Origin of the sequence: Kribbella sp. NPDC026596, assembly GCF_040638415.1 — a bacterium.
Lineage (GTDB): Bacteria > Actinomycetota > Actinomycetes > Propionibacteriales > Kribbellaceae > Kribbella.
In genome coordinates this window covers 1-56,342 of record NZ_JBEZYF010000005.1, presented here as the reverse complement: position 1 = coordinate 56,342, position 56,342 = coordinate 1, and the positions used below count along the sequence as shown (strand labels likewise).

At 66.0% G+C, this 56,342-nt stretch carries 54 protein-coding genes and 3 pseudogenes (1 of these 57 running past the window's edge); 34 read left to right on the top strand and 23 right to left on the bottom strand.

The features are described from left to right. From pulA to AB0E63_RS05505, 5 genes are all read right to left on the bottom strand, one after another. Window positions 1–5,121: the 5' portion of a pullulanase-type alpha-1,6-glucosidase gene (pulA, locus tag AB0E63_RS05525; protein ID WP_360361797.1), read on the bottom strand. The gene continues 576 nt to the left of window position 1, outside the view; only the first 5,121 of its 5,697 coding nucleotides appear in the window; it begins with the start codon at window positions 5,119–5,121; its stop codon lies off the left edge, out of view. Between the two features lie 240 nt (window positions 5,122–5,361). Next, complete coding sequence (locus tag AB0E63_RS05520; RefSeq protein ID WP_360361794.1) at window positions 5,362–6,084, bottom strand: Sir2 family NAD-dependent protein deacetylase; 723 nt, start codon at window positions 6,082–6,084, stop codon at window positions 5,362–5,364. Next, window positions 6,081–6,635 carry a GNAT family protein gene (locus tag AB0E63_RS05515; protein WP_360361792.1) on the bottom strand — a complete coding sequence of 185 codons (555 nt, stop codon included), beginning with the start codon at window positions 6,633–6,635 and terminating at the stop codon, window positions 6,081–6,083. The genes AB0E63_RS05520 and AB0E63_RS05515 overlap by 4 nt, the downstream gene beginning before the upstream one ends. Window positions 6,636–6,648: 13 nt before the next feature. Then, complete coding sequence (locus AB0E63_RS05510) at window positions 6,649–6,861, bottom strand: sulfurtransferase TusA family protein (protein WP_360361789.1); 213 nt, start codon at window positions 6,859–6,861, stop codon at window positions 6,649–6,651. Continuing rightward, window positions 6,858–7,973 (bottom strand): aminotransferase class V-fold PLP-dependent enzyme, encoded by a 1,116-nt coding sequence (locus AB0E63_RS05505; protein WP_360361786.1) that lies wholly within the window; start codon window positions 7,971–7,973, stop codon window positions 6,858–6,860. The genes AB0E63_RS05510 and AB0E63_RS05505 overlap by 4 nt, the downstream gene beginning before the upstream one ends. A 190-nt stretch (window positions 7,974–8,163) precedes the next feature. Here AB0E63_RS05505 and coxB point away from each other — a divergent pair, with 190 nt between their 5' ends. Both coxB and ctaD read left to right on the top strand, forming a co-directional pair. Then, window positions 8,164–8,961, top strand: a complete 798-nt coding sequence (gene coxB / locus AB0E63_RS05500; protein ID WP_360361783.1) for a cytochrome c oxidase subunit II — start codon at window positions 8,164–8,166, stop codon at window positions 8,959–8,961. A gap of 26 nt (window positions 8,962–8,987) precedes the next feature. Beyond that, window positions 8,988–10,760: a cytochrome c oxidase subunit I gene (gene ctaD, locus AB0E63_RS05495; RefSeq protein WP_360362259.1), complete on the top strand. Its 1,773-nt coding sequence runs from the start codon at window positions 8,988–8,990 to the stop codon at window positions 10,758–10,760. 232 nt (window positions 10,761–10,992) lie between these two features. Here ctaD and AB0E63_RS05490 read toward each other — a convergent pair whose 3' ends face one another. From AB0E63_RS05490 to AB0E63_RS05480, 3 genes are all read right to left on the bottom strand, one after another. Continuing rightward, window positions 10,993–11,898 carry a zinc-binding dehydrogenase gene (locus AB0E63_RS05490; RefSeq protein ID WP_360361780.1) on the bottom strand — a complete coding sequence of 302 codons (906 nt, stop codon included), beginning with the start codon at window positions 11,896–11,898 and terminating at the stop codon, window positions 10,993–10,995. A 99-nt stretch (window positions 11,899–11,997) separates the two neighbouring features. Next, window positions 11,998–12,873: a LysR family transcriptional regulator gene (locus AB0E63_RS05485; protein WP_360361777.1), complete on the bottom strand. Its 876-nt coding sequence runs from the start codon at window positions 12,871–12,873 to the stop codon at window positions 11,998–12,000. Between the two features lie 71 nt (window positions 12,874–12,944). Further along, the gene (locus AB0E63_RS05480; RefSeq protein ID WP_360361775.1) at window positions 12,945–13,157 is read right to left on the bottom strand and encodes a hypothetical protein; all 213 of its coding nucleotides are present in this window, start codon (window positions 13,155–13,157) and stop codon (window positions 12,945–12,947) included. Between the two features lie 87 nt (window positions 13,158–13,244). On the opposite strand from AB0E63_RS05480, the gene AB0E63_RS05475 reads away from it, so the two are divergent. The 4 genes from AB0E63_RS05475 (at window position 13,245) to AB0E63_RS05460 (ending at window position 16,510) form a co-directional block, all read left to right on the top strand. Then, window positions 13,245–13,541 (top strand): helix-turn-helix domain-containing protein, encoded by a 297-nt coding sequence (locus AB0E63_RS05475; RefSeq protein WP_360362256.1) that lies wholly within the window; start codon window positions 13,245–13,247, stop codon window positions 13,539–13,541. 361 nt (window positions 13,542–13,902) lie between these two features. Next, window positions 13,903–14,643 (top strand): SDR family oxidoreductase, encoded by a 741-nt coding sequence (locus AB0E63_RS05470; RefSeq protein ID WP_360361772.1) that lies wholly within the window; start codon window positions 13,903–13,905, stop codon window positions 14,641–14,643. Between the two features lie 12 nt (window positions 14,644–14,655). After that, window positions 14,656–15,645, top strand: a complete 990-nt coding sequence (locus AB0E63_RS05465) for an RNA polymerase subunit sigma-70 (RefSeq protein ID WP_360361769.1) — start codon at window positions 14,656–14,658, stop codon at window positions 15,643–15,645. 121 nt (window positions 15,646–15,766) lie between these two features. Then, on the top strand, window positions 15,767–16,510 hold the full coding sequence (locus AB0E63_RS05460) for an SDR family NAD(P)-dependent oxidoreductase (protein WP_360361766.1): 744 nt from the start codon (window positions 15,767–15,769) through the stop codon (window positions 16,508–16,510). A 360-nt stretch (window positions 16,511–16,870) separates the two neighbouring features. On the opposite strand, the gene AB0E63_RS05455 is transcribed toward AB0E63_RS05460, so the two are convergent. Further along, window positions 16,871–17,851, bottom strand: coding sequence for an AraC family transcriptional regulator (locus tag AB0E63_RS05455; protein ID WP_360361764.1), 981 nt, complete (start codon window positions 17,849–17,851; stop codon window positions 16,871–16,873). 146 nt (window positions 17,852–17,997) lie between these two features. On the opposite strand from AB0E63_RS05455, the gene AB0E63_RS05450 reads away from it, so the two are divergent. Next, complete coding sequence (locus AB0E63_RS05450) at window positions 17,998–18,861, top strand: SDR family oxidoreductase (RefSeq protein WP_360361761.1); 864 nt, start codon at window positions 17,998–18,000, stop codon at window positions 18,859–18,861. Window positions 18,862–19,215: 354 nt separating this feature from the next. Here AB0E63_RS05450 and AB0E63_RS05445 read toward each other — a convergent pair whose 3' ends face one another. Next, window positions 19,216–20,190 carry an NADP-dependent oxidoreductase gene (locus tag AB0E63_RS05445; protein WP_360361758.1) on the bottom strand — a complete coding sequence of 325 codons (975 nt, stop codon included), beginning with the start codon at window positions 20,188–20,190 and terminating at the stop codon, window positions 19,216–19,218. A gap of 73 nt (window positions 20,191–20,263) precedes the next feature. Between AB0E63_RS05445 and AB0E63_RS05440 the strand changes: the two genes are divergently transcribed. The 7 genes and pseudogenes from AB0E63_RS05440 to AB0E63_RS05410 form a co-directional block, all read left to right on the top strand. Beyond that, on the top strand, window positions 20,264–21,238 hold the full coding sequence (locus tag AB0E63_RS05440) for a helix-turn-helix domain-containing protein (protein ID WP_360361755.1): 975 nt from the start codon (window positions 20,264–20,266) through the stop codon (window positions 21,236–21,238). A gap of 16 nt (window positions 21,239–21,254) precedes the next feature. Then, window positions 21,255–21,389, top strand: coding sequence for a hypothetical protein (locus tag AB0E63_RS05435; RefSeq protein WP_360362265.1), 135 nt, complete (start codon window positions 21,255–21,257; stop codon window positions 21,387–21,389). Next, window positions 21,361–21,720, top strand: coding sequence for an SDR family oxidoreductase (locus AB0E63_RS05430; protein ID WP_360362253.1), 360 nt, complete (start codon window positions 21,361–21,363; stop codon window positions 21,718–21,720). Before AB0E63_RS05435 ends, AB0E63_RS05430 begins: the two co-directional genes overlap by 29 nt. A gap of 33 nt (window positions 21,721–21,753) precedes the next feature. After that, entirely contained in the window at window positions 21,754–21,972 is a 219-nt protein-coding gene (locus AB0E63_RS05425; protein ID WP_360361753.1) for a hypothetical protein, read from the top strand. A 64-nt stretch (window positions 21,973–22,036) separates the two neighbouring features. Beyond that, the gene (locus AB0E63_RS05420; protein ID WP_360361750.1) at window positions 22,037–22,354 is read left to right on the top strand and encodes a hypothetical protein; all 318 of its coding nucleotides are present in this window, start codon (window positions 22,037–22,039) and stop codon (window positions 22,352–22,354) included. Beyond that, window positions 22,255–22,602, top strand: a complete 348-nt coding sequence (locus AB0E63_RS05415) for a hypothetical protein (protein WP_360362251.1) — start codon at window positions 22,255–22,257, stop codon at window positions 22,600–22,602. The genes AB0E63_RS05420 and AB0E63_RS05415 overlap by 100 nt, the downstream gene beginning before the upstream one ends. Before the next feature lie 20 nt (window positions 22,603–22,622). After that, window positions 22,623–23,324 (top strand): annotated as a pseudogene (locus AB0E63_RS05410) (hypothetical protein); the annotation flags it as partial. 319 nt (window positions 23,325–23,643) lie between these two features. On the opposite strand, the gene AB0E63_RS05405 reads toward AB0E63_RS05410, so the two are convergent. Beyond that, window positions 23,644–24,048 (bottom strand): helix-turn-helix domain-containing protein, encoded by a 405-nt coding sequence (locus tag AB0E63_RS05405; protein WP_360361747.1) that lies wholly within the window; start codon window positions 24,046–24,048, stop codon window positions 23,644–23,646. Window positions 24,049–24,116: 68 nt separating this feature from the next. On the opposite strand from AB0E63_RS05405, the gene AB0E63_RS05400 reads away from it, so the two are divergent. Beyond that, the gene (locus tag AB0E63_RS05400; RefSeq protein WP_360361744.1) at window positions 24,117–24,617 is read left to right on the top strand and encodes a luciferase family protein; all 501 of its coding nucleotides are present in this window, start codon (window positions 24,117–24,119) and stop codon (window positions 24,615–24,617) included. A gap of 5 nt (window positions 24,618–24,622) precedes the next feature. Then, entirely contained in the window at window positions 24,623–25,540 is a 918-nt protein-coding gene (locus tag AB0E63_RS05395) for an NADP-dependent oxidoreductase (protein ID WP_360361741.1), read from the top strand. 97 nt (window positions 25,541–25,637) lie between these two features. On the opposite strand, the gene AB0E63_RS05390 is transcribed toward AB0E63_RS05395, so the two are convergent. Continuing rightward, window positions 25,638–26,078, bottom strand: a complete 441-nt coding sequence (locus tag AB0E63_RS05390; protein ID WP_360362248.1) for an AraC family transcriptional regulator — start codon at window positions 26,076–26,078, stop codon at window positions 25,638–25,640. Window positions 26,079–26,102: 24 nt separating this feature from the next. Continuing rightward, window positions 26,103–26,515 (bottom strand): annotated as a pseudogene (locus AB0E63_RS05385) (cupin domain-containing protein); the annotation flags it as partial. On the opposite strand from AB0E63_RS05385, the gene AB0E63_RS05380 reads away from it, so the two are divergent. Then, window positions 26,480–27,022 carry a cupin domain-containing protein gene (locus AB0E63_RS05380; RefSeq protein ID WP_360361738.1) on the top strand — a complete coding sequence of 181 codons (543 nt, stop codon included), beginning with the start codon at window positions 26,480–26,482 and terminating at the stop codon, window positions 27,020–27,022. The pseudogene AB0E63_RS05385 and the gene AB0E63_RS05380 sit on opposite strands and share 36 nt — an antisense overlap. 34 nt (window positions 27,023–27,056) lie before the next feature. Next, on the top strand, window positions 27,057–27,209 hold the full coding sequence (locus AB0E63_RS05375; RefSeq protein WP_360361735.1) for a hypothetical protein: 153 nt from the start codon (window positions 27,057–27,059) through the stop codon (window positions 27,207–27,209). Window positions 27,210–27,718: 509 nt separating this feature from the next. Here the strand turns inward: AB0E63_RS05375 and AB0E63_RS05370 are convergent. Both AB0E63_RS05370 and AB0E63_RS05365 read right to left on the bottom strand, forming a co-directional pair. Continuing rightward, entirely contained in the window at window positions 27,719–28,192 is a 474-nt protein-coding gene (locus tag AB0E63_RS05370; protein ID WP_360361732.1) for a MarR family transcriptional regulator, read from the bottom strand. 62 nt (window positions 28,193–28,254) lie between these two features. Further along, complete coding sequence (locus AB0E63_RS05365; RefSeq protein WP_360361729.1) at window positions 28,255–29,094, bottom strand: alpha/beta hydrolase; 840 nt, start codon at window positions 29,092–29,094, stop codon at window positions 28,255–28,257. On the opposite strand from AB0E63_RS05365, the gene AB0E63_RS05360 reads away from it, so the two are divergent. From AB0E63_RS05360 to AB0E63_RS05345, 4 genes are all read left to right on the top strand, one after another. Further along, window positions 29,084–29,782, top strand: a complete 699-nt coding sequence (locus AB0E63_RS05360) for an NAD(P)H-binding protein (RefSeq protein WP_360361726.1) — start codon at window positions 29,084–29,086, stop codon at window positions 29,780–29,782. The genes AB0E63_RS05365 and AB0E63_RS05360 overlap by 11 nt on opposite strands. A 350-nt stretch (window positions 29,783–30,132) precedes the next feature. Beyond that, window positions 30,133–30,993, top strand: a complete 861-nt coding sequence (locus AB0E63_RS05355) for an NAD(P)H-binding protein (RefSeq protein WP_360361723.1) — start codon at window positions 30,133–30,135, stop codon at window positions 30,991–30,993. After that, complete coding sequence (locus tag AB0E63_RS05350) at window positions 30,990–31,931, top strand: haloalkane dehalogenase (RefSeq protein ID WP_360361720.1); 942 nt, start codon at window positions 30,990–30,992, stop codon at window positions 31,929–31,931. The genes AB0E63_RS05355 and AB0E63_RS05350 overlap by 4 nt, the downstream gene beginning before the upstream one ends. Beyond that, a complete protein-coding gene (locus AB0E63_RS05345; RefSeq protein WP_360361717.1) occupies window positions 31,928–32,443 on the top strand; it encodes a DUF1772 domain-containing protein in 516 nt (171 codons plus the stop codon). The genes AB0E63_RS05350 and AB0E63_RS05345 overlap by 4 nt, the downstream gene beginning before the upstream one ends. 79 nt (window positions 32,444–32,522) lie before the next feature. Here the strand turns inward: AB0E63_RS05345 and AB0E63_RS05340 are convergent, their stop codons facing one another. Then, complete coding sequence (locus AB0E63_RS05340) at window positions 32,523–33,398, bottom strand: NAD(P)H-binding protein (RefSeq protein ID WP_360361714.1); 876 nt, start codon at window positions 33,396–33,398, stop codon at window positions 32,523–32,525. A 118-nt stretch (window positions 33,399–33,516) separates the two neighbouring features. On the opposite strand from AB0E63_RS05340, the gene AB0E63_RS05335 reads away from it, so the two are divergent. The 7 genes from AB0E63_RS05335 to AB0E63_RS05305 all read left to right on the top strand — a co-directional run bounded on the left by AB0E63_RS05335 (window position 33,517) and on the right by AB0E63_RS05305 (window position 41,959). Then, a complete protein-coding gene (locus tag AB0E63_RS05335; protein ID WP_360361712.1) occupies window positions 33,517–33,906 on the top strand; it encodes a helix-turn-helix domain-containing protein in 390 nt (129 codons plus the stop codon). 525 nt (window positions 33,907–34,431) lie between these two features. Further along, entirely contained in the window at window positions 34,432–34,965 is a 534-nt protein-coding gene (locus AB0E63_RS05330; protein WP_360361709.1) for a DoxX family protein, read from the top strand. Window positions 34,966–35,697: 732 nt separating this feature from the next. Beyond that, window positions 35,698–37,182 carry an MFS transporter gene (locus AB0E63_RS05325; RefSeq protein WP_360361706.1) on the top strand — a complete coding sequence of 495 codons (1,485 nt, stop codon included), beginning with the start codon at window positions 35,698–35,700 and terminating at the stop codon, window positions 37,180–37,182. A 32-nt stretch (window positions 37,183–37,214) separates the two neighbouring features. After that, entirely contained in the window at window positions 37,215–37,967 is a 753-nt protein-coding gene (locus AB0E63_RS05320) for an SDR family oxidoreductase (protein WP_360361703.1), read from the top strand. Window positions 37,968–38,986: 1,019 nt separating this feature from the next. After that, window positions 38,987–39,970: a sigma-70 family RNA polymerase sigma factor gene (locus tag AB0E63_RS05315; RefSeq protein ID WP_360362245.1), complete on the top strand. Its 984-nt coding sequence runs from the start codon at window positions 38,987–38,989 to the stop codon at window positions 39,968–39,970. Between the two features lie 4 nt (window positions 39,971–39,974). Further along, window positions 39,975–40,571, top strand: coding sequence for a maleylpyruvate isomerase family mycothiol-dependent enzyme (locus AB0E63_RS05310; RefSeq protein WP_360361700.1), 597 nt, complete (start codon window positions 39,975–39,977; stop codon window positions 40,569–40,571). Window positions 40,572–40,702: 131 nt separating this feature from the next. Continuing rightward, window positions 40,703–41,959: a cyclase family protein gene (locus tag AB0E63_RS05305; RefSeq protein ID WP_360361696.1), complete on the top strand. Its 1,257-nt coding sequence runs from the start codon at window positions 40,703–40,705 to the stop codon at window positions 41,957–41,959. Window positions 41,960–42,198: 239 nt separating this feature from the next. On the opposite strand, the gene AB0E63_RS05300 is transcribed toward AB0E63_RS05305, so the two are convergent. Together AB0E63_RS05300 and AB0E63_RS05295 are read right to left on the bottom strand one after the other, a co-directional pair. Beyond that, window positions 42,199–42,741 (bottom strand): GNAT family N-acetyltransferase, encoded by a 543-nt coding sequence (locus AB0E63_RS05300; RefSeq protein ID WP_360361693.1) that lies wholly within the window; start codon window positions 42,739–42,741, stop codon window positions 42,199–42,201. 187 nt (window positions 42,742–42,928) lie between these two features. Further along, window positions 42,929–43,888, bottom strand: coding sequence for a helix-turn-helix transcriptional regulator (locus AB0E63_RS05295; protein ID WP_360361690.1), 960 nt, complete (start codon window positions 43,886–43,888; stop codon window positions 42,929–42,931). Between the two features lie 262 nt (window positions 43,889–44,150). Here AB0E63_RS05295 and AB0E63_RS05290 point away from each other — a divergent pair, with 262 nt between their 5' ends. Together AB0E63_RS05290 and AB0E63_RS05285 are read left to right on the top strand one after the other, a co-directional pair. After that, window positions 44,151–45,206, top strand: coding sequence for a saccharopine dehydrogenase NADP-binding domain-containing protein (locus AB0E63_RS05290; protein ID WP_360361687.1), 1,056 nt, complete (start codon window positions 44,151–44,153; stop codon window positions 45,204–45,206). 299 nt (window positions 45,207–45,505) lie between these two features. Next, window positions 45,506–45,832, top strand: coding sequence for a hypothetical protein (locus AB0E63_RS05285; RefSeq protein WP_360361685.1), 327 nt, complete (start codon window positions 45,506–45,508; stop codon window positions 45,830–45,832). Window positions 45,833–45,859: 27 nt separating this feature from the next. Here AB0E63_RS05285 and AB0E63_RS05280 read toward each other — a convergent pair whose 3' ends face one another. Further along, a complete protein-coding gene (locus tag AB0E63_RS05280; RefSeq protein WP_360362242.1) occupies window positions 45,860–46,966 on the bottom strand; it encodes an ROK family protein in 1,107 nt (368 codons plus the stop codon). Window positions 46,967–46,978: 12 nt separating this feature from the next. Here AB0E63_RS05280 and AB0E63_RS05275 point away from each other — a divergent pair, with 12 nt between their 5' ends. Next, entirely contained in the window at window positions 46,979–48,043 is a 1,065-nt protein-coding gene (locus AB0E63_RS05275) for a helix-turn-helix domain-containing protein (RefSeq protein WP_360361682.1), read from the top strand. A gap of 328 nt (window positions 48,044–48,371) precedes the next feature. On the opposite strand, the gene AB0E63_RS05270 is transcribed toward AB0E63_RS05275, so the two are convergent. Both AB0E63_RS05270 and AB0E63_RS05265 read right to left on the bottom strand, forming a co-directional pair. Further along, on the bottom strand, window positions 48,372–49,319 hold the full coding sequence (locus AB0E63_RS05270; protein WP_360361679.1) for a nucleotidyl transferase AbiEii/AbiGii toxin family protein: 948 nt from the start codon (window positions 49,317–49,319) through the stop codon (window positions 48,372–48,374). Next, window positions 49,312–49,968: a type IV toxin-antitoxin system AbiEi family antitoxin domain-containing protein gene (locus AB0E63_RS05265; RefSeq protein WP_360361676.1), complete on the bottom strand. Its 657-nt coding sequence runs from the start codon at window positions 49,966–49,968 to the stop codon at window positions 49,312–49,314. The genes AB0E63_RS05270 and AB0E63_RS05265 overlap by 8 nt, the downstream gene beginning before the upstream one ends. A gap of 195 nt (window positions 49,969–50,163) precedes the next feature. Between AB0E63_RS05265 and AB0E63_RS05260 the strand changes: the two genes are divergently transcribed. Beyond that, window positions 50,164–52,563 (top strand): DEAD/DEAH box helicase family protein, encoded by a 2,400-nt coding sequence (locus AB0E63_RS05260; RefSeq protein ID WP_360361673.1) that lies wholly within the window; start codon window positions 50,164–50,166, stop codon window positions 52,561–52,563. 49 nt (window positions 52,564–52,612) lie between these two features. Here AB0E63_RS05260 and AB0E63_RS05255 read toward each other — a convergent pair whose 3' ends face one another. Beyond that, window positions 52,613–53,626, bottom strand: coding sequence for a TIGR04141 family sporadically distributed protein (locus AB0E63_RS05255; protein ID WP_360361671.1), 1,014 nt, complete (start codon window positions 53,624–53,626; stop codon window positions 52,613–52,615). 367 nt (window positions 53,627–53,993) lie between these two features. After that, the gene (locus AB0E63_RS05250) at window positions 53,994–55,370 is read right to left on the bottom strand and encodes a helix-turn-helix domain-containing protein (protein ID WP_360361668.1); all 1,377 of its coding nucleotides are present in this window, start codon (window positions 55,368–55,370) and stop codon (window positions 53,994–53,996) included. A 691-nt stretch (window positions 55,371–56,061) separates the two neighbouring features. On the opposite strand from AB0E63_RS05250, the pseudogene AB0E63_RS05245 reads away from it, so the two are divergent. Beyond that, window positions 56,062–56,342, top strand: a pseudogene (locus tag AB0E63_RS05245) (permease); the annotation flags it as partial.

Here is a 56,342-nt window from a genome sequence, read left to right as displayed (position 1 = left end):
GGCATGCCAGAACGACGGGGTCTGGGCCAGCGCGGTCGTCGCCAACGACACCGTGTTCATCCGGATCCGATCCGGCATGGTCATGGTGGTCGGCAACTTGTAGGTCAGCGTGTCCCACAACGTTTCGTTGTCATGGGCATCGACGTACGTGATGACCTCGTCCGGCTGGTCGGCGTACCCGGCCGGTGAACCGTTGTAGTCGACCTGATCACCGCGGACGACCGTGCCGGACGACGCCGACGGGAAGCTGAACGACCGCAGATTGCCCGCGAGCCCGAGCTGGATCAGATCCGTGTCATGGGCGAGTCGCTTCGCGCGCTCGTCCGGCGTGCCGTTGATCGGGTCGCCGTTCGGGTCGCTCGCCTCGCCCGAGCCGAAGCCCTGGATCCGCGGGTTGCCGTCGAACGGACCACCGCCGCGCACCCCGTCGCGGAGCCGGTCGGAGAAGGTGCCGATCCCGGTGCCGCCGAGGTTGCCTTGCCGGGCCTGGACGAAGAGCGCGTCGTCGGCGACCTCGCCGAAGTTCCAGCCCTCGCCGTACACGTAGATGCTCTTCCCGTCCACGCCGTCCTTGGCGAGCGTGAGCTTGTCGAGCGCGGCCCGGACCTTGAGCAGGTTCGCCTTGCTGTGGTGGCCCATCAGGTCGAAGCGGAAGCCGTCGACGTGGTAGTTGCGCGCCCAGCTGACGGTGCTGTCGACCATGATCTTCTCGGCCATCGCGTGCTCGGTCGCGATGTTGCTGCAGCAGGTCGACGTCTCGACCTTCCCGGTCGCGTTCAGCCGCTGGTAGTACCCGGGAACGACCTTGTCCAGCACGGAGGTCGGCGCCTGACCGGCGGCCGGCGTGTGGTTGTAGACCTGGTCCAGGACGACCCGCAGGCCGGACTTGTGCAGTCCGCCGACCATCGTGCGGAACTCGGCGACGCGCGCGATCCCGTCCTTCTGGGTCGCGTACGAACCCTCCGGCGCGAGCCAGTGGTACGGGTCGTAACCCCAGTTGAACCCGTCCTTGGCCGCGACCGCGGTCACGCAGGCCTGCTGCTGATCGGAATCCGCCGGGAACGACGCCAGATCACAGGCCGGCGTCTGCTGCCCGGTCTCCGGGATCGACGCGATGTCGAACGTCGGCAGCAGGTGCACGGTGTTGAGGCCCGCCGCAGCCAGCGAACGCAGATGCTTGGTCCCGTTGCCGTCGTCCGCGAACGCCAGATACGTACCGCGGTGCGCGGCCGGCACTGTGCTGTCGTTGATCGAGAAGTCGCGGACATGCAGTTCGTAGATGGTCGAGTCGACGCCCCGCGCCAGCTTCGGTGCCGGTGTCGACCACAGTGCCGGCTTCCCGGCCGCGTCGTTCAGATCGACCGCGACGGAGTACGCCGAGTCGGTCGTGAGCGCCACCGAGTACGGGTCGGTGACCACGTTCGTCTCCACCTTGCCCGTCGAAGGCGCGTAGACCTTCACCTCGTACCGGTAGGCGGCGTTCTTCCATGACCGCGATCCGTCGGTGGACCACGAGCCGTCGTTGCCGAGCCGCATCGGTACGCGCTTCGAACCGACGAGCAGCGTCACCGCCTGCGCGGTCGGCGCCCACAGCGTGAACGTCGGTGCGCCGCCGTGCCAGGTCACGCCGTACGAGCGTCCGGTTGCGCTGCCGTAGACATCGTCGAGCACACCGGGGATCTGGACACCGGTGGCGTCCAGCAATCGCCCGGCATCGTCGTACTGCGCCAGCCCGAGCTGCCCGGTCAGGATCTTCTTGGCATCACCATGGTCGAGTCTGAGCGCGGTATAGCCCTTCAACGCCGGGAACTTCGCCAGCACCGACGCAGGGATCCCAGCCGGGTCGTACCGCAGGCCGGACGACGTACCGCCGATGTCATCCGCGTCGACCTTCAACGAGCCGTCAGCCGACCAGTGCAGCCGCCAGCGCGACCGCTCCGGGTGTGCAACCGCCGGTACGGCGAGCAGATCCTTCGTGAGCCAGTAAGCCTTCGCCTGGCTGAGGTCCGGCTGTGCGCCCGGCCTGGAGGTGGTCACCGTCAGCATGTGGGTCGCGATGACGTAGGAGAACGTGACGACCAGTCCGTCACCCGGAACGGTGAACGGGATGTTGGGACCGTTCCGGACCCCGCCGGCGCCGTAGTTCTCGTCGAAGGACAGGTTGTGCGCGACCTTCGCCTCATAGCTGCCCGCTCCCAACTCGCTGGTGGACCAGGTGTAGGTCCCGTCGCCGTTCTCGTCGGTCAGCCAGGGGCGCATGCAGGACGGGTCCCAGTCGCCCGGGCAGCCCAGCTCCGACTGGAACGAGCCGGGCACGGTGATGATCGGTCCTTCGGCGCTGGATGTGACGAAGTGCCGGCCTTGTTCGTAGTAGAAGGAGACCGGAGTGCCAGGGGCCGTGTAGGAGATGTTGGCGCCGTTCGCGACACCACCGGCACCGTAGTTCACGTCCCAGTTCTTGTTGAGCGCCGCCTTGTAGGCGTGCTCACCGGCCGGGATGGTGTAGGTGCCCTTCCACACCTTGTCCTTCGGGTCCAGCGTCAGCTGCGCCTGGTCACAGTCCGGCGACCAGTCCGCCGCGCAGCCCATCTCGCTGTTGTGGTCCCCGGGCACGCTGACGTTGGCAGGCTGTACGACGGGACCAGTGCCACCACCGCCGCCACCCGGCGCGGGAGCGTCGCCGACCACGCCGTACGAACCGGACACCGAGTAGTTGCCCGACACGTCCCGCAGCACGGCTCGGTACTCGAGCAGAGTCCCCTTGGGCAGCCCGGACACGTCCTGGAACACCCGGTACGGCGCGTTGTCGTCGGAGCCGAGTCGCTGCCACGCCGTCGTACCCACTGGCCGGTAGCCGAAGGTCACAGTCACCGGAGTGTTCTCCGGCACGGCCGCAGCGATCTCAGCACGACCGCCAACCGTTGCACCGAGCTCCGGCGAACTCATGTAGACCGCCGGCGCCTTGGCCCGCGACGGGACCTTGTTCTGCGCTTGGTAGACAGTGACGGACAGCGGCGCCTGGCTGAGCAGCACCCGGCCCTCACGGTCGGTCTTGACCGCCTTGGAGCCGCCATAGACCGGCTTGAGCGACGTGTTCGGCCCGTACGTCGGGATCATCGCGGACGCGGCCGTGGTCGAGTTGTTGGCGACCACCAGGTACTCGACGTTGTCGGCGCCGAGCCGGCTGAACGCGTAGAGGCCATTGGTGTTCGACGAGTAGCGGTGTACCTGGCGGCCATCGGCCAGCGCCGGGTACTTCGCGCGCAACTGCGACAGCGCCGCGATGTGTTTGTACATCGGCGCGCTGACGTCGTACCGGTCCTTGCTGCCGATCGTCGTCGTACCGGTGCCGTCGACGACCTCGTCGTCGGTGTAGTCGGCCGTCTTGGTCGCGAACATGTCCTGCCGCGCGTCCTTGTCACCGCCGGGACCGGTGAACCCCTGCTCGTCGCCGTAGTAGATGACCGGCTGACCGCGGGTGAGGAACATCATCGAGTGCGCCAGCTCGTCCCGGGCGAGCAGCGCGGAGCCGTTCGCACCACCCTGCTTGAGGAACGTGCCGACCCGGCCCATGTCGTGGTTGCCGAGGAACGTCGGCAGTTGGTACGCGTTCGAGTCCGCGTCGGTGTAGTAGTCGTCGTTCGCGTAGAGGTCCCGCAGCTTGGTGCCCGAGTCACCCTTCGCGTAGGCGACCGCGCTCTGCTGGAAGCCGAAGTCGAGCGTCGCCTGCAGCGCGCCCTTGGTCGTGTACGTCGACATGAACGTCGGGTTCGCGTCGAACACCTCGCCGAACATGAAGAAGTTCTTCGAGCCGGCGCTCTTGGCCGCGGCCAGGATCGCGGGGGAGAACTTCTGCCAGAACTCGATGTTCACGTGCTTGACGGTGTCGATCCGGAAGCCGTCGATCCCGAACTCGGCCCACGTCTTGTAGACGTCGATCATCCCGTCCCGGACCCTGGGCTGCTCGGTGAACAGGTCGTCCAGCCCGACGAAGTCGCCGTACTCCGCGGATTCGCCGGCGAAGGTGGAGTCGCCGCGGTTGTGGTAGAGGGTCGGGTCGTTCAGCCAGGCCGGGACCTTGACGTTCGCGTCGGCGTCGCTGTGGAAGAACGGCTTGTTCGGGAAGGAGGTCTGAGCGTCCATCGGCGGGAACGTGTCGCCGCCGGCGTACTGCTTGTCGTCGAACACGTTGCCGGCCGCATCCTTGTACGGCGACGTGGACTTCGGGATGTACCCGTACTGGCCGGACTCGTAGTCGATCACGTCCGCGGTGTGGTTGGTGATGATGTCGAAGAAGACCTTCATCCCCTTGCGGTGGGCCAGGCTGATCAGCTGCTGCATGTCCGCGTTGGTGCCCAGGTGCGGATCGATCTGGGTGAAGTCGGTGATCCAGTAGCCGTGGTACCCGGCGCTCGCGTTGGCGCCCGTACCCTGCACAGGCCGGTTCTTGAACGACGGCGTGAGCCAGATGGACGTCGTGCCGAGCGACTTGATGTAGTCGAGCTTCTGGATCACACCGGCCAGGTCGCCACCGTGGTAGAAGCCCTTGTCGGTCGGGTCCAGGCCGGTCTGCAACCGATCGCCGGTCAGACCGCCGGCGTCGTTGGCCTTGTTGCCGTTGGCGAAGCGGTCCGCCATCAGGAAGTAGAACCGCTCCTTGGTGAGGTCCTTGCGCAGACTTGGCGACGCCAGTGTCTTGTCGGCCGCGGTCACCGTCGACCCGGCGAGGTCCACCGGCTTCACGGTGACGACGTGGCTGGTGTCGTCGTAGCTGAACGCCAGCTTGGCCGGCCCCTCGATCCGCAGCGGGATGTTCGGGCCGTTCAGTACGCCACCGGCGCCGTAGTTCTCGTCCCAGCTCTTGTTGACCGTGACCTTGTACTCGTACGACCCGGCCGGTACGTCGAAGATCTTCGTGTACGGCGGTGCCGCACCGAGACTGGACGCGTCACATCCGGGATCCCAGTCACCCGGACACCCGAGCTCGCTCTGCAACGAGCCGGCCAGCGTGATCACCCGCTCGGCGGCCACCTGTGCCGGCGCGGACGACGCCGTACTCAGTCCGAGAACGATCACCGCCGCCGCGGTGAACCCTGCCGTCCAACGCCTGAACCCGCGCATCACGGTTCCCCTCCCAGCCGGTGATCACGGGCGTGTCCGACGGCGCCACGCCTACTGCGCGGCACTCGGCACCGCACCTCGGCGCACTGGAGCAAAGGCCACGATGAAACCACATCGAGGCCTTCGCTCCAGCACGCCGAGGCACCGCACCGAGCACCTGCTCGCTACGGCGTGGCACCGTCGGACACGCCCCTGGGCGGACGCTAACCCGCGACGTTCACCGTGAGGAGGGCTCGAATGTCACGGTAAGGTCACGAGCGCCGGAAGGGTGGTCTCGATCGGCGAGTGGAGGATCGTCGTGGCCTCGTCGTCGTACGGGGTCGGCTGGGCGTTGAGGATGACCAGCGGCTTGCCGGCGGTGAGTGCGAGGTCGCACAGGCCCGCCGCTGGGTAGACCTGGAGCGAGGTGCCGACGGCGAGGAACACGTCGGCGGCTTCGGTGGCCGCGACGGCGCGGTCGAGCACGGTTTGGTCGAGGGACTGACCGAACGAGACGGTCGCGGACTTCAGTACGCCGCCGCACACCTCGCAGGCCGGGTCCTCGTCACCGGCCTCCAGGCGGGGGAGTACGTCGGCCATCGGGATCCGGCGGCCGCACTCGAGGCAGTCGACGTACCAGACGGTCCCGTGGAGCTCGTGGACGAGGCCCGGGGACGAGCCGGCCTTCTGGTGCAGGCCGTCGACGTTCTGGGTGATAAGTCCGGTCAATCTGCCTTGGCGCTCGAGCTCGACCAGGGCCAGGTGGCCCGGGTTCGGCTCGGCGGTCCAGGCCGGCGCGACCAGGCGCTGTTTCCACGCCTCCACGCGGACCTTGCGACTGGCGACGTACTCGTCGATGTCGAACATCGCCTGCGCCGCCGGGTTCTTCGTCCACAGTCCCTGCGGGCCGCGGAAGTCGGGGATCCCGGACGCCGTCGAGATCCCGGCTCCGGTCAGGACAGCGATGCGTTCGGCCTCGATCACACCTCAGACGGTATCCACTCGCTCGCCAGAACCGACATCATGATCTCGTCGACCCACTCGCCGTCCCACAGCAGTGCGTCGCGGAAACGTCCCTCGACGACGAAGCCGGCCTTCTGGTACGCGCGCTGCGCCCGCGGGTTGAACGCGTACACACCGAGGCTGATCCGGTGCAGGCCGATCTCCTCGATGCCGTAGCCGACGATCAGCCGGGTGGCCTCGGTGCCGAGGCCACGGCCCTGACCGGCCGGTCCGATCAGGATCCGGAAGTTGCAGCAGTGGTTGTCCGGGTCCCAGTCGTTCAGCACCGCTTCGCCGACGACCTCACCACTGGCCTTGTCGACGATCGCAACGTCCAGCCGATCGGTCTGGTCCTTCCGAGTGCGCATCCACTGCCTGGCCTGCTCCTCGCCGATCTCGCCATGGCTGCCCGTCAACCGGGCGACGTCCGGATCGTCCATCGCCGCCCGCAGTGCGTCGTAGTCGCCCTCGTCCAACGGGCGCAGGACGACAAGCTCACCGGTCAGCGTCGGCTTGTGCGCGAAGTCGGTCACACCGCGGAGTGTGTCAGTTGACCCGCCGAACGACATACGTGTTTTCGCCGGCCGACACCAGCTCCTGGGAGCGCATCCGGCACCAGGCCGGGATGTCGGTGGTGGCGGCCGGGTCGTCGGCGAGGATGGTGACGGTGTCGCCGACGGCAACGGTCGGGAGCGTCTTGGCCAGCTTGATGACCGGGAGTGGGCAGAGCAGGCCGCGGCAGTCCACGTCGACGTTCACAGCCCTACCTCCGCCCGGATCCGCCGGATCACGCCAGGAACCACCGCACAGAACCGGTCGATGTCCGCATAGGTCGTGCCGCGCGTCAGGGAGATGCGGACGTTGCCATGAGTCAGGACGCCCATGGCGGCCAGGACATGCGAGGGCTTCAGGGTGCTCGACGTACAGGCCGAGCCACTGGAGACCGCGAACCCTTCCGCGTCCAGTGCGGTCACGAGTGCCTCGCCGTCCACGTAGAGAGCGGAGAACGTGAGGATGTGCGGCAGGCGGTCGTCGGGATCGCCGACCACCTCGACATCCGGGATGTCCGCGGCTACTCGGCGTCGTACCTCGTCGATCCAGGCCCGGTGCTGTTTGTTCAGCTCCTCGGCCTCGCTGAGCCGGGCCTGTAACGCAGCCGCGGCCGCCAACGCGTTGGGAATGTCCGGGAAGCCGGTGGAGAGTCCGTCCTCGCGTTCGTCCATCGGCCAGGCCGGGGCGATCCGCGTCCCCTTCCGCACGGCCAGCAATCCGACACCCGCCGGTCCACCCCACTTGTGCGCGCTCGCCGCCAACGCCGACCAGCCCGCCGGTACGGCGTCGTGCCCGATGGACGCGGCCGCGTCGACGAACAGCGGTACGTCGCCACACGCCTCTGCGGCGGCCTCGATCGGCTGCCGGGTGCCGACCTCGTGATTGGCCGACTGCAGCGCCGCCACGGCTACACCGGGTTGCCGCACCGCTTCGGTGAACGCGTCCAGGTCGACCCGGCCGGCCATGTCCACACCCACCTCGACCCCGCTGGATCCAGCTGTGTGCAGTACGGCGGAATGCTCGACGGCACTGTGGACGACGGTGCTGCCCACCCGCTTGCGGGCGGCCCCGATCGCGGTCAGTCCGGTGTGGATGGCCGCCGTACCCGAGGTGGTCAGGTACAGCTCGTCCGGGCGCACTCCGACGGCGTCGGCGAGCACCGCCCGGGCGTTGTCCAGCAGCAGCCGCGCGGTCCGTCCCTCGTGGTGCAACCGAACCGGATCCGCCCAGCCGGAATCGACTGCCTGCAGCAACATTTCCCGCGCTGCCGGGTGTAACGCCTCGGCCGACGCCGCGTCCAGATACGTACGCTCACTCACACCGGAAACGCTAAGCCCTACCTATGCGCTGAACGCCGGAAGGTGTCCAGTAGTGTTTGGTCGTCAGTCTCACTTGGGAAGGGAAAGGCGCCCCGTGGGTTCGAACGGCACGCCCGGAGTGGACGAGCGCTCGGCAGATCCTGCCGGCGCCACACGTCCGGCGAAGCGACGCCTTCTGGTCGGTAGTGCAGTGGTGTTCGGCACCCTGCTGCTGACCGGTTGTTCGTCGGAAACCACTGAGCAGTGGAAACGACTCGGTCTCCCCGAGGGCGCATCGGACCGGACCGAGGCCGTCCGAAGCCTGTGGATCGGCGCCTGGATCGCCGCGCTGATCACCGGCGTATTGGTCTGGGCCCTGATCCTGTACGTCGTCGTGCGGTACCGCAAGCGCAACGACGACGCCCCCCGGCAGGTGCGGTACAACCTGCCGCTCGAGGTGCTCTACACGCTGGCGCCGTTCGCGATCATCGGCGTGCTCTTCTATTACACCGTCGAGCACGGCGACAAGATCACCGCGATGTCGAACTCCTCGCAGCACACCGTGAACGTGGTGGGCCAGCAGTGGCAGTGGACCTTCAACTACAAGGACACCGTCGACGGTCAGCAGGGCGTCTGGGAGACCGGCACGATGGACAAGCCGGCCACGCTGTGGCTGCCGGTGAACGAGTCGGTCGAATTCACCCTGACCTCGCCGGACGTGATCCACTCCTTCTGGGTGCCGTCGTTCTACTTCAAGCTCGACGTCATCCCGGGCCGGACGAACAAGTTCGAACTGACCCCGACCAAGACCGGGATCTTCGCGGGCAAGTGCGCTGAACTCTGCGGGCTCTACCACAGCCGGATGGTCTTCACCGTCAACGTGGTCAACCGCGATGAGTACGACGCGCATCTGCGCGAGTTGGCCGCCAAGGGCCAGACCGGCGCCGCCACCGGCGGCTCGGACGCGACCACCATTCCCGGTCACGGGGAGCAGGAGGGCGGCAAGTGACCGACTTCGCCGAGCGCACCGGCGCTATCGGTGCTACTACCGCGCTGCCCAGGCGGCGTAGCAAGGGCCAGATCGCGGTCAAGTGGCTGACCACCACGGACCACAAGCTGATCGGCCACATGTACCTGATCACCTCGTTCGCGTTCTTCCTGATCGGCGGTGTGATGGCGCTGGTCATCCGCGCCGAGCTGGCCAAGCCGGGCCTGCAGATCGTGAACGAAGAGGTCTACAACCAGCTGTTCACGATGCACGGCACGATCATGCTGCTGCTGTTCGCGACGCCGCTGTTCGTCGGCTTCGCGAACGAGATCATGCCGATCCAGATCGGCGCCCCGGACGTCGCGTTCCCGCGGCTGAACATGTTGAGTTACTGGCTGTTCTTGTTCGGCGGGCTCATCGCGTTCAGTGGATTCCTGACCCCAGGCGGCGCGGCGAGCTTCGGCTGGACCGGCTATGCCCCGCTGTCCAACGCGGTCCGTTCTCCGGGCGTCGGGGGTGATCTGTGGATCATGGGTCTGTGGATGGCCGGTCTGGGCACGATCCTGGGTGCGGTCAACTTCGTCACGACCGTGATCACGATGCGTGCACCGGGTATGACGATGTTCCGGATGCCGATCTTCACCTGGAATACGTTGATCACGTCGATGATGGTGCTGATCGCGTTCCCGATCCTGGCCGGCGCGCTGCTGATGCTGGAAGCCGACCGATTGCTAGGGGCGCACGTCTTTGAAGCGGCCAACGGTGGGCCGCTGTTGTGGCAGCACCTGTTCTGGTTCTTCGGGCATCCAGAGGTCTACATCATCGCGCTGCCGTTCTTCGGCATTGTCACCGAGATCCTGCCGGTGTTCAGCCGCAAGCCAGTCTTCGGCTACCTCGGTCTGGTCGCCGCGACCATGGCGATCGCTGCGCTGTCAGCGACCGTGTGGGCGCACCACATGTTCGCCACCGGCGGCGTGAGCCTGCCGTTCTTCTCGTTCATGTCATTCATGATCGCGGTGCCGACCGGGGTGAAGTTCTTCAACTGGATCGGCACGATCTGGGGCGGCTCGGTGTCGTTCGAGACCCCGATGCTGTGGTCGCTCGGCTTCATGACGACTTTTCTGTTCGGCGGTCTGACCGGGGTCATCCTGGCGTCGCCGGTCTTGGACTACCACGTCACAGACACCTACTTCGTGGTCGCGCACTTCCACTATGTCGTCTTCGGCACGGTCGTGTTCGCGATGTTCGCCGGGTTCTACTTCTGGTGGCCGAAGTTCACCGGCCGGATGCTCGACGAGAAGCTCGGCAAGCTGCACTTCTGGCTGCTGTTCATCGGCTTCCACACCACGTTCCTGGTGCAGCACTGGCTCGGTGTCGAGGGCATGCCGCGGCGCTACGCGTCGTACGGCGCCAACGAGGGCTTCACCACCCTGAACGAGGTGTCCAGCGTCGGCGCCTTCATCCTCGGCGCCTCGACTCTGCCGTTCCTCTACAACGTGTACAAGTCGCGCAAGTCGCCGAAGGTCGGCGTCGACGACCCATGGGGCTGGGGTCGGTCGCTGGAGTGGGCGACCAGCTGCCCACCACCGCGGCACAACTTTGTCGAACTGCCAAGGATCCGGTCCGAAAGCCCGGCGTTCGACCGACACCACCCGGAGCTGGCGCTGGACGCCACCGGCGTTGCCTCAGGCAACAACTTGCTGGATCCGGACCAGGGAGAGGCTGTCGCCGATCGAGGCCCCAATGATCACGAGGCGGGCTCTCGGCAGACGCAGTCGAGGGGAGATTCCTCCGTCAGCGATCCTCCTGCTGAGAGCTGATGCGTGATGGGGTGTGGCGGTGCGGTGTCCGTGCCCGGAGTGTAGACGTCCTGCCACTGTTCGCCGGGTGTCCGACGACGACTCGCTGAGGCTGAGGGGCGACCATGACGAGGGCCGTCCATCGGTAGCTGCCCGATCCAGGGGACACGTCACATCCCCGGCCCGCCGAGCATGACGCTCGGCGCCGGCGAGGACGGTTGCCATTCGCAACCGTCCTGGAACGGTCGCGGGGTTACTGGATCGTGAGTACTGCCTTGCCGCGGAACTTGCGGTGGCGGAGGCCGTCGATCGCAGCGTCAACCTGCGTCCAGTCGGCGCGAAACCCCAGATTGGTCTCCAGCTTCTTCGCGGCCACGAGTTCGAGCAGGAGGCGGAGATCGGTACTGATCGGGGATGTGTCGGCGTACGACATGTAATTGACCAGGCGCGCACTCTCATGGCCGATGAAGTCGTAGACGTCTAGTGGTGTCTTCTCGCCGCTTGTCGTACCCAGCACGACCACCGTGGCGCCGGGTGCGGTTCTTGCGATGGCGTCACGAAGCGACTGACCGCCGGTCGATTCAGCGATGAGATGGTACGGGCCGTCGGCATCGGCGACCGTTGGTACGACCGACGCAGCTCCGAGTCTCGTCAGGCGTGACTCTGCTTCTGGGCGGGCGACCGCGGTCACACGTGCACCGGCCAGTACGGCGAGTTGGACCTGGAACTCGCCGACCCCACCGGTTGCACCCGTGACGAGCACCTTACGGCCGAGCAGGTTCCCACCGAGACGGATCGTGTTCAGTGCTGTTCGTCCGGCCAGCGGCAACGCCGCCGCCTGCTCGATGTCGACCTCGTCGGGCAGTTCGGCCAGTCGCGAGGTCGGCACTGCGGCGAGCTCGGCCCAGCCACTGTCCTCTTCCAGACCGACGACTCTTGAGCCGGCGGCGGGTCCGGTTCCGTCGGCGGCCGGTTCGACCACCACGCCAGCGATGTCTTGACCTGGTCGCCAGTCTTCGGTTCGGGCTGCCAGGAGTGCGAGCTCACCTCGGTTGACGGAGAACGCCCGTACGGCGACCAATGCCTTGCTCGCGGTCGGGATCGGATCAGGGACGGTCTTGACGACCAGACCTTTGGATGTGTTCACGAGTGCTTTCATGTCTTCATCCCAGTCCCCGAGCGGACGAGCAACAAGGCGATGACGCAATGTGCAGTTATCAGCAATCGCAATTGATCCAGGCCATAGCCCGGCGACCGGTCAGGAGGCGGTCAGGCAGGTGTCGAGGAGCAGTTGAACGGCCGCGGGCTGTGGGCCGGGGACGGTCGCGACGACAGTCTCGACCGTGGGGAGGTCCAGCTTGCGGAAGGCGATTCGGCGAACGCGCAGCTGCTCGGCTGCGGAGGAGTAGAGCACTGTCCACGCAGGGTCTCCGGTTCCGATCTCCGCGAGAGCGTCGTACACCGAGATGATCGGTGCGCCGCGTGCCGGCTCGACCTCCATCGACCGGAGCAGGTCCTCGAGCAGGTCGTGGAGCCCTGGGTTGGCGTCGCGCGAGCTCATCCGCAGGGGTACGTCGGCCAGGTCGACCAGCCTCAGCACGGATCGCGCGGCGACTGGGTGTGTGGCCGGGAGTGCGGCGACGAGTGTTTCGGTCCAGGCGGTGAGCGTGGCGAGATCGGCGATCTGTGGGGCCGGCCGGACGAAGGCCGCGTCGAGTTCGCCCCGGCGGAGGGCGTCGAGACGCGGCGCCGAGGGCAGACTCACCAGCCGTACCTGCAGATGTGGTGCCCGGGTGGCGAGCGATTCGAGGACCTGGTCGAGGCGGTCGCCGAGACCCTCGCTGGTTCCAATTCGGAGTATGCCGGTCAACTCGTCCACAGGCTCGGCCACGGTGGACCGCAGCCGCGCGAATGCTGTCAGCGTCGCTTTTGCCTCAGGCAACAGTCTGCGCCCGGCCGCGGTCAGTTGGACCCTGCGGGTGGTGCGATCGAACAGCTGCGCACCGAGTTCACGCTCCAGCCGGGCGATGTGCTGGCTGACTGCGGGCTGCCCGATGTGCAAACGGTCAGCGGCCCGCCCGAAGTGCAGATCCTCGGCGACGGCGACGAAGTACTCGAGCTGGCGAACTTCCACAGTCCCACTCCTGACAGATCAAACCCATCAGAAGCAACGCCGCCGTCGTGTCAGTTTCTTCCCTGGCTCGTTCATTCCTCGCTCGCCGCAGCGACGAAGTCTTCGATGAGGCCGGCGATCAGGCCTGCGCCGGCGGTGTTCTGGTGGATCGTGTCGGTGGTCAGCCGTAGGCCCTGGCGGAGGTAGTCGACCTGGCGCTCGTACCGCGTGAACCTCACCGAAATCGCGCAGCGGCTCACCCGGGAGACGTCAGCCCGGATCGCGGTCCTCTCCATACCGGTCATCGGTGAAGACCTCGGCTCCGAACCGGTACAACGCTCAGCGCAGTACAGCGCGGTGGTCCGCGAAGTAGCAAACGAGTTCGGCGTCACATACTTGCCGTTGCACCACTCAACCGCGGTCCTCGACGTTTCGGCCAGCTGCGTGCGGAGATCGAGGGCATCAGCCACAAGATGCTCACCCAAACCTTGCGCAGCATGGAACGTGACGGACTCGTCAAGCGACAGGTCGTGTCGGCTGTCCCCTTGCATGTCGAGTACGAACTCACCGACCTCGGCATCAGTCTCAAAGAGCCACTCTCAGCCGTCCGCGACTGGGCCGAACGCCACATCAACGAACTAGAACAGGCCCGCGCCGCGTACGACGACAGCTCTGTACAGACGGAGTAGCCCGCCCCTGCGCCGCGCTCCACGGACGCTCTCCGTCACCTCAGCCTTGTTTGCGCTAGGCAACCATCTGAACGGTATGCGGCATGTCATCGGAGAACGGCAAGACGCTGACGGACTCGATGCTGTCAGAGCTTGCGGATGATGGCTGGACGCGACGAAGCACCTCGTCGAGCGCGGTCGAGATCGGGGGGACCTGGCCAGATGATCGACCTTGGCTCAGCGGTCGCCGGCGCGTTCATGACGCCGGATGGCTGCGGCACTGTGACTGGCATCACATTCGGAGATTCGGTTGCGCGACGGTTTTCCTGCCCGCGGCTTGTCTTCATAGGTGACCAATCCCGACAACAGCGGGGAGTGTTCAATGTCCCGTACCTTCAAGACCGCCGTCGTCACCGGCGCGAGCCGCGGCTTCGGGCGAGCGATCGCGGCTGCGCTCGTCGCCGCGGGAACCGACGTTATCGGTATCGCCCGGGACGGGAATGAACTACACGCCGTGCGCAACGAGCTCGGCGAGAGCTTCACACCTGTCACCGCCGACGCCACCGACGAGACGGTGGCTGAGACGGTGATCCGCGCATACCGCCCCGGCTTGCTTGTTCTCAACGCCGGGGTCACTCCGCATCTCGCGCCTGTGCACGAGCAGACCTGGGAGACCTTCAGCCGCAACTGGCATGTCGACACCCAGCACGTCTTCAACTGGACTCGCACGGCGCTCCGAGAACCACTCGCGCCAGGCAGTGTCGTCGTCACGATGTCCAGCGGAGCAGTGCTTGTCGGATCCCCGCTCAGCGGCGGATACGCGAGCGCCAAGGCCGCGATCCGGTACATCAGCGGGTACGCGGCGGAGGAGTCGGAGCGAGGAGCACTGGACATCCGGTTCGTCACACTGCTCCCACAGTTGACACCGGCCACCAGCCTCGGCGCGGTTGGTGTCGCAGGCTACGCGGCTCGCCAGGGCGTGGATCAGAACGTCATTGTCGACGGCCTCCAGCCGATTCTCACTCCGGATCACGTCGCCAAGGCCGTCGTCGACCTCGCCGCCGATCCCGATAGCGCTTCGGAGTACCAGCTGAGTGGCGCTGGACTGCGCCCGATCGGCTGAACGGGGCAGACCATGGACCTCACACCTCCCGGAGTAACCACGATGCCGACCGACGCCGAGTTCGCCGCGCTGGTCGAGCCGCTCCGCCCTGGCCTACTCGCGCACTGCTATCGCATGCTCGGCTCCATCCACGACGCCGAGGACCTGGTGCAGGAAACATATCTCCGGGCGTGGCGAGGGTACCGCCGGTTCGAAGGACGATCCTCGATTCGGACCTGGCTGTACAAGATCGCGACCATGGCCTGCCTGACAGCCTTGGCAACGCGCGCCCGGCGGCCCGTACCGTCGGGATTGGCAGCGCCCTCGGACGACCACCGGGTAGCCCTCGCCGACAGCGAGCCGACTGTTGCGTGGCTACAGCCGGCTCCCGACGCCCTGATCGGCGGCGACCCGGCGACCATCGTGTCCGGACGAACCGGGGTACGACTCGCCTTCATCGCAGCGCTCCAGTACCTGCCTGCCCGCCAGCGGGCCATCCTGACGCTTCGCGACGTACTCGCGTTCAAGACGGCCGAGGTCGCCGAGATGCTGGACACGACGACGGCGGCGGTGGACAGCGCTCTGCGACGGGCCCGAGCTCGCTTGGCCGAGGCAGGTCCGGTAGAGGACGAGTTGGCCGAGCCGAACCAGGAAACCATGCGAGCCCTCCTCGACGACTATGTCGAGGCATTCACCGAGGTCGATCTCGACGCACTGATGAAGCTGTTGCGGGCCGATGTCGAGTTGGAAATGCCGCCCATCCAGACCTGGTTCACCGGTCGGCAGGCAGTCGTTGCGTTTCTGGCCAGTCGCGTGCTCCGCAAGGACCAGTGGAGGCTGGTACCAACCCGTGCCAATGGTCAGCCCGCTTTGGTCATCTATCAGCGGTCCGCCGGCGGAGGGTACGAGGCGTACGGCGTTCAGGTGCTGACCATGATCGGTGCCCGCATTGCCCGCATCGCCGCATTCATCGATCCGAGCCTGGTACCGGCGTTCGGTCTGGCGCCGGTTCTCGCGAGCTGAATCGATCGACCACACCCCCTTGCCGTCCAACTCTCCGACGGGTTGGCGACCGCGACATCTGCTGCCTCGTGCCGGACCGGCCGGCAGGATCACTACACATAGAAGAAATGGATTCGTCACCATGGTGTTCATCGCAGACAAAACAGTTCTCGTGACCGGGGCCAATCGCGGTATCGGTCGCGCGCTGGTCGAAGAAGTCCTGGGAAGGGGTGCGAAGCGGGTGTACGCCGGCACCCGCGTGTCCCTGACTCACGCGGACGAGCGGGTTGTCCCCCTGACCCTGGACGTGACCGACGCGGCGCAGATTCAGAAAGCCGTCGATTCGATCGAATCTCTCGACATCCTCATCAACAACGCGGGCGTGGCGTCCTACGACGACTTGACCGACCGTGAGGCGATCGAACGGCACCTGGACGTCAACCTCTTCGGCACGCTGAGCGTGACCCAGGCCTCTCTGCCGATGCTGACTCGTTCCGGCGGAGCGGTCGTCAACATCCTCTCAGTCAACTCCCTCGCCTCCTTCCCGGCCATTCCGGCCTACTCGATCTCGAAGGCAGCGGCCTTCTCGATGACTCAATCGATGCGCGCCCTGCTGGCCGGTCGCGGGGTGAGCGTTCATGCGGTTCTGACCGGCATCGTGGACACCGAGATGAGCGCAGCCGTCGACGTGCCGAAACCATCCCCGGAGTCCGTTGCCCACGGCATCATCGACGGGGTGGAGAAGGACGAGGAGGACATCTTCCCCGATCCCATGGCGGAGACGTTGACCGAGAGCTGGCGCGCCGGCGCGGTGAAGGCCCTCGAGCGCCAGAATGCCGCACTCGCCGAAGCGATGCTCGCAGCAGCTGAAGCCGCCACGTCATAACGATCCAGAAGGTTGGCGACGCGGCGTGCCTAGCGCTGCTCATAGCCTGCCGGCTGACGATCAGCCGGCAGGCCGTCGCCAGGAGCAGTTGACACCCGGTTGTGGATTGGGGCATGGGCCTCCGTCCAACCTGCCCGTCAACACCCTAGCACGTTCGGTGTGAATCCGTTGCCGCTCGGGGACCTCCATGCGTTGCCGATGACTGCACGGAGGTCCCTCCAAACCTGGTCCCTCTCGGCGCGACCGTATGCCGTGGGGCTAGCGCTGCCAATTGCCGCTGATAGCTTCTCCGGCCAGCCGGTGTGATCCAGCGCTAGCGAGTGGCCACGGCAACGCCGTGGCCACTCGCGGCGATTGTTGCTACCCGGTCCAGCGAGAATTCGCCCGGACCAGCGACTTCTCGGATGGCGCCGTATCGGTTGGAGCCACTGCACGGCGGTACTGGCCGGGAGCGACGCCTAATTCGCGCTTGAATGCCTTGGCGAAGGCGAACTCCGACGCGTAGCCGACCTCGCGGGCGAGGACATCGAGCGGGTCGGATGAGTGCCGGAGTCGGCGTTCGGCGATCGTCATCCGCCACCAGGTCAAATAGGTCAGTGGGGGAGTCCCAACCAGCCTGACGAAGCGTTCGGCGAATGTGGAGCGCGCGAGACCCACGGTTGCTGACAGGTCCTGGACTGTCCATCGACGGGCTGGATCGGAATGGATCGCGGCGAGCGCGCCGCCGACCGCGGGATCGAGCAGAGCACTCGCCCAGCCGTGAGATTCGGAATCGTGGTCGTCCATCCAGGCACGCAGGATGTAGAGCAGCATCGCATCGACGAGTGCGGGGACGATTCCGGCGCCGCCGGGGCGGGCGTTCTCGAGTTCGGAGCCCAGCAGGTCGATCGCTGCTCTGAGGCCCGGATGCGCGCCTCGGCTCGCGGGGATGTAGATCACTTCTGGTAGCTCGGCCATCAACGGATGCGCGCGGAACCGGCGTAGTTGGTATGCGCCGCAGAGCATCAAGGTGGCAGCGCCTGGCCCGTCCAGCTCGACCCGACCGATCGGCGACGCCGGATCGCTGAGTACCGGGTCGAAGTCGGTCAAGGGCGTGCCCGGCTGATCGGCCAAAGCGTGCGTGCTTCCGTCGCGCAGCAGAACCAGGTCGCCCGGAAAGAGCTGCGTCGGCTGTGACCGGTCACCGGTCGGCAAGAGCCAGCACGATCCTCGTACGACGACGTGGAAGGACATCCCATTGATCTCTGGGAATCGGAGACCCCACGGCGCACGAACGTCGGTCCGGGCCGAGCGTGGCAGGCCGGCGCGCATAGCAGCCAGAGCGTCGGCAAGGACATCCATGGCATCACTGTACCGTCCGTCCAACATCTCGGACGATTGAGCATGTTCAGAGGCGCATCTGACATTCCTTGTCCGAGGTGCGCCTGTCAGCCTGGGGTCGGCGGTGGTCGAACGGCTGCCGGACGATCCAACGAGGAGTGGACCGGATGAAGGTTCTTGTGGTGGGCGCGACGGGGAAGACCGGAGGCGCGGTCGTCGATGCGCTGGTGACGCGCGGAGTTCTCGTACGAGCGGCAAGCCGCCACCCGTGCCTCCCGCACTCCGAGGTTGAGCACGTGAGAATGGACTGGTCAGATGCCTCCAGTTGGGATGCTGCACTAGACGGAATTGACGGTCTCTACCTCGTCGGTCCGTACGCCGAGCCCGACAACGCAGTCCTGGTGCGGCGGCTCCTCGCAGCCGCCACTGGGGTCAAGCGAGTCGTGCACTTGTCCATCATCGGCGCCGAGCTGTTGCCGAATGCAATCCCTATGGGGCAGTGGGAGCGCGACATTCAAGGGTCAGGAGTTGAGTGGACGATCCTGCGACCCAACTGGTTCTACCAGAACTTCGAGCAGGACTTCGCCTCCAGCTTGCGCGATCAGGCGACGCTCGAATTGCCGACCGGTGGGGCGCCGATCAGCTTCGTGGATACCCTCGACATCGCTGAGGTCGCCGCCACGGCTCTCGTAGAAGGCGGGCACGGCGGCGGGGTGTATACCCTCACCGGTCCCGAGGCGATGACTTGCTCCGATGTGGTGGCGGAACTAGGCCGAGTTGCGGGACGTGAGCTGTCGTTCATTGACTTGGAGCCGCACGAGTTCGCGCGCCGGCTGATCGAGAACGGGCTGCCGGCTTGGGCGGTCGAGTGGCAATCTGCGCTCTTTGAGCTGATTCGGGGCGGCGGCAACGCGCCGGTCACGGACACCGTCAAGTCAGTCACCGGCCACTCGCCCCGGCCGTTCGCGACCTACGCTGAGCGCCGAGCCGAGCACCTGCGGAAGCAACTCAGCTCTAGTGCAAGACATTAGCGCGGGGCCACTCCGGTCGACACAGCGAACCTTGGAGTGCGCCGCGCTGCTGCGGCGGACCGTCATCAACCGGCGCAAGGAGGACTACTTCGGCGTGTGGTTGCCCGAGCCGGTGACCAGTCCCGCCGCCGACCCGGTCGGGTGACCGAGAGGTTCATCGCGGCCATCGGCGGTGACCTGAAGGCATTGATGCAGCTGCTTGCGCCGGACCTCACATTCTGGGCCGACGGCGGTGGCAAGGCGCAAGCCGCCGGCCGGTCCCGTCGCTCGGCGTGCAATACCGCAGCGTCAATGGCGTGCCGTCGGCGCTGCTGATATCCGGCGAAGACCCCTCGCGGTGGCGGTGCTGGATAGTCACGAGATGCGCAGGACGATCTTTCCGGTGTTCCCTCCCAGCTCTCCGCGTCGATGGGCGGCAGCAGCCTGTTCGAGGGGAAAGACGGCGTCGATCTCGGGTCGCAGCTTGCCTGCGTGCACCAGTTCGGCGATGGCCAACATGCCGGCGTAGTCGGGTTCCACGAGCGTGAAGCCTGACGAGATTCCGCGTGCCTGCGCCTCCGCGGGGGCAGGCACGTCGTCCCGTCCGGCGAGTGACACGAGCACTCCGCCGCGGCGGAGAACGCGCAGCGACCGGGTTGAGTTGTCGCCGCCGATCGGGTCGAGTACGACGTCGAGCTCGCGGAGCACCTCGGCGAAGTCCACGGTGGTGTGGTCGATGACCTCGTCAATACCGAGCTTGCGCAGGAACGGGTGCTTCGACGACCGGGCCGTGCCGATCACGTGGGCGCCTAGTGCCTTTGCGATCTGGACGGCAACGTGTCCGAACCCGCCGGCGGCACCGTGTACCAGGACACGTTGGCCGGGCTTCAGACTGGCCGTTTCCGTCAGCGCCTGCCACGAGGTCAGGCCGGTCAAGGGCAGGGCGGCGGCCTCGACATGGTCGATCGAGGTTGGTTTGCGGGCGAACTGGCGGGCGGGCGCGGCGACGTACTCCGCGTAGGCGCCTGCCTGGCGCGGAAACCGCGGCATGCCGAAGACTTCGTCGCCCGGTTTGTAGAGGGTGACCCCGACGCCGACAGCTTCGACGACCCCCGACACGTCGTGGCCGAGGATCGGCGGGTCGTCCCAGAGCCTCAGCCCACCGTGGCTGCGTGCCTTCCAGTCCGTGGCGTTCACGCCCGCCGCACAGACGCGGACCAGGACCTCGGTAGGACCAGGCTCGGGCCGTTGGACCTCGACCTCGGCCAGAACTTCTGGTGGCCCCCACGCCAGTGGACTCATCGCGCGCATCGACGTACTCATCGGCTTCTCCTTCGGGGTGACGCTCATGTCGTAGACCAGCGTGCGATACCCGAATCAGTCACGCCATGGCCGTTTGGTCATCATGTGACAGAATCCGGCCATGGTGGCTGGCGGTCCGCATCGCGTTCTTGTCCTGGCTCTGAACGGCGTACTGACCTTCGAGCTCGGAATCCCGTCCCGGATATTCGGCAGTGCGAAGGACAGTTCGGGCCGGCCGCTGTACGAGGTCGCGATCAGCAGCGTCGATGGAGGTCCGGTGACGACAGAGTCGTGCATGACTGTCCAGCCGGCGAATGGTCCTGAGGTGCTGGCCAAGGCTGACACTGTCGTCATTCCGCCAACTCAGCTTCTGGGTCCGATCCGCGCGGGCGGGCCACTGCCGGAGGAGATCTCCTTGGCGCTGGCCATGATTCGGCCGCGGACGAGGATCGTTTCGTTGTGTACGGCGGCGTACGTGCTGGCGGCGGCCGGCATCCTCGACGGGCGATCGGCAACAACACACTGGAGTGAGGTAGAGAACCTTCAGCAGGTGTTTCCGCGGGTTCGCATCGACCCAAAGGTGCTGTTCGTCGACGACGGCGATGTGCTGACTTCGGCGGGCGTCGCGGCGGCCGTCGACCTGTGCCTGCATATCGTCCGACGCGACCACGGTACGGCGGTCGTCAATCAGGTGGCGCGTCTGTGTGTCGTATCGCCGTGGCGTGATGGCGGCCAGGCGCAGTTCATCGAGCGTCCGGTACCGGATCCGACCCAAGCATCGACCGGTTCGACGCGCATGTGGGCCGTCGAAAATCTTCAGGAATCGCTGTCACTGCAACAGTTGGCGTCGTACGCGAACATGAGCTTGCGGACATTCACGCGGAGGTTCCGTGACGAGGTCGGCATGGCGCCGTTGCAATGGTTGACCGTGCAGCGTGTTCGGGCAGCGCGGGAACTCCTCGAGACCACGGACCTGCCGATCGATGTCGTGGCCCACCAGGCTGGATTCGCCACCGGAAACTCGCTGCGGCAGCACATGCGCGCCACGCTCGGAGTATCGCCGTCAACGTACCGGCGGACATTCGGCCGAGAGTAAATCGCGACTGCTGCAGATGCGCAACCCTGAGCGCCCGAGAAACGCCCGCATCGCCGAGGGTGCGATGGCCGGCACCACCGGCGAGCTTTCGGTGCTTTTCGACCGCCCGACCACGTCGCTCTCTGACGCGGTCGCGCAGGCCCTCATGTAGTCGGCTCGACGTTGTCGCGGTTGCTGCGAAGGCCGGAGTGATCGACATCTCCTACAACGCCATCGGCGTTGCGCAGCAGGGCATGCAGGGGATCCCTCTCACCGAACTCTCGGTGGAGAGCTTCTCACTACCGATCGCCACCTACACGCGGGCACACTTCGTGACCGCGAGAGCGGCGGCCCGTCGGATGATCGAGCAGCGGTCCGGAGTGATCCTGATGCATACGCCGGAGCCGGCCCGCTTGGGCGGAGCGCTGCTTGGAGGCATGAGCCCGGCCTGGGCGGCACTCGAAGCGCTGAATCGCGCCCATTCGGCTGAGTGTGCGGAGTAGGGCGTTCGCGCGGTCTGTCTGCGTACGACGGGGATGGAGGAGACCGGGACGATCGATGTCGTCTTCGGCCTTCACGCCAAGGCGCGGGGGATCACGCAGGAAGAGTTCGTCACCATGATTTCCGGTGTGACACAGAGAAAGCGCGCGACAACGCTGACGGAATTCGCCGACGTGGCCGCCTTCGTCGCCTCCGATCGAGCAGCCGCGATGACCGGCACCGTCGCCAACCTGACCGGCGGGATCGTCGACTAGTTCGGCCTGATGGGCCTTGCGCACCTCGTGACGAACAGCTCTCGCTGATGAAGGAAACAGACTTGTGCATGAAGTTGGAAGACCGCAGCGGTCGGGTGGAGTAGGCGTGGCACCGCGCCGCGCTGACAGCGTCGTCATCTTCGGTGTGACCGGAGATCTGGTGTCGAAGAAGATCTTCCCTGCTCTGTATGAGCTCGCCCGCCGTGATCGTTTGGACGGGCCGGTGGTCGGTGTCGGTCGGACTGCGTGGAGCACCGACGAACTGATCGCCGCCGCCCGCGGATCGGTCCTCCGGGCGAAAGGGCCACGCGTGGCCGAGCCGTCGTGGAGAAGCCGTTCGGGAGCGACGTTGCTTCCGCCCGGAGCCTCGACGCCTCTCTGAGGGATGCCTTCGGCAACGACCGGATCTTCCGGATCGACCACTACCTGGGCAAGGAGTCGGTCGAAGGGATCCAGACACTGCGTTTCTACAACCAACTATTCGAGCCGCTGTGGAACCGCCACCATATCTCCAAGATCGAGCTGACCCTCGCCGAGCAGTCCGGCACCGAGGGCCGAGCTGGGTTCTACGACGGCGTCGGGGCCATCCGTGACGTCCTCCAGAACCACATGATGCAGATCGTCGCCTAGCTGGCGATGAGCGTCCGCGCAGCAACCAGCCAGAAGCGGTGCACAATGCGCAGGCGGATCTGCTGCGACAGGTTCGGGCGCTGTCGGTGGAGCGCACCGTGCGCGGGCAGTACCACGGCTACCTCGCGGAGCGCGGCGTCGACGACAACTCGACCACCGAGACCTACGTCGCCACTGAACTCAGCATTGACTCAGACCGCTGGCGCGGCGTGCCCTTCCGGCTCCGGACCGGGAAACGCCTGCCTGTGAACGCGGTCGAGGTGGTCGTCGAGTTCCGGCGCCCGACAGCCTTCATGGCGGCCGGCGGGGCAACGCGGCAGCCCGAACCCAACCTTGTTCGGTTCCGGCTCGGTCGCAGCGACGGCGTGACTATCTCTATCCAGGCAAAGGAACCAGGCAGCGGGCCTGCCAGCCGACCAGTCGACCTCGCGGTCGACTTCGACGGCGTGCTCGGTCACCGCCAAGAGGCATACGAACGCCTGCTCGACGACGTCCTCGACGGCAGTCAGCAGCGATTCGCCAGCCAGCAGACCATCGAACAGGAGTGGCGCATCGTCGCCCCGATCCTCGACCTGGACGCGGCGCCCCTGCCCTACGAGCCTCGCAGCTGGGGTCCCGGATCCGTGGTCGGTGGGCCTGACGGGACGTGGCACCTGGTTGGCCCGACCGAGACAGCCTCCTACCACATGGCAGCGCCACCGATAGACGAACGGGCCGTCTGACGCAGACCGCGGCCAGCGAACGTCAGCTTGGAGACCAGGGGCACGACTCGGTAGCCAACTTCTTACGGGTCATCGCTTTCCGGGACTCGCGACGTTACCGACTCGTCCATACCAGTGCCAATGGTCAGCCTGCGTTCGGCTGCTACCTCGAAGACAGCCATTCTCCGATCGCGCACGGCATCCTCGCTGGCTTCGGCCTCCCTCGCACACTCGACATCGAGCCGGGCTGACTGGTTCTCGCCTTGGGGCACAGTCGGCACGCGCACATCTCCTCTGCCCTGCGACAGATCACAAGGCACTCCGTGCGGGCGGCGTACCGCTAGTGCCCGCCGTCGTAGCGGGCGCGTGATTCGGCGACGTACTCGCGGTGATTGTCCGCCCACACGATCAAACCGCTGACCTGGTCGGACAGCGTCTCGCCGATGGCGGTCAGGGCGTAGTCGACCCGAGGCGGCGAGGTTGGCGTGACGGTGCGGTCGACCAGACCGTCGCGTTCGAGGCTGCGAAGGGTCAAGGTGAGCATCCGCTGGGAGATGCCGTCGACAGCGCGTTGGAGCTCGGAGTATCGCTTGGGTCCGCTGCCCAGCAGATCCATCACCAGGACGCTCCACTTGTCGCCGACGCGGTCGAGCACGTCGCGCAACTGACAGGTGGGATGGCTCGCCCCGATCGGCTCGCGCACATCGATGTTCGGTACGCGGTCCAAAGTGCCTTCTTCCGCCATACCGGCAGTGTCCCGCAACCTTGAGGCACGCACAAGAAGTAACCAGCACACCGAAAGGCCTGTGTCTGATGACAGTCGATCTCGCAACTCCTTCACTACGGCCCGGCCCACGGCCGGTCACCACCGGACGGGAGATACCGCACGATCAGCTCGACCAGTTCTCACCCCCGGGCATCAGGGCGGCTCTGATCGAGGAGGGGCGGGCGCTGCCGGGCGTCTTTACCGGTGCGAGCCAGGTGTCGGAGCCGTCGTCGTTCGCTCTGCGGCTCGTTCGTCCTTCGGGCCCGTGGGAGGCGTTCCTGCATCCGAGCACGGACGAATTCGGGCACATCCACCGCGTGGGATTCATGCATCTGACCGTGCCGATCGAGCTGATCGCACCATTGCGGGCAGCAGGTTGGATCGAGCCGCATCCGATCAGTCTGCGACCGGAATGGCCGGACACGATCGTGATGCTCTACGCCCCGCGGAACGAAGAAGAGCTCGCGCTCGCGACCGCAGTGCTGCGGGCGTCGTGGCAGCAAGCGTCGGCGGATTCGGTGTCACTCACCTCCAAGGGCAAGGAGTAGGACTGATGCGTGCAGTGGCATTCCTGGAGTTCGGTGCGGAACCGATGCTCACCGAGCTGCCGACTCCTGAAACGGGACCAGGTGAGGTGCTCGTCGACGTACGGGCCTCATCGATCAACGGATTCGATCTCGGCGTACTCGGCGGCTATCTCAAGGGCGTATATGAGTACGAGTTCCCGGTGGTGCTTGGCAAGGATTTCGCCGGAGTCGTCGCTGCCACCGGCGAAGGGGTGACCAGCCTAGGGGTGGGCGATCGGGTGTTCGGAGTGGTGATGAGGCGGACGCTCGGACAGGGTGGGTTAGCGGAGTACGTCGTCATTGATTCGGCGTACGGATTGGCTCCGATGCCGGAGGAGCTCGATTACGCCCGGGCGGGCGCGCTTGGCTTGGCCGGTACGGCGGCGCTCAACGCCGTCGATGCCATCGATCCCCAGCTAGGGGAGACCGTTCTGATCTCGGGCGCGACCGGCGGCGTCGGCGCGTACGCGATCCAGCTCACCGCGGCCCGTGGTGCGTCTGTCATAGCGACGGCCGAGAAGGGGCCACAGGCGGCCTTCGTCACTGCGCTGGGCGCCACATGGGCAGTAGACCCGGCGGACCTCGTCGCACAGGTTGGCGCAGTCGCGCCGAACGGCGTACATGCCGCGTTGCACCTGGCCGGCGATGGCGATGCTGTGGCAGGACTGGTCAACCCGGGCGGTCGGCTGGCTTCGACGCTTCACTTCCAGCCAGAAGGCCTGGACCTCAAGAGCACGACCGTGATGGCCGATCCAAGCCCGGAGACGCTGACCAGCCTGGCGAGTGCGGTCGTCGAAGGACGGCTGCGAGTTCCGGTCGCGCACGCGTATCCGCTGGCCGACAGCGTCAGCGCACTCGCCGCCTTCGCGTCAGGGGCCGTCGGCAAACTGGCCGTTACGATCTGAATAGTCAGTGCGGCTCACCGCCGCCGTGATTGCCCGGCGAGCTGCCCTGAGGTGCAGGCAGCTGACGTCGCCCACCGATCACTGGGAAATCGCCGGATTACGGGCGGCTCTCAACGGGCGCAGCGGGTTCGGGAATGCCCGCCGACCAACGGCGATACTGCCCGGGAGTGACGCCGTACTCGCGCTTGAACGCGGCCGCGTAAGCGATCTCCGAGGTGTATCCGGCGCCCAGGGCAACAATCCGCAGGGGTGCGTCGGATTCTCGAAGCACTCGCGCGGAGGTCGTCATCCGCCACCAGGTCAGATAGGTGAGTGGGGGTTGCCCGATCAGTGCCGTGAACCGGCGGGCGAAGGACGCCCGGGACAAGCCCGCCAGGGCGCCGAGTTCTTCGACCGTCCACGGATGGGTCGGGTCGTCGTGAATGCCGGTCAGCGCAGCCACTATCGCCGGATCGTTGAGCGCTGCGGCCCAGCCGGTTGCATCATCGCGGTGAGGAACCTGCTCAAACCATGCCCGCAAGATGTAGACCAGCAGCATGTCGAGCACCGCTGGAACGACGGCGCCGACCCCGGGGAGCGGTCGTTCGAGCTCGCTGCCCAGTAGGTCGATGGCAACGCGCAGAGATGTGTAGCGCCCGACCTGCGCTGGCAGATGAACTACCTGCGGGACCTCCGACAGCAGTGGGTGGCTCCTTGTCTCATCCAGCATGTAGGCGCCACAAAGCACAATTGCACCAGCGCCCGGACCCTCGGTACTTACCTTGCGGTACGGCACATCTCCGTGGCTCAGGGCAAGCTTGATTTCCGTCAGTGGGGTGGCGGGGCTATCGGCCAGCCCATGAGCGATTCGCCGTGTACGAAGGCGACGTCGCCGGCGCCGAGCGCGATCGGAGCGACGTCGCCTGGAGGGATGAGCCAGCACGAGCCTTGGAGCACGACATGGAAGCCGCCTCCCTGGCTCGACGCGAAGTGCATGCCCCAGGGACCGCGCAGCCGGTAGTGGGTCGCGTGCGGCCTGCCGGTGCGCATCCCGCTACCGTCGTGCCCACGGGCGCTGCCGGGCGGCAGCGCGTTCGAGCTGCTCGCCGATGCCACGGCTGCCGTGGTTCGGTCAGTGCCAACCGACTGACGCTCGTCGCCGGCGCTGACGGGGCAAAGCCGCATCATCACGAACTCTCGGACGAGCTGTTCTATGTTCTGGACGGAACAATGGAGTTCCTGCTCGGAGCCGAGCTGGTCACCGTTGCAGCAGGCGGACTGCTCGTCGTACCGCCGAAGATGCTCCACGCGTTCGGGGCCGCGCCTGGCTCGTCAGCCGACGTCTTGGTCGTGATCGCGCCGGGAGTCGAACGCTTCGGCTACTTCCGGCAGTTGCAGCTCATTGCGGCCGGGCTTGCAGCGCCCGACAGTCTGCTCGCAGAGCAGCAGCGGTTTGACGTCCACTACGCACCGGACCAGGGCTGGTGCCGTGCTCAGTCATGACTCAGCCAGCCTCGGATCCGGAAGGAAGCGAAGGATGATCAAGCTCGGGAACCGCCCGCGGCGCCCGGTCGGCGGACCTCCGCCAAGGCACCATCTCGCACTGATGATCTGGATCGCCGTCTTTCCGACGATGACGGCGTTGCAGTTCCTGGCCGGCGGCTTGCTTCGAGACATTCCGGTGGTCTAACAAACATCCTCGTGACGATCACCGTGCCGATCGTCGTCTTCTTTCTCCTGCCAGTACTGCAGAAGCTTCGTGCCCGCTTGCTGGTCAATGGCTGATCGGTTCCGGCGCCACGCCTCGGGCGCGACGGTTGGTCGGTACGACGCGCTTGCAGCCAAACGAACGGTAGAGCAGGTGTTCGACGTACTGGAGTTGTCATGTCAGTGGACCGCGAGAGGGTCCGATTAGCCCGCGGAGAAATGTCGACTGCGCAGCTGCCAGCTGACGGCCCAACCGGTGACCTCTGGTGATGCTGTCGTCCAGGCAACTCACTCGCGCCCCAACGGCTTACATTCCGGCTTGCACCTGGCCGGGGACGGCGACGTGGTGGCGGGACTGATCAGCCCGAGCGGGCCGCTCGCATCGATGCTCCACTTCCAGCCTAGGGCCTTGATCTCAAGAGTACTTCCTCGGTCGCCGACTGACACGACCCGGCGAAGGTGCAGCCCGACTTGCCGACGAGTCTCCCCGGCTCAGTCGGCTGCCATCAGCTTCTCTGTGGACGTCACGCCGGCGTCGGCGCATTTGTGCAGGAAGCCGGCGATCAGTTCGAGCTCTTCGTCGGTGTAGCCGGCGCAGATGGCGTCGACGGCGCCGTTCATCCCGCGGTACTGGCGGTAGACCTCAGCCGTACGGTCCTTGACGATGCGGATCGTCACGCTGCGGCGATCGGCCTGATCTCGGTCTCGGACGATCCACCCACCGCGCTCGAGCCGGTCGAGGATCCCTGTCATGGTGGCGGGGTGAATCCCGGCCCGCCGAGCGAGCGTGCTCGGCGTCAGGGCGCCATCCCTGGCCAGCACGTCCAAGCAGTCGAGCTCGGCATCCTTGAGTGCGAGACGGTAGCCGACCTGATGATTCAGTAACGCCAGCTGAACGCGCAGGTCCCGCAACGCAGTCCTGATCATGGTGTTGCGCGACTTCGTCCTCGGCTTCCGGGCTTCCATATTTCCGCTCTCATATCATCTGACTCGGATATCAAGTGCCAATCCGCCACCTTATCGTAGGCTTACTCTGGGTGTGCGAACTCCCTGATCAGCCGGGCGAGATCCCCCGGCTGGTCCAGGGGGATGAGTGTGTAGCTGTCCTCGACCGTGGTGAAGCGTGCCTGGGGCAGCTGAAAGGCCAGACGGCGGCCGTGATCGAGCGGCATGACGCGGTCGTCGGCCGCCCAGACGACGAGCGCGGGCCGGTCGAAGTGGGCGAGTTCCTCGGCCGTCTTCTCCAGGAGGCTGGTGTCGGCGAACACCGCCCGGATCATTCGCACCGTTTCCCGGCGGATCTCGGGCTGCTCCAGCAAGGGCCTGATCCATCCGGCAGTGGTGGCATCGCCGCGCTTGGTCAGCGTTCCGAAGGCCAGCGCCGTACGCCGGACGGCCCGGAGTCGCAGCTGCTGCATGAACAGGCCGAACAGTGCGGGTGGCAGCTTGCCGGCGAATGCGAGGACCCTCCCGGTCAGACCAGGTGGAAGGTTGTCGAACGCCTCGCAGGACGCGAGCACGACCCGGCCCACTCGCTTGGCGTCCTCGCGCATGACGAGCTGGGCGAGTGCGCCGCCGGTGTCGTTGCCTACGAGTACGACGTCGTGCAGATCCATCCGCTCGAGGAGCTCCGAGATCAGCCCGGCGATTCCCGGAAGCGACAGGTCGGCGCCGGAGCTCATCGGACGACGGTGTGCCCCGAGGGGCAGCGTGGGGGCGATGCAGCGGTGATCGGCCGCCAGGTCGGTGATCACGGCATCCCAGAGTGACGCGTCCATCAGCAGTCCGTGCAGCAACACGACAACAGGTCCTTCGCCGCCGCTGTCGGAGTACTGCACGGTCCCCATGGACAGTTCGATGTCGTTCACGCTCGCCATCCCGTCGCTGGAAGTGTCGCGATCATCAGAGTTGCCGGAGAGATCGCGGCGTAATACGATTCTCATATTATATGAGCAACGTATGTTGGAGCAAGGGTATGAAGCTGACGATCTTCGCGGCTACCGGTGTGGTATCGGACGACAGCTGTTCGAGCAAGCTGTTGCCGCGGGCCACGAGGTCACCGCGGTCGCGCGCCACCCCGAGAACCTTCCGGTGCACCCGGCGAACGTGAGCGTGGTGACTGCGGATCTGTCCACGCCCGATCTGACGGTCCTCGCCGGCGCGGTCAACGGAGCCGACGCGGTGTTGTCGGGGCTCGGCCCACGCAACCCGAGAACAGAGGCGGGCATCACGTCGCGGGGGACCGGGCCATGGGCCGATGAGTTCATCTACGTCCTCGAGGGCGAGCTCGCCGTCGATTTCGACGGCGAGGCCTATGCCGCGACCAGCGGAATGGCCGTGTTGCTGCCCCATGGCGTACCGCATGCGCTTGCTCCTTGCGCTGGGAGCCCGCCACGGGTTCTGCAGATCTCATCCCCCGGTGGCTGGGAGTGCTACGTCGAGGACCTGATCGAGGCCGGCCCGACGGTGGTGACCGACGGCAAGCTCGACCCGGCCAAGATCAACCCGATCGCGGCGCGGTACGACATCACCTACAAGGAGGAATCGAAGGTCTGACTGTCGAGGATGGTCAAGCCAAGCAGGCAGGTGCGACCGTTGACACGTACCGGCAGGCACCAGCGAACGCGCGTTCGCGCAACACTGTCGACCTCCCGCCGGTCATCCCAGGTCGGCGGAGCGCAGGCTGTGCCGGTCCAGCCAAGCCGAAATGGCCGCCGCGATCGCCTCTGGTTGATCCTCGGGTGTGTGATGGCCCCCGGCTCCGCACTTTTCGACCTCGAGATCAGCCATGTTGGTGACACACCAGTCGATCAGGACCTCGGGAACTCGTAGCTGCATTGGCCCGGTCCCGACAGTCATATAGTATGAAGTTCATACGATATGAAACACGAAGAATTGAGGCTGTCATGATCGTGGTTACGGGAGCGACCGGTACTGTCGGGCGCCCACTGGTTGCGCTGCTGAAGGATCGGGGCGTCGCGGTCCGCGCTGTCGCCAGGTCCGCCGATCCGGGGATGGTGCCCGGCGTCGACGTTCACCGGGCCGATCTCGCCCGGCCGGACGAGACCGCGCTTGCACTGGCCGGGGCCGATGCCCTGTTCGTGCATCCGCGCGCGGTCGGCGAGAGTGCAGCCGAACTGGTAAGGATTGCCGCCGAGAAGGGGGTGCGGCGGGTGGTGGTGTTGTCGGCGATCAATGTCGATGATGATCCGGCGTACCAGCCGTCGCGGTTCAACGGCGATCGCAACAAGGAGGTCGAGGACGCCGTCGTCGGCAGTGGGTTGCCGTGGGTGGCGGTGCGGGCCAGTTCGTTCGCTGCCAACGCCATCGGCATGTTCGGTGCCCAGGCGCGCGCCGGTGATGTCGTACGGGCGTCGTACGCGAAGTTCGCGGAAGCGCCTATCGACGAGTCGGACCTGGCCGCGGTGATCGCCCGCGCACTGGTCGACGACAGCCTGGACGGCCGCCGGATCCCGGTGACCGGTCCGCAGTCGGTGACGCACGAGGAGATGGTTGCCGTCATCGGCGAGGTGATCGGCCGGCCGCTGCGTTTCGAGGAGGTCCCCGCGGAATTGGCCGCCCGCGGCCTGATTGCCCGTGGTCTGCCGGAACCTTTCGTCAACGCGCTGATGGCCAGGTACGAGCGGGACACCGGCAAGCCTGCACCCGTGACCGACGAGGTGGAGCGGATGCTGGACCGCCCGGCTCGTAGTTTCGCCCAGTGGGTCGAGGATCACGCGGATGCTTTCCAGGCGGTGGCGTCATGACCATCGACTTCCGCCGTACGCCGGATGCCAGGTTCGAAGGGCTCCTCGACTATCCGTTCGGACCCCATTACCTGAACATCGATGCCGGTGACGGTACTCAGCTCCGCGTGCACTACCTCGACGAGCGGCCGGATCCGGCCAACGCGTCCGGCGAGACGGTGCTGCTGCTACACGGCGAGCCGACGTGGAGCTACCTCTACCGCCACGTCATCCCGCCTTTGGTCGCGGCCGGACACCGCTGTATCGCCCCCGACCTGGTCGGCTTCGGCAAGTCGGACAAGCCCGCCGACCGGTTCGACTACACCTACCAGTCCCATGTGGACTGGCTCCGTCAGGTCGTCTTCGACCGGCTCGACCTGTCCGACGTGACGATGGTTTGTCACGACTGGGGTGGGCTGTTGGGCCTGCGCCTGCTGGGCGAACACCCCGACAGGTTCCGGCGTGTGGTCGCAACGAGCACGTCGATGCCGACCGGGGACCGGGAGCCGAGCGGGCCGTTGTCCATCTGGCTGCAGATCAGCCAGCGGTCGAACCCGTTCGTTGCGAGCCAGGTCGTCGACCGCGGTACGGTCGGCGAGCTCGCGCCCGAGGTGCGGGAGGCTTACGACGCGCCGTTCCCCGACGAGAGCTACTTGCAGGGTGCCCGGCAGTTCCCGCTGCTCATCCCGCTCACGCCGTACGACGAGGCGACCGTACCGAATCGCAAAGCATGGTCGGTACTGCGGACATTGTCGATCCCGTTCCTGTATGCGCACGCCGATCACGACTTCGGTGTCGGTGAGGGGAGAGCGACGCTGCGCGAGGCAGTTCCCGGCGCGCAGGAGATCGTCCTCTCGAACGCCGGTCATTTCGTGCTGGAGGACAGCGGGCCCGAGTTCGCCGCAGAGGTGGAGACGTTCATCCGCTCGTCCATGGCAACGGCGACGGACCCGTCATGAGGGCCGTACGGTCGGTGAGTCTGCTGTTCACGGGACTGTTCGCCGGATTCCTGCTCGGGGTGCTCGTGCTGGAGAACTCGCTACGGGCCTACAACGGCTCGGTCTACACGCAGGTGCGGAAGGTCGAGCTCGACTCGCTCGACACGCTGGCCTCCGCCACCTTGATCCCCGCACTGGTCTCAACTCTGATCGTTGCCGCGCTGACCATCCGGGCGAGAGGCAACGATCGGTGGCTGCTCGTGGCCGCATTCACCCTACTGCTGGTCGTATTCGTCACGTCACTGGCGATCAACCTGCCGATCAACGCCGACCAGGCCGACTGGTCGGTGCAGGCCCCACCGTCGGACTGGGCCGACGTACGTGACCGCTGGCAAGTCGCTCACGTCATCCGCACCGTCTCCGCGGTACTGGCGTTCTGCTCGCTGATCGTCGCCAGCGTCAGCCGCACTGCGCCGATTGCCTACACCGCCCGCGAAACTGGCGGCGCGCTCACCGGCACATCTCACCACTAGCCCTCATCGGAGCCGTTCATGCGTTTCGTCCGTGTCGCCTTGGGCCCGCTGTTCGCTGTCCTTGGCGGTACGCCGGCGGCTACTGAGACTTCAACGCTCTCGCCATGAGATCGCGGACAGGTCGAGGAGCGGTTGGCAGCAGACCTGCCAGGTCGCTGTGGTGGGCCTCGAGCATGCCCGCATTCGCGTTGGACAGCAGTGACAGGGCGTGGGTGAGTTGGTACGGCTCCAGGCCGCTGTCCGCGAGTGCCTTCCGGGTATCAAGGAGGGAAACCGGCTGGTACCCGACCAGACGGCCGAGAGCGGTGGCGAGCAACTCTGCGAGGTCGTCGCCACCGATCGCGTCGAGGCCTTCGAGCTCGTATGTCTTTCCAGCATGCCGGCTGTGGCGACCTGCCGTCAGGTCGCGCTGCACCTCGACGGCCACTCGTACGGCGACGTCGGCGAGGTCTTCTCTGGCCACGACCGACACGCGACCGGAGCCCAGCGCTGCGGCGAAGACGCCGGTCGCGGCCGCTGATTCGGTTCCTGAGGCGGCAATCCCGGCGAGTAGCTCGGCGTACAGACCGTTCCGCAGAATTGTGACGTCGAACGGAGCGGCGGCCAATCGAGCTTCTGTCCAGCGGTGTGGTAGCGCAATCGTCATCAGTTCGCCCGACCTGGCGAGGCTGGTGTAGATGACGTGCCGTACGCCGGCCGCGGCTGCCGCCTCGACCACGGCGTCGTGGCGAGTGAGAACTACGTCGTCCTCCGCGTATCCAGCTGAGACGAACACCAGGACATCTGCATCTTCGAAGCCCTGGGACAGGGTGGACGGGTCGTCGAAGTCGATGTGCCGGCGGGTGACTCCGTCGCCCGAGCGGGTCCCTCCGGCTACGTCGATGTCCTCGACGGCGGACAGCCCGTCCAGGACCAAGCCACCGAGACCGCCCGAAACACCGGTCACGAGAATCATTCAGACACTCCTTGCGTTGGTTTGGTTTGTCAGCAGGTCCGAGCATCGGCGCACAACGCGCTCACGAGAAGGAGGCACTTTCATGTCAGTCACGAACACGGCGGTAAGTTCCCAGGTCATGGCCGGTGTCCCCGCCGGGCCGTGTGGCGAGGACGACTGCGGGATCCGGGATATGCTCGACCGGCTCGGTGACAGGTGGACCGTGCTCGTGATCGTCGAGTTGTCGAAGGGGGTCCGGAGATTCAGCGCGTTGCATCGAGCCGTTCCGCGGATCTCCCAGCGGATGTTGACGTTGACGACGAAACGACTGTGCCGCGACGGCCTGGTCGAGCGGATCGCGTATCCGACGATCCCGCCACAGGTCGACTACCGCTTGACACCGATGGGGCGCAGCCTCGCTGCCACCATCTACGGCTTGGCGGATTGGTCACGTGAGCACAAGGCCGCCATCGAGGTCTCTCGTGGCCGCTGGGATGTCGAGCATCCGGCGGCCGCGGCTCGCGGCTGACCGCGTTGCGGATTCCGCGATGTCACGCCGCGGACCGGGGCCAGGGTCGCGGCCGGCGGATAAGATGTTGCGTGGACGCCGTACGACCTGAGGAACAGTTTTTATGAGTTCAGTATCTTCTGGCGGCGGGGCGCGGCGGGCGGGTCTCCATCCCGCGACCATGACCGGCGTACTTGATCGTCTGCAGTGCGGCGGCTGAATCGTCCGCGAACGGGAGCCGGAGGTACTGACCGGCGCGCCGTGACCGTGCGGGCGCTGCGCGACCGGAACGCCGAGGTCTTTCAGCTCTACGCGGGGATGAACACCACGATGGACGAGCTTCTCGAGGTTGTCGACCGCGTCGTCGAGTCCGAGCCTCAAGCGCCTCGCGGGTTCGCTCGGGCCGCTTGCGCCATCGCGCCTTCAGGCCTGCAGCGTGATGCAGACCTCACGGCGAACGATCGGCGATGTTCCGAACGCATATGATATGGTTTCCATAATATCTCTTATGCGAACGCGGCCTTCCGCACGCGAAGGAGCAGTGCTGTGAACACAACGATGAACGTCGCTCTCTGGATCGCCCAAGGCTTCCTGGCCCTCTTCTTCTTCGCGGGCGGAGTCCCGAAGGTCCTGGGTCGCGGCATCGACAGGTGGACCGGATTCGCCGACCTGCCGCGCGTCCAGGTGATCCTCGTCGGCGTGACGGAGGTCCTCGCCGCCGCAGGGCTGGTGCTGCCCAAGGTGACCGGCGTACTGCCGTGGCTGACTCCGCTGGCAGCCATCGGGCTCGCCGTCATCGGCCTGATGGCCGCTGGATTCCACGTGCGCGCCAATGAGCACCTCAATGTCCTCGAGACCTCACTCCTGGCGTCCATCGGTGGAGTGATCGCGATCGGCCGCTGGGACCTGATCGACTCGAGCGCCGATGTCACGCCGTGGACGTTGGTCGTGGCCCTCTGCTTGCTGGTCCCCGCGGCCATCATCAACGTCGTCATCCTCTACGCGGGCACAGGACCGCAGGCCGCCTCGGCGCACGGCAGTTCCGGACAACTCGAGGAAACCCGGCAGCCCGTCGCCTGATAGCTGGCGTACTCGAACGGCCCATCGGTTCGTGTGGTTGTCCAGTTCTCGTTGATCGAGATTGGTCTGTCAAGACGGCGCAATCCGGGGTGAGTGGGCTAGTTGCGTCCGGTGGTGAGACATTCGTCGAGGGCGATCTCGAAGGCGCGCAGTGCCGGTGTCCAGCGCATCGTCCAGCGGTTGCGGGGCTGGTGTCGATCCAGCCTCATGACCGCGAGGTAGACGCTGAGGACGACTTTGTTCGTAGGGGCCTGAGGATGTCGCGGCGACCGTCGTACGCCACTGCAACAGCGAGCCGACATGTAAAGAGAATGAGTGATGTGGGTCATAGCCGGGCGCGGAGCCACACATTGACTTCGTGAAGCGCCGACGCACCGGAGACAAGATCCCGGCGGGTGGGCACGCGCTCCCAAGCTTCGAACGAGCTGGTGCTGGGACGCGGAAGCTTGGCCAGTGGTCCCCCGAAGGTGTAGCCCTGGCTCAGCTGGCGTTGCCTGGACGGAGTGTACGTCGGGCCGTCGGATCCTCGGGTTTGTCGGTAGTGCCCGGTGGGTACCGCGGCGCCATCCTTCACGGGTGAGGCCGGGGCCGGCTGGTTCGACTCTGGGACTGCCGTGAATCTTCAGCGGCTGCCCTCACTCTGTGGAGGGGGTCGATGTCGGTCAGGTGAGCGATGCGATGAGGACGTGTCTGGCGCGATGAATTACCGGCCGCAGCCGAGTCTTTATCAGGGTGACTACTACACCGACTGACGAGAAATCCCGGAGAGCTGGGGCCTCGGTCCCGGACTCCGCCGATGTTGTTCCCCGGAAGGGCTGGACCCTGGCGCTGGCCGCGCTCGGCGTCTTTTTGACCTCCCTGGACGTCGTGGTCGTTGCGACCGCGCTGCCGACCTTGCGATCGGAACTGAACGCGAGCCTCTCCGACCTGGAATGGACCCTCAACGCCTACAATCTGGTCTTCGCATGCCTGCTGCTCACCGGCGCTTCGCTGGGTGACCGTTTCGGCCGTCGCCGTATGTACATCGTCGGTCTGCTCACGTTCACGGCCGGCTCGGCGACCGCGGCCTTGTCATCGACCGCGGGTGAGCTGATCGCCTCTCGAGCACTGCAAGGAGTTGGCGCGGCAGTCCTGATGCCGCTGACGCTCACGTTGATCAGCAATGCCTTCCCAGTCGAGAAGCGCGGTGCCGCAATCGGGATCTGGGGTGGGGTGTCGGGACTCGGCGTCGCTGCGGGTCCCGTCCTGGGCGGAGCGATCGTCGACGGGATCTCGTGGCAATGGATCTTCTGGCTCAACGTACCGGTCGGACTGGCCGTCGCGGCGTTGTCGACCCGGCTGCTGAAGGAGAGCCGCGGCCAGCGACAGAAGCTTGATCTCCTGGGCCTCGTGCTCGCCGGTGCGGCCTTGTTCGGACTGACCTGGGCGCCGGTACGGGCGCCAGTCGTCGGCTGGGGGAGCACTGAGGTGGTCGGATCGCTGGTGGCCGGCGCGGTGTTGCTGGTGGCGTTCCTGGCGTGGGAATCGCGCACCCGGACGCCGATGCTGCCGCTGGCGTACTTCAGGCGGCGTGGCTTCGCGGCCGCGAACGGGGTGACCTTCTTCCAGTTCATCTCGCTCCTGGGATCGCTGTTCATGATCACCCAGCTGTTCCAGGTCGGACTCGGCTACTCGCCGCTCGAAGCCGGCCTGCGGATCCTGGTCTGGATGGCGATGCCGATGTTGGTGGCGCCAATCGCCGGCGGACTCGCGGACCGGTTCGGAAACAGGCCGTTCATGCTGGCGGGCCTCCTGCTCCAGGGCAGTGGGGCTGCCTGGTTGGGCCTGGTAGTCGATCCCGGTGTCGGCTACTCGACGCTGGTCGGACCGTTGATCGTCTCGGGTGTGGGCATCGCGATGTGTTTCCCGACGGTGGCGAATGCTGTCGTGAGCGCCGTGCCCGTCGCGGACTCGGGTGTTGCTGCCGGCACCAACAGCGCATTGCGTGAACTGGGTGGGGTTTTCGGGATCGCGATCATGGCCGCCGTCTTTGCCGCCAAGGGTGGTTACGGCTCGGCGGCCGACTTCATCGACGGGTTCAAGCCCGCGATCGCGGTAGCGGCCGCGGCACCGCTGGTTGGAGCGGTGTTCGCCGCGCTGGCGCCCTCGCGTGCGCAAGAGCGACTCAACGAGCCTGAGCGGGCCACTGATTCCCCGTCGGCCGAGTTGGCCGCCTAATTCGTTCATCTGATACCTAGGAAAGGTGTTTCATGTCGACACTTGATCTGACCGGATCCACCGCGATAGTCACCGGAGCCGGCCGGGGGTTTGGCCGTGGCATTGCCGCAGCACTCCACGCGGCGGGCGCAACTGTGGTCGGAGTCGCTCGGACCGCCGCCGGCCTGGAGGACCTTCAGTCGCAGCTCGGCACCGGCTTCGTCCCTGTCGAGGCGGACGCAACGGATGCGGCCGTGGCGGTGGAACTCCTCAAGCGGTACCGACCTCGGACGCTGGTGCTCAATGCCGGTGCGGTTCCGCCGATGGGACCGCTGCGGGACCAGACGTGGGAGGGCTTCAGCCGCAACTGGGAGGTTGACACCCAGCAGGCGTTCCGCTGGTCCCAGGCGGCGCTCCGCCTTCCTATGCCGTCCGGCAGTACGGTCATCACCATGTCCAGCGGGGCAGCATTGCGCGGTTCACCGCTGAGCGGTGGGTATGCAGGGGCAAAGGCGGCGGTTCGTTTCATCACGGCGTATGCCGGCCAGGAGTCTGTGCGAGGCGGACTACGCATTCGGTTCGTCGCCGTACTTCCGCAGCTGACCCCTGAGACGATGCTCGGACAAGTCGGAGTGCAGGCTTACGCGAAGCAGCAGGGCGTCGCTGTCGCTGATTTTGTTGACGCCCTGCAGCCCATTCTGACACCTGAACAGGTAGGCAACGCTGTTGTCCGGTTAAGCACCTCAACCGCCGATTCGGAGCCTGCGTACCTACTCACCGGAAAGGGCTTGCAATCCGTGCCGTAACAATGGCACCCAACTTCGTCGACCAGCACCTCGAGCAGCCCCCCGTCATCGGAGACGGAGCGGGCTGCAGGCCCAGAAGGTCATCCTCGCCGGAACAACAGGGGCTACGCGCGGTTCATGGGCGCAACGCCTCGCCTTCGTGGATGTGGACCTGTCCTCGGTGTAGATGCCGACGTGGGTGAGCCGGTTGATCCCATCGCCGATAACGACGCTCCGAGGGTGGTCAATCGTGTCTGAGATTGCCGCTACGAGCTGAGCTATGCCGTCAGGCTACTGCCTGGCGGCATAGCCCCGTGACTTGCCAGGTTGGCGCCACAGGTGCCAGGAGGCGGCCCGCGCGTTACTGCGGGCACCTCGAGACATAGTCCACAGACACGAAGGCGGACATGCTTTGGCTTCCGTACGTTGCGCTGGGCAACGTCTCCCGGGGCGACTTTGACCGGCTCATCAAACCGTTGACGGCGCCCTACTTGCCTCATCGCGATCCGCTCCACGCAGCGCCGGGCGACTTTCGCCGTTCGACCCACCGTATCTCAACCAGCTCCGGAGTCATTGGCGAGCGGCAGCGCGTTGCAGAGGACCGCTGAGCCAGCTCCGAGCAGCTCTGTGGCTCCTCAAGCGAACAATGGTCAGGTCAGGTTGCTGCTGATGCAACGCGATAACTCGTTGAGCGGTCAGGTGATGTGTCGACCATGCCCAGCGCACGATGTGATCGGGATCAGTGAAGCTCTTCCATAGTGGCGGTTCGACATTACCGTTCCACAGCACTTGCCGGCGCCGACTACGACGGACGGTCCGTCGCACCACTTGGCGCATCACGGTCGTCCTGCCAAGGTCGAGCCAAACCCAGCAGCTCGGCTCGCTCCGCGAGCAGCCGTCGGGGCGAGAAGTGGCCCACTGCACCCATCACCGGCGCGCGTAGCCGGATCGTTCCCGCCCAGGGCGATGAGTTTCCAGCTTCGAGCTGGTCTATATGTGGTGAGACCCTGTTCACAATCACGGGTGAAAGCGCGGTGGCTATGCAGTTCGTGGAGGCCGAGGACGAGTTCGTGCGCCTGACCGACCCATTCCGTCAGGAACTGCTGGCGCACTGCTACCGGATGGTGGGCTCGTTCCAGGACGCCGAAGACCTGGTCCAGGAGACATACGTGCGGGCTTGGCGTTCGTACGACGACTTCGAGAGACGCTCGTCATTGCGTGTCTGGCTGTACCGGATCGCGACCAACGTGTGCCTGACCGCCCTGGAGCACCGCAGCCGGCGCCTACTGCCGTCGGGGCTGGGGGCACCGAGCGACGACCCGGACCATCCCTTGACGGTGTTGGAGAACGGTGCCTGGCTGCAGCCGCTGCCCGCCTTGCCGGACGATGCGGCCGATCCTGCTGCGATTGTCGCCTCTCGGGACAGCGTCCGTCTGGCACTCATCGCCGCCCTGCAGCACCTTCCGGCCAAGCAGCGAGTCGCGCTCATTCTGCGTGACGTGCTGGCTTGGCGCGCGGTCGAGGTTGCCGAGCTGCTCGGTACGACGAGCTCCGCGGTGAACAGCCTGCTGCAACGCGCACGAGCTCAGCTGCAACGGATAGCTCCGACGGAGGACGAACAGGTCGACCTCTCGGAGCCGGGGCTGCGGGCCCTGCTCGACCAGTACATTGCCGCGTTCGAGAACGCGGATGTCAACGCACTTGTGGGTGTACTGCGGGATGACGTCGCACTGGAGATGCCACCGAATGTCGAATGGTTCTCCGGCCGCGCGGCGGTCCGACGGTTCCTCGAGAGGAACGTGCTCGGCGGCCCAGGGATGACCCGCATGCTCCCGATCACGGCGAACGGTCAGCCCGCAGTCGCGGCGTATTGGCGTGATAACGATGGACTCTACCGGCCTCACGCGCTCCAGGTGCTCACCATTACACCGATAGGGGTCTCCCGGATCGTCTCCTTCAACGACCCGGGACTGTTCCCCACCTTCGGACTGGCGACCGTCCTGGCGCCAGAAGCGCTGAGGTAATGCCGTGGCGGTGCTGAGTGGTTCTGTTCGCCTGCTCGCGCAGGCGATCTGCTATGCCTCGGGAAGCGTGGACGCGATAGCGGCGGGCTCCGAGTCACTCCCGACTCCGTGCGACGACTGGGACTTACAGGCGTTGCTGCTGCACGTCAACCGTTCAATTGACGTACTACACCAGGACGTTGCGCTTGGGTCCGTGGATCGCGACTGTGGGGAAGATGGCCGCAACTCTTCGACGGTACAACTCGCCTCGACCTTCCGATCTCGTGCGCAGCTGCTGCTTCAGAGCTGCGTCAAGGCTGAGCAAGCCGGTCACATGATCTTGGTTGGTGATCTGGCTCCGGCGACAGGATGGATGATCGTTGTAGGTGCAGCGGAGATCGCCGTGCACGGATGGGACATCTCCGTGGCGTGTGGGTCGGAGCGATCGATTCCAGTGCCGCTGGCTCTGGGCCTGCTGAGTCTGTTGCAGTTGGTGGTCGACGACGCGATGCGACAGTCGCTGTTCGACCCCGCGATCCCTGTATCACCACTAGCCAGCCCGAGTGATCAGCTCGTGGCATTCCTGGGCCGGCATCCGGTCTCGCCGTCGGCGCAGGGGTGAGCCAACGGGAGACATGCGATGAGTTTCCACGCGCTCACAGGTCTTCATACCCGAAGGGTCTGACAGTTCGATGCCGGATCCGCACTCCGGGGTGATCTTTGTCGCCCGCCAACTCTTTTGAAAGGTGACCGATGAATCCGGACCTGCTGCGCAATTACTTAACCAGCCAAGGCATCAGCCGCCGCACCGCGCTCGGGCTGGCAGCAACCGCTGGAGTAGCCGCCTCTGGAGCTGTGGCCGGGTTGTCCAGCCGCCCCGCGCAAGCAGCGACCCGGGGGATGGCGGGCTCAGGCGACGATGCGCCGTTCGACTACGCGAATCCCGCGAACCTTCACGACTGGGCGCCGAGCCGGTACGGGGCCGACGACCAGCGCGGCACACTCAACGAGGTGACCCCGGAAAAGACCGCTCGCGCCCTGCATCGGACGCTGGACGCGACCCGCCCAGTGACGGCGTACAACCTGGGTGCCTTGATGTGGAGCGGCTTTCCGGCTCTGCAGCCCTATCCGCCCAAGCGGATCCATGAACTACGGCTGGTGCTCGGCGGCTACGAACCGCCCCGGGGCTTCGTCGCCGAAGGCGGCTACGTCGCCTTCACCGAGCCGATCGGTTCCAACAAGCTCAGCGTGCACGAAGAGCGGTTCACCGCCGAACAGCCGCCAGGCTACCCGGCGCAGCTGTCGACCACGTTCCAGCTCGGCTCGCAGCTCGACGGTCTCAACCATGTCGGCGCGGCCGGGCTGTTCTACAACGGTTTCCGGGGGAAGGACATCGCCCGCGGACACGGCACCACCAAGCTGGGCAACGAGCACATGGGTCCGATCGTGACCCGGGGCATCCTCCTGGACGTGCTCGGGGTCAAGGTCGCCACCCGGCAGACCGGCGACCTCGCGAGTCCGGCGTCCAACGGCGCCGACGTCCTGAAGGAGAACTATCGGATCACAGTGGACGACCTCAAGCAGGCGATGGACTTTGCCGCCATCGACCACATCGAACCGGGCGACGCCGTCTTGATCCGCACCGGCTGGAACCAGTTGCTCGCCCGCCGCGATGCCGCGGACATCGTCCGCTGGGGCGGCGCGGCGGGCACGCCGGGAATCTACCTACAGGAGGCGCGCTACCTGGCCAAGTTCCGGCCCGCGCTGATCGGCAGTGACACCTGGACGCTCGAGGTGTTCGGCAATCCCGTCAACGGCGACGGAGCGATCATTCCCGTTCATCAGGAGCTGCTGATGCGCAACGGCATCCGGATCGGTGAGTCATATGCACTGGATGAGCTCGCCGCCGATCGGGTGTACGAATTCGCGTTCATCGTGACGCCGCAGTACGTCGAGGGAGCGACAGCCGGCAACACTCCACCGGCCGCAGTCGGCCAACCCCGTAGATAGCACATAATCTGCCACCGGCTCACCGCATGGATGACGCGATGCCGCAGCTCGGCGCGACCATCGCTGGCCGGCCCGTCACAGACGGCGAATCCCGCGAGATCATGCGGGACCTCGTCCGAGCGATGACCCAGACGATCGACTGAGCCCAGCATCATGCCGCTCAGCGATCGGGCTGGACGGAGCCGATGGGCCGGTGACGTGCTGCCGGGGCCGGAAGTCAGGCACGACGATCCAGGAGCTCATGGTGCGGTGGCCGCGCGGTGGATTCGATAGAGGACGCTGGGCCGGAGAGGGCCTTCGGGGGCAGTGGGGTCGTCGAAGTCTTCGGCGGGGTTTCGGGTCATGCCGATCCGGCGCATCACTGCCTGGGAGCGCAGGTTGGTGGCGGTTGTCACCGCGAGGATCTCGGGGAGGTTCAGGGTCTGGAAACCGACACTCAATGTGGCCAGTGCCGCCTCGGTGGCGTAACCGTGGCCCCATGACGCGCGGGCGAGCCGCCAGCCGATCTCGACGCCGGTGAACGGCATGCCTTCGTCGACCTGATCCAAACCCGCGAATCCGATGAACTCGCCGGTCGCCCGCACCTCGACCGCCCACCACCCGTAGCCGCGCTCGTCGAACTCCGCTCGGAAAGCCGCGACCGAGGCATCGCTCTGCTCACGGGTGAGCACGTCACCGAGATGCTCCCGAACGTCCGGATCTGCGTTCATCGCGGCCCACGGTTCCAGGTCGGATTCCCGCCATGGACGCAGCACCAGGCGCTCTGTGCGCAGTTCAGCCATGGCGCAATGCAACGCGAGAAACCCCACCCCGGCAAGTCCGTTTCGGAGGACCTGCCTGTCAACGGCAATTCCCACAAGCTTGACTGGTGCAGATAATGCGCCGCCCCGTGGACGGATCGACGCTGGCGTTCGAGAGGCCGTCGTTATCCACCTTCCGCGTAGCATGCGACGACAGCGTGAGAGATCGTCAGCTTGCCAATGCGTCGCCGGCGAGGACGGCCGTTAGTTCGGCGCGTGAGCTGACCCTCGTCTTGGCGAACATCGACTTGACGTGGTCGCGCACCGTATAACGGCTGACGTTGAGCTGATCGGCGATCTCGTCGATGCCGTGGCCGGTGAGCAGGAAGTCGGCCACCTGGCGCTCCCGGGCGGTGAATCCGTGAAGGGCGAACAGCATGGGGAGCATCTCGGCGGGGCCGGCTGGTTCGAGCATGACGGCAATCTTGTGGTCCTCGGCAATGTCGCCAACGAGGATGTCAGCGTGGACGAGCAGCCAACAGCCATCGGACATCCGCAGGCGCGCCCGCGCGGGTCGACCACCGTGCGCCGCGCTGATCGCCGCCTGCAATGCGACCATCGCAACAGCGATCGGAGTGTCGCCAGGTGGCTGTTGCGGTAGGCGGCGTAGCCATCGATCGCCTTCTGGCGTAGCAGCCTCGATGCGACCTGTGCGATCCACTACGAGCATGCCGCGGCCACCGCGGACACCCGCGTGGTATCGGGTCGTGCGAGCGGCAAGACTCGCGCGGAGCCCATCGCCGACATGCCGAGCGATGGCCGAGAGGAAACGCGCTTCGTCGGCGGTGAAGAGGGGGAGGTCGGAGGCCCGGACCAGGCAGGCCATGGCCCAGGTCGATGTTCCACTGCGGGCTACCAGCCGAAGCTCGTCGTGCAGCCCACGGGGAACATACACGGACCGGTGTCGTTCGCTGAGGCTCAAGTCCCCTTTTGTCGCGGTGGCCAGGGTACCGACGGATTGCCTCGACTGGTCCAGATCGATGAACCGGTTGAAATCGTGGTTCACGAACTCGCTGCGTGCCTTCTCGAGCGACACGCTGTCGTTCGATGGCATCCCGATCGTGAGGACGTCAGTCGGCAGCAGCGTCTCCGGGTCGGTGCGCATCCACGCGGCGGTGTCGTACGGCACCACCCGACCGACGCGCCCGGCGACCTCCTGGATGAGTACGTCTGGCTCGAGTTGCTGCTCGCACAACGCTGCGATCGTCTCGCGTACGGCGTTGGCATGGCTCCCGAGCGGCGATTTGAGCACCGTACAACGGTAGCGCGACGCCGTCAGATCCAACTATCCCCCAGGTGAGGGGGGTGCCGGAAGCCCCAATCAGCGGGATGGTGCGGTGGAGGCCGGCCGGTGAGCATGGCGACATCTGTTGGACTGAAGGGAAACCCACATGAAGATCGCCGTCTACGGCGCAAGCGGTTACACCGGACAGCTCGTCGCCGCGGAGTTGCGCCGACGCGACATCGACACCGTGCTCTCGGGACGGACCGCGGATCGCCTGGCCCGCGTGGAATGGCCACGCGCGGAGGTACGACCGGCGCGACCCGACGACGCCGCTGCGCTCGCTGAAGCGTTCCGCGACTGCGACGCGGTCATCAACTGCGCCGGTCCTTTCACGTCGTTCGGTGAAGCGATTGTGAGGGCAGCCATCGATGCCGGATGCCACTATGTCGACACCAGCGCGGAGCAGGCATACGTCAAGGGTCTTTTCGACACCTTCGCGGACGATGCACAGGTGGCCGGCGTCGCCGTGGTTCCAGCCACGGGATACGACATCCTGCCTGGGGACTTCGTGGCGCACCTCGCGGGTCAGCGGGTCGAGCCGGTCGAGGAACTGGTTGTCTCATACGACGTGGCCGGCTTCGGCATGACCCGCGGCACGCTGCGCTCCGCGTACGAAATGCTCAACGGCGACCAACTCAGCTACGAGGACGATGACTGGCAGTGGGACAGCAAGCCGCCGAGGCGCTCGACGATGGCATTTCCGGACACATCAGGAGAAGCGCCGGTGATCGGGTGGCCAGGATGCGAGGTTGTCACCATCCCGCGGCACGTCCGTACACGGCATGTCGAGGTCGTCATCAACGCGGCCGCCGCCGAACCGGATTTCTTCGAACTACTCCAGGCGCCTGCCGAGGTCGCGAACCAGATCATCGATGGTCTCCCCGAAGGACCGACGCAGCAGGAGCGCACGAAGGCAACGTTCGTTGTCATCGCGGACGCGATCGGTGTGGACGGACGTCACAGCCGAGCCGTAGTGCGCGGCCGGGATATCTACGGCTGCACGGCAGTGATCGCAGTCGAGGGTGCCCGCCGCCTCATCACAGGACGCGACCGCACCGGCGTCTTGTCGCCCGCTCAAGCCTATGACGTCGAGGACTTCCTGCAGTTCCTGGCTCCGCACGGATTCGAGGTCCACGTGGAACCTCTCGCGCAGATGTCCTGATCTCACACGGGGTCGGCGCGTCCTCGGAACGAGGCGGACAGGGCCGTGTCGCGAGCACGAACTTCCTTGTCGGGAGCAGGGATTCGACGACATCCGCTGGGTACAACGTGAAACCACTGCGTTACGAGGATCCGTCACGCTGTCCACGTCATGAGAGGAACGAAGATGACCGAGACTGTACGTCGGCACATCGCGCTCGTTGCCCACGACAACAAGAAGGCCGAGCCGTTGGGCTGGGCGGAGACAACCGCGAAACCCTGCGCCGGCACCATCTGTACGGCACCGGCACCACGGGCACGATGCTGGAGTCGAGCTCGGCCTGCCAGTCACCAGGTTCCTCAGCGGACCGGTCGGCGGTGACCAGCAGATCGGAGCGCAGATCGCTCAGGGAACAGATCGACGTACTGATCTTCGTCTGGGATCCGCTCGAAGCCCAACCACATGACACCGACGTGAAGGCCGTGCTGCGCCTGGCGACGCTGTGGGACATCACCATCGCCTGCAACGTCGCCAGCGCGGACTTCGTCATCACGTCACCCCTGCTGACCAACGGCTATCGCGGCATCCGGCCCGAGGGCTACACCCAGCAGTCGACACATCAGCTGAACGAACTCGCCTACAGGTGACCAAGCGTCACCGCTGACGTGCAACAGTCAACGCCACTCGTCGGCCGACACGCCGCCAGCATCGCGGCTGCCGGGCAGGATGCAGTGGGTGGCTGGGGGATCTTGAGGCCTGGTCTGCTGAAGATGGCGCGGTCGGCGTGGTCGAGGGCGCGGCGGACGGCGCCGAGGACGACGGCGCGGGCGCCGAGGGCGGATGCGGCCACCCGAGGGGGGTGAGTCCACAAGGGAGACGAGCTGCCGCTCGAGGCCGGGGACGAGCAGGTCGCCGGCCTCGGCGACCGCGCCACCGATCACGATGAGCTCGGGATTGAGCAGCGTGTGCAGCAGGGCCAGGACGCGGGCGATGCGAACGACGACGCGCTCGACCACGTCCAGCGCGAGCGGATCACCGCCGCGCGCCACATCGAAGACCAGTTGCGACGTCACCGCCGCAGGATCACCCTCGACAGCGCTGAACAGAGCCGACCGACCGGCTTTCGTCCGCGGGCCGCGGGCGGACGCGACAGCTGCGGCGCCGAACTGCCGGGCCAGGAAGCCGATGCTGTCGGTGTTGTCGACGCCCTCGACCATGCTCGCCATCTTAAGTTCGCCGGCCGCGCCGGTCGTGCCGCGAATGAGGTTGCCGCCGAGGTAGAGGCCGGCACCGAGACGTTCGCCCGCGAGCACCTCGATGACATCGTCGACCCCTTCTGCCGCGCCGCACCAGCGTTCGCCGAGGACGGCAAGGTTGGCGTCGTTCTCTACCAGGACAGGACAGTCGAGTCCTGTCCCGACGGCGCCGGCGTAGCCGACCGAGCCTCGTTCGAAGGCTGCGGACGCTGCTTCGATACCTACGTGTCGCACTACAACGAGAAGGGCAAGCCGGATAGGTATCGAGCCGTCACCTACTTCCGCGACTTCGACGGGATCACTCGCCAGGTGCCGGCCTATGGCAGGAACAAGACTGAGGCTGAATCCAACCTGGTGGATCGGCTGCGGGAGCGGATCAGGGCACGAAGCGGTGGAAGCTTGACCTCCTTGGACCGGTTCTCGGTTGGTGCCGAACTCTGGTACGAGGAACTGCTGCAGAAGGTCGAGGACTGAACTCGCTCGAAAGGCACCCGTGATGGCTATGAGCGCGCGCTTCGGAACCATGTCCTGCCAGCCTTGAAGGAGATCCGATTCGGTGAGTTCTCCGTGCCGCTCGTCGACAAGGTGATCAAGCAGATCAAGAAGAAGGTCGGCGTACCAACCGCGCAGACGAGCCGCTCGGTGATCTCGGGAGTCTGCGGACTCGCTGTTCGTCACGGGGCCATGGAGAGGAATCCGGTGGGCGAGATCGAGCACCTCGAGGGCGGCAAGAGCAAGCGGAACCCCCGTGCGCTGGAGGCTGATGAACGACGTCTGTGGTTCGAGATGCTCAGTTCCGATCCGAAGGCGGTCGAGGCCGATCACTTCGATCTCACCGTGTTCATGCTGGGCATCGGGGTCCGGATCGGCGAGACGTTGGGTGTGGTCTGGGAGCAGGTCACCTTCTTCGCTAGCGAGGTCGCGATCACCCACCAGATCGTCCGGGCCAGGGGCGAGGGGCTGATCAGGACCAAGACGAAGTCGCGCGCGGGGGAGCGGGTGCTCATGGTGCCGTCGTGGTGTGTCGCGATGTTGCGTGCTCGCTTCGTCCAGGGTGTCCGGCTAACCGATCCGGTGTTCCCAGATCGTTTGGGTGGGTTTCGTGATCCGTCGAACACACGCCGCTCCTTCCGCGATGCCCGCTCGCCGGTCGGCTCGGAGCTTCGCCGGAACCTCGCTCGCGCGCTGAAGGAGTGTCGTCATAAGTCCGGCCTCACCCAGAGGGGCGCAGCGGCGTCGATCGGATGCGCTCAGAACCGGGTCAGCCTCATGGAGAACGGTCGGGTTCGCGTCGAGGTCGATGAGGTCGAGAGGATCCTTGACGCCTACAGCACACCGAGTGGTCCTCGGTCGGAGCTGATCGATCTTGCAGCTGAGGCGTCGGCTCCGGTCGCGGCAGACGCTATGGCATGGATCACATCGCACGCCTTCCGGAAGACGACGGCGACGATCCTCGACGATGCCGGCCAAAGTGCCCGGCAGATCGCTGACCAGCTTGGGCATGCTCGGCCGTCGCTGACCCAGGACGTGTACATGGGGCGGACGGCCAAGAACCCGGCAGCGGCCGACGCACTGGAGATGATCGCTGATGACCTCTCATGAGAAAACCCATCCCGTAAGTCGTACCTGGGATGGGTCCTCAGAGACGGAACCCGCCTCTGACCTGCATGTTGTGCGCCGCCAGGGACTCGAACCCCGAACCCGCTGAATTCCAGCTGGGACTGCTCACGGTTTGTCGATGGTGCGCGAAAGCTCTTTCTGGTAAGGGATTCGCGGGTGGTTGCGTTCGCATCGGTTCTCATCGCTGACCATCCTCTCGCGCTGATTGAGGTGCGTAAAGAGGTGCGTAGGAGCCGTCCGCGGGACCACGAAGTCGGCTTCTGACCGGACTGCGAATCGCGCATTAATTGATCTCTGGGTCGATTCGGAGTCACGCAGCCGCTTCCCAGGTCAGGCTCTGTGGATCCCATGTCGCGGTGTTCGAGTGATCGTCGAGTGCCGGATCGATGAAGGTGGCGACGAGTTCTGCTGCGGTCTTGGCGGTGAAGGATTCGGCTACTGGTACACCTTTCGCGGTCTTGGGGTAGGTCCTGGTCCAGTCAGCGGGGATGTCGAAGTGCTTGAAGGGATCGATGTTGCTGAGGTTCTGTTTGGCGGCGATCGCGATCCGTAGCTCGTGCAGGTCCAGTGTCTGGGTGTGCGCCAGCACGACGAGGTCGACCAGGTCTTTGACGCGGCTGCTGCGCTTGCCGCCGGGATAGTTGGTGTCCATGGTCGCGCAGACTTTGTCGGCGATCTGGTCGGCGACGGGGTAGAGCCGGTAGGGGTGAGTGACGAGCGGTCGGCGCAGATGGAGCCGGTTGGCCGGCTCGACCACCTCGGGTCGCCCGACCGGCGGCGGCCCGACCACGACGTCGACCACGACCGTGTCGATGTGGGTGTCATGGTCGACATCGATGCACGCGAAGACGTAGCGCCGCGTCGCGACGCCGGGCTGGTTGTCGCCGAGGCCGGTGGGCGTGGAGCGGATGAGTCGGAAGGTGAGATGGTCGCCGAGGTCGACGTCGACCAGCTCGGTCAGTGCTCTCTCGGCCTCGGCGAGATTGGCCGCATGCTGTGCTGCGAGGTCCATGTCCTTGGTGGTGCGCGAGCGGGGCACGCGGGCGAGCATGCTCATCCCGCCCTTGAGTAGCCACTCGGACTGCTCGCCGTGGGCGAAGACTCGGGTGAGGAACCTGTCGAAGCGCGCTTGTCGGATCTGGGCGTCGACGCTGGCGGCGCTGACGCCGGGACCTGCTTGCTGAGCTGCCTTCTTCGCGGCGTCCTTGATCGCCAGCTCCAGGGATCGCCAGTCGGCGTAGCCCTCACGCTCAGTCATGGTCCCATCCTTCCGGAGTCACGCCGGCCAGCTCGAACAGGTCGTTGGCCAGGGAGTTGCCGTCGCTCCTGCGTCGCGCTGCGGTGGGATCGAGGTAGGACGCAAGTCGGTCGGGTGCCACGAGCTTGTCGGCGCGGACCGCGTCACGCACGGCGTCGGCGACCAAGGACATGTCGGTTCCGAGCTCGACGAGATCTGCAATCGTGCGTTCGACGGTCAGAGTGGGGAGTCCATCGACGGGGATTACCTCGTCACGGGTCAGTTGCCGGATGCGCAGACGTACGCCGGGAAGCCGGGTTCCTTTGCGTGCTGGCACGATGAAGTCGAAGCCGTCGAGGAAGTAGTCGCCGATTTCGTGAACGTTCGCCGCCGTGATGCCGGCTGCCACGATCGATGCGACGCCGGCAACGGTGCGGGGCGCGGTCGCTCCGCCAAGGGCCAGCCAGGTTGCGTAGATTGCTTCGTGATCCGGTGGTGGCGCTCCGGCCATGCGGTACACGCCCTGTGCTACACGCTCGATGGCGCCGGCTGACGCCATCCGGGACAGCTGCTTGCGGGAGACGCCGGCCTTCTGGGCCTGGGCAGTGGTGACCAGGCCCCACCGGCGTTCCGCGATGGAGCCGAGCCGTACCAGCGTCGAATCAGCCATTGCAACTATTGTACCCAGTTTCGGGGACAAACGTTGTCCTATCCCCGCGCGACCTGGAAGCGCAGGGGTCGCGCCCCAGTGGGGCTGGGTCAATGGATCAAATTGACGGGAGGTCGAGTGCCGGGAGATGCCATCCCGCAGCTCAACGCCGGCGTTGACGGACAGGGCGGTCTTGCGTCCTGGCAGGATGGTCGCGTGAGTCTTCGTGACGATCGCAATGGCGGCGGCAGCCTGGATCTGCGCCGTGAGTTGTCCGAGTTGCGGGCCGAGCGGGATCGGCTGCGGGCCGAGAATGCGCGTCTGTCCCGTCTGCTGGAGCTGCGGGGCGAGGACACCACGCCTGCGGCTGAGCAGCTCGCGGCGCCCGTGGGTCCTGGCGGGCTGGTGTCGATGGCGGGCTCGACGCCGCAGCAGAAGCTCGCTCTCTACCTGGACCTGTTTCGTGCCAGGACCGATACCTACGCCAGGCGCTGGGAGGACCCGCGGACGGGCAAGAAGGGGTGGATGCCCGCGGCGGCGGGCGGGTGGCGCAAGGGCATGACCCGCGCGACCGCCCGCCTGCTCCCGCTGACGCCGGATGTCGTCGCCGAGCACCTGGGCGCGAGGTCGCGGCAGGACCTGTTCATCGGCCTGTACCCGATGCTCCTGGACAACACGTGCTGGTGGCTGGCTGCCGACTTCGACGGCAAGACCGCGATGCTCGACGCCCTGGCGTACGTCAAGGCCGCCCGAACTGCAGGCGTCCCTGCTGCGCTGGAGATCTCACAGTCCGGCGCCGGGGCGCATGCGTGGATCTTCTTCACCGAGGCAATCCCTGCGCAGACGGCACGCGCGGTGGGGACCGCGCTGATTCACGAGGCCATCCTCCAGCGTGGTGCCATGAACCTGGGTTCCTACGACCGTCTGTTCCCAAGCCAGGACGTATTGCCCGGCTCTGGCCCCGGCAACCAGATCGCTGCACCGCTCCACGGCAACCGCCGCAAGGACGGGCTCACGCTGTTCCTCGACCCGGCCACGCTGGAGCCCTACGACGACCAGTGGGCCTTCCTCTCGACGCTGGACCGGCTAACGCCCGGCGACGCCGCCCGGCTCGCCCGCAAGTCGTCGCGCGCCGCCGTCGGCAACGACGTGACGGCCCTGGCGCGCGCCGAGTCCACCAAGGTGCACCCACCCATGCCACCGGTCGTGCGTGCCGAACTCGCTGCCGGCCTGGTCCTGGACGCGACCGCCCTCCCGCCTGCTGCTCTGGCGACTTTCAAGCACGCCGCCTCGATGGCGAACCCGAAGTTCTACGAGCTGCAGCGGTTGCGTAAGTCCACCTGGGACACCCCACGGTTCGTCACTGGCTACGACCTGACTCTGGACGAGAAGCTCGTCCTGCCTCGCGGACTGCGGCACTTGGTGACAGGCATCATGGAGCGCAGCGGTGCCCGCCTCGACGTGACCGACAACCGGACCGCCGGCACGGAGATCGACGTCGCGCTTATCGGCGAGCTGACCAACCGGCAGACCGCGGCAGTCGGTGAGCTGCTCGCGCACGATGACGGCGTCCTGGTCGCCCCGCCAGGATCGGGCAAGACCGTCATGGCGTGCGCAATCATCGCCGAACGAGCGGTGTCCACACTGATCCTGGTCGACCGCAAGGCCCTCGCCGACCAGTGGCGCACCCGACTGACCGAGTTCCTCGGCCTCAAACCGGGACAGGTTGGCGGCGGGCGGAGCAAACTGACCGGGATCGTCGACGTCGCCATGCTGCCCACCCTTGCCAGACACGACGACGTCGCGAACCTGACCGCCGGATACGGGCAGGTCATCGTCGATGAGGCACACCACATCGCGGCAGCCGCGTACGACCACTCGGTCAAGAAGATCGCCGCCCGGTACTGGCTCGGCCTCACCGCCACCCCCGAGCGCCGCGACGGCCTTGGCGAGCTCCTGCGCTGGCAGCTCGGACCGGTCCGGCACACGATGACCGACGCGATACCCGGGACGCTGGCCGAAGCAGCCGACACCAGCGCAGGACCGGCACGATTGCTGCACCTGCATGAGACCACGTTCACCGCTGCAGACATCGATCAGGACGCCCCGTCACCGATCGCCGAGGCACACCGGGCGCTCACCGCCGACAAAGACCGTAATGAGCAGATCCTCGACGATGTCCACGCCGCTCTCAGCCAGGGGCGCAACTGCCTGGTCCTGACCCGCCGGGTCGCCCACCTCGAAACGATCACCTCGCTCCTGGCCGGTCGTGGCCATGAACCGCTTGTGCTCCAAGGGGGCATGCCTGCCAAGGACCGACGTGCCGTCGTCGAACGACTCACCGACGCCAGGGCTGGCGACGGCGTCCTGGTCCTGGGCACCACACCGTTCGTCGGCGAAGGGTTCGACGCACCGGCCCTGGACACCCTGTTTCTCGCGGCGCCGATCTCCTTCGACGGACTCCTGGTCCAGTGCGCCGGACGAGTCGTCCGCCCCGCACCAGGCAAGAGCATCGCCGAGGTGCACGACTACCACGATCCGCTCGTCCCGCTGCTGGCAGCCTCGCTCCGGCGCCGCATGCCCGGGTACAAGCGGCTGCGATTCGACCGGGCCTGATGACGCCTCACGGCACAGGGTGCCAGTCGTCATGCGCAAGACCATCACATCAGCCCTGGCCGATGTGCCAGGACCCCCCGTGCCGCTCATGAAACCGCTGCCGACGTGGATCGACGACCGTTCCTTCCCGGAAGGACTGCGGTCTGGTTCCGGTCCGCAGAATGTGGGCCCGGTTGAGGAGATTGTCCGCGGTGATCTCGGTTTCTCTACGGCTCGCACCGTTCAGCCTGACCTTGAATGCGCAGACGTCGTCGATCGTATCGGCAAGTTCCATGGGTACGACGCTGCTCAGCCGATGTCCGACATCGTCGACGTTGCTGCTCAGCATCTCCTTGAGGTCGTCGTCCAGGCGAGCGACGGTGTCGGTGTCCTGGAGTGGGCGCATGCGGTCGGCGAACTCCAGGTCTGCGATGCGTTCGCGGTCGAGAACCTGGGCGATGGTGCGGATGTCGGCTACCAGTTCGGCTGGGTCGGTGGGCAGCCGGATCCGGAGGCCCACGCCGCCGTCCACAGGGTCGGGATGGTCCGGGCGCGTGTGGGTCAGTTGGAGCGTCTCCGATTTACCGCCGGCGCCGCCCACAATGTCGGCGTACGCATCGGACACGTCGAACGCCCAGATCGACGACCCACTGGGCATCCGGGTCACCTCGGTCCGGCCGCGGGCGCCCGGCCGCCGGCGCATCAGCTTGCTGACCTGCTTCGGATCGAGCGCGCGAATCGCGAACTCGAGTCCGAACCGGCGATCCTTCTCGTCGCCGGACAGCAGCCGGTGGCCCTGCCCGTAGCCGATGGCATAGGTCCGTTTGTCGACGATCAGCAACAGGAGCCCGGCCGACCGCGAGTCGACAAAATGCACAAGTCGGCCTGTGGTGCGGCTGGCGGCCACGCACCACTCAGCCGACTCACCGTCCGAGGTTCGAAACGATCCCTCGACCCACAGACCGGGAGACCCGGCTACGGTGACGGCATCCACGTCGAAGTCCTCGAGCGCGTCCAGCTGTTCCTGGTCGAGGACATCGACGAGTGCAGCCGGGTCGTCAGGCGTGCGCCAAAGCCGATGCAATGTAACCTGTCGCGCTCGTGGAGTCCGAGTGACCACCAGCATCCCCTCCCGTCACTCTCCGCACACATCAGGACAACATGAGTACGGGAAGCCTGCGCGGCATCCGGCGCGTCGCCACCGACCTTCCGGGACAGGTCCGCTTGCGATTCCGTCGCTGTTGAGTGCGAGGTCGGGACCGGTGAGCAGTGTGGCCAGAGGTCGGGCAGGACGCGGTGCCTAATGGCAGCGAGTGGTTCGTGCTTGTGCAGGCCAAGGCGGCGGGGAATGACGCCCGGCCTGGGTTGAAACTGTGCGGATCTTGTCCAGGTCGCGGGCGCCGGCGAACTCGTCGTGGTACATCGCCGAAGATCCCGAACTTGCTCGCCGTTCACCGTAGGTCGGGGTCGTCGAAGGCGTGTTCGAGGGCTTGGGCGGCGGCCGGGTTGGCGCGTTGGCGGTGGAGGTAGGTGTCTTGGGTGATGGAGACTTTGGCTTGGCCTAGTTGGTCGGCGATTTGGCGGGCGGTTTGGCCGGCTTGGTCGAGGGCGGTGGCGGTGGTTTTGCGGAAGGCGTGGCAGCGGATCCAGGCGAGCTTGTCCGATTCGGCCGGTTGGGCGGCGTCCTCGAGCTGGGCGAGGAGGTCCGAGGTGTTGTCGAGGTCGATGCCGTAGGTCTTGGCGAGGCTGGAGACCAAATGGTGGGTGGGTTTTAGCCGGCCGGTTTCGATGAGTTCGAGTCTGGTTTGGGGCCAGCCGAGGGTCTGTGCGGCTTGTCTGCGGCTGAGGTGTTTCTGGCGGCGGAGGGCGCGGAGCGTTTGGCCAAGCTCGCGGCGGGCGGTGCTGGCGACGGGAGACAGTGCGGTCCGGAGCGATCGACGGGTGTTGGAGGGGTCGCGGTAGCCGCCGGTCGTGTCGGGGAAGACGGGGGTGTCGGGGTGGGTGTCGCCGGTATGGCGGGCACGAAGGCTGGTGGCGGCCCAGGTGGCGAGGCTGAGGGTGCGTTCGCCGGTTCTGGACTTGGTGGTCTTGCGGATCAGTCCTTTGCCGGGGATGCGGGCGATAGTGTGGGTGATTTCGACGGTTCCGACTGCGTGGTCGATTTGATCCCAGTGGACGGCGAGTGCTTCGCCGATGCGGACGCCGGTGCCGAGCATGAACGTGACGAGGTCGGGGAGATCGGCCTGTACGGCGTGCTCGTCGGCGGTCAGGCTTCTGTTGAGGAGGGTGACTTCTTCGGTGGTGAGGGCTCTGGGCGGGTTCTTGGGTTTGATTTCGATGGCGTCGACTTCGCGGACCGGGTTGATGGTGAGGGCGCCGTAGCGGACGGCGAGTTTCATCGCGCCGGAGATGACGGCGCGGCAGGTTCTGGCGGTCGCTGCTCCGGCATGGTCCTTGATGGTGAACAGGACGGTGTCGAGGCGTGGTGTGGTGGCTTCGCCGATGTGGAGTTCGCCGATGGCGGGACGAACGTGGTTTTGGAGGGCGCGCCGGTAGGCTTCCAACGAGGTTGGCGATCGGGTTCCGTCGGCGACCAGTCCTTCGAACCTTCGCTCCCAGAGATCCAGAAGGTTGTTGACCTTGTGGTTCGTGCTGAGGTCGCCGGAGTAGTTGGTTTTGGCGCGGTTCTGGAGTTTCGTTAGCAGGGCTGTTCTTGCGGCGGTCTTGGTGGTGCCGGTGGCGGTGACGGGACGGACTTTGCCGTCGTGGTCGCGGAACTTGGCATGGGTCAGGTGCTTGACCCGCTTGCCGTTCTTGTTGGCCTTCATAGTCCTGGTGGAGATCTCTCCCCAGGTTCCGATGGGCAGTGGTCGCCTTGGCATGGCTTGCCTCCAACCGATGTGAGCGTTGCTTGTTCAACGCTTGGCAGCCGTCGAGATCGGCGCGGTCGGTGACTCCACGAGCCAATGTGATATGACGCACAGTTACGAGCACCTGAAGCCCGCACGGCTTTGTCGGGGGGAGACGCGTGGCTGAAAAGGTCGAATAAAAGGTGTCCTGTGGGCATGAAGAAGCCCAGGCCACTCGCGTGACCTGGGCTGTTGTGCGCCGCCAGGGACTCGAACCCCGAACCCGCTGATTTCCGGCTGAGGTTGATCATCGTTTGTCGATGGTGCGCGAAAGCTCTTACTGGCAAGGGATTCGTGGGTAGTCTGGTTTGCACCGGTTCTCATCGATCACCATCCTCTCGCGCTGATTGAGGTGCGTAAAGAGGTGAGTGAGAGGCCCTGCCTGGGACTGCTAGATCGGCTCTCCAGAATCAGGCTTGTGCTGAGTTTCGTGTCGTCTTCTGGTTGTGTGGCTGGCTACAGCGAGTGGCAGGATGAGCCAAAGAGCGGGCGATGTGCACAGGTGTTGGGTCGAGGCGTTGCGAATATTCGGCAGAACGGCGGCGGATTTCCCTTGACGGGTGCGCTCAGTTCTCGTTCGGGTGCACTTCGCTGTGCCAGGATGCCGGTCATGAGCACGCCAGACTCCGCCGAGGTGACGGATTCCGCCGGTACGACGGGTGATTCGACAACACGTACGCTCGCCCTGCCGGCCGCTTCAGACTCACCTCCGGAGGTCGAGGAGAGGGAGTCTGAAGGGTCCTCGATCGTGTTCACCGCGACGTTGGTTCTGCTGGTCGGGCTGGCGTTGTTCGGGCGGCGGATCTTCAACGGTCTGTTCACCGACGACGGGGTGCGAACCTGGGCGACGATGTTCGTCGGCGTGACGGTGCAGGCGCTGCCGTTCCTGGT

Bases quoted from the DNA above. Each gene is read 5' to 3' on its own strand.
- AB0E63_RS05490 (WP_360361780.1), bottom strand. From the start codon at position 11,898: ATGAAAGCACTCGTGAACACATCCAAAGGTCTGGTCGTCAAGACCGTC.
- AB0E63_RS05480 (WP_360361775.1), bottom strand. From the start codon at position 13,157: ATGACCGGTATGGAGAGGACCGCGATCCGGGCTGACGTCTCCCGGGTG.
- AB0E63_RS05470 (WP_360361772.1), top strand. From the start codon at position 13,903: ATGTCCCGTACCTTCAAGACCGCCGTCGTCACCGGCGCGAGCCGCGGC.
- AB0E63_RS05465 (WP_360361769.1), top strand. From the start codon at position 14,656: ATGGACCTCACACCTCCCGGAGTAACCACGATGCCGACCGACGCCGAG.
- AB0E63_RS05460 (WP_360361766.1), top strand. From the start codon at position 15,767: ATGGTGTTCATCGCAGACAAAACAGTTCTCGTGACCGGGGCCAATCGC.
- AB0E63_RS05455 (WP_360361764.1), bottom strand. From the start codon at position 17,851: ATGGATGTCCTTGCCGACGCTCTGGCTGCTATGCGCGCCGGCCTGCCA.
- AB0E63_RS05450 (WP_360361761.1), top strand. From the start codon at position 17,998: ATGAAGGTTCTTGTGGTGGGCGCGACGGGGAAGACCGGAGGCGCGGTC.
- AB0E63_RS05445 (WP_360361758.1), bottom strand. From the start codon at position 20,190: ATGAGCGTCACCCCGAAGGAGAAGCCGATGAGTACGTCGATGCGCGCG.
- AB0E63_RS05440 (WP_360361755.1), top strand. From the start codon at position 20,264: ATGGTGGCTGGCGGTCCGCATCGCGTTCTTGTCCTGGCTCTGAACGGC.
- AB0E63_RS05435 (WP_360362265.1), top strand. From the start codon at position 21,255: ATGCGCAACCCTGAGCGCCCGAGAAACGCCCGCATCGCCGAGGGTGCG.
- AB0E63_RS05425 (WP_360361753.1), top strand. From the start codon at position 21,754: ATGGAGGAGACCGGGACGATCGATGTCGTCTTCGGCCTTCACGCCAAG.
- AB0E63_RS05405 (WP_360361747.1), bottom strand. From the start codon at position 24,048: ATGGCGGAAGAAGGCACTTTGGACCGCGTACCGAACATCGATGTGCGC.
- AB0E63_RS05400 (WP_360361744.1), top strand. From the start codon at position 24,117: ATGACAGTCGATCTCGCAACTCCTTCACTACGGCCCGGCCCACGGCCG.
- AB0E63_RS05395 (WP_360361741.1), top strand. From the start codon at position 24,623: ATGCGTGCAGTGGCATTCCTGGAGTTCGGTGCGGAACCGATGCTCACC.
- AB0E63_RS05390 (WP_360362248.1), bottom strand. From the start codon at position 26,078: ATGCTGCTGGTCTACATCTTGCGGGCATGGTTTGAGCAGGTTCCTCAC.
- AB0E63_RS05380 (WP_360361738.1), top strand. From the start codon at position 26,480: ATGGAAGCCGCCTCCCTGGCTCGACGCGAAGTGCATGCCCCAGGGACC.
- AB0E63_RS05375 (WP_360361735.1), top strand. From the start codon at position 27,057: ATGATCAAGCTCGGGAACCGCCCGCGGCGCCCGGTCGGCGGACCTCCG.
- AB0E63_RS05370 (WP_360361732.1), bottom strand. From the start codon at position 28,192: ATGGAAGCCCGGAAGCCGAGGACGAAGTCGCGCAACACCATGATCAGG.
- AB0E63_RS05360 (WP_360361726.1), top strand. From the start codon at position 29,084: ATGTCGTTCACGCTCGCCATCCCGTCGCTGGAAGTGTCGCGATCATCA.
- AB0E63_RS05355 (WP_360361723.1), top strand. From the start codon at position 30,133: ATGATCGTGGTTACGGGAGCGACCGGTACTGTCGGGCGCCCACTGGTT.
- AB0E63_RS05350 (WP_360361720.1), top strand. From the start codon at position 30,990: ATGACCATCGACTTCCGCCGTACGCCGGATGCCAGGTTCGAAGGGCTC.
- AB0E63_RS05345 (WP_360361717.1), top strand. From the start codon at position 31,928: ATGAGGGCCGTACGGTCGGTGAGTCTGCTGTTCACGGGACTGTTCGCC.
- AB0E63_RS05340 (WP_360361714.1), bottom strand. From the start codon at position 33,398: ATGATTCTCGTGACCGGTGTTTCGGGCGGTCTCGGTGGCTTGGTCCTG.
- AB0E63_RS05335 (WP_360361712.1), top strand. From the start codon at position 33,517: ATGGCCGGTGTCCCCGCCGGGCCGTGTGGCGAGGACGACTGCGGGATC.
- AB0E63_RS05320 (WP_360361703.1), top strand. From the start codon at position 37,215: ATGTCGACACTTGATCTGACCGGATCCACCGCGATAGTCACCGGAGCC.
- AB0E63_RS05315 (WP_360362245.1), top strand. From the start codon at position 38,987: ATGCAGTTCGTGGAGGCCGAGGACGAGTTCGTGCGCCTGACCGACCCA.
- AB0E63_RS05305 (WP_360361696.1), top strand. From the start codon at position 40,703: ATGAATCCGGACCTGCTGCGCAATTACTTAACCAGCCAAGGCATCAGC.
- AB0E63_RS05300 (WP_360361693.1), bottom strand. From the start codon at position 42,741: ATGGCTGAACTGCGCACAGAGCGCCTGGTGCTGCGTCCATGGCGGGAA.
- AB0E63_RS05290 (WP_360361687.1), top strand. From the start codon at position 44,151: ATGAAGATCGCCGTCTACGGCGCAAGCGGTTACACCGGACAGCTCGTC.
- AB0E63_RS05285 (WP_360361685.1), top strand. From the start codon at position 45,506: ATGCTGGAGTCGAGCTCGGCCTGCCAGTCACCAGGTTCCTCAGCGGAC.
- AB0E63_RS05280 (WP_360362242.1), bottom strand. From the start codon at position 46,966: ATGGTTCCGAAGCGCGCGCTCATAGCCATCACGGGTGCCTTTCGAGCG.
- AB0E63_RS05270 (WP_360361679.1), bottom strand. From the start codon at position 49,319: ATGACTGAGCGTGAGGGCTACGCCGACTGGCGATCCCTGGAGCTGGCG.
- AB0E63_RS05265 (WP_360361676.1), bottom strand. From the start codon at position 49,968: ATGGCTGATTCGACGCTGGTACGGCTCGGCTCCATCGCGGAACGCCGG.
- AB0E63_RS05250 (WP_360361668.1), bottom strand. From the start codon at position 55,370: ATGAAGGCCAACAAGAACGGCAAGCGGGTCAAGCACCTGACCCATGCC.